This is a genomic window from Streptomyces xantholiticus (assembly GCF_014651015.1).
Lineage (GTDB): Bacteria > Actinomycetota > Actinomycetes > Streptomycetales > Streptomycetaceae > Streptomyces > Streptomyces xantholiticus.
This window is the reverse complement of record NZ_BMWB01000005.1, coordinates 284,028-326,494: the sequence shown is the minus strand read 5'-3', so window position 1 is coordinate 326,494 and position 42,467 is coordinate 284,028. Positions and strand designations below refer to the sequence as shown.

43 protein-coding genes, 1 pseudogene and 1 riboswitch (1 of these 45 only partly in view) are annotated in these 42,467 nt (G+C 70.6%); of the genes and pseudogenes, 29 read left to right on the top strand and 15 right to left on the bottom strand.

Features of this window, described 5'->3' with window-relative positions:
- Positions 1-154 precede the first annotated feature (154 nt).
- The 10 genes from clsA (at position 155) to IE198_RS12000 (ending at position 10,385) form a co-directional block, all read left to right on the top strand.
- Positions 155-763, top strand: a complete 609-nt coding sequence (clsA, locus tag IE198_RS12045; RefSeq protein ID WP_100106128.1) for a cardiolipin synthase ClsA — start codon at positions 155-157, stop codon at positions 761-763.
- A gap of 120 nt (positions 764-883) precedes the next feature.
- Entirely contained in the window at positions 884-3,379 is a 2,496-nt protein-coding gene (locus IE198_RS12040) for a mannose-1-phosphate guanyltransferase (protein ID WP_189885618.1), read from the top strand.
- 98 nt (positions 3,380-3,477) lie between these two features.
- Positions 3,478-4,404, top strand: coding sequence for a DUF881 domain-containing protein (locus IE198_RS12035; protein ID WP_189885616.1), 927 nt, complete (start codon positions 3,478-3,480; stop codon positions 4,402-4,404).
- A complete protein-coding gene (locus IE198_RS12030) occupies positions 4,401-4,733 on the top strand; it encodes a small basic family protein (protein ID WP_003970459.1) in 333 nt (110 codons plus the stop codon). The genes IE198_RS12035 and IE198_RS12030 overlap by 4 nt, the downstream gene beginning before the upstream one ends.
- 4 nt (positions 4,734-4,737) lie before the next feature.
- Positions 4,738-5,595 carry a DUF881 domain-containing protein gene (locus tag IE198_RS12025; protein ID WP_189885614.1) on the top strand — a complete coding sequence of 286 codons (858 nt, stop codon included), beginning with the start codon at positions 4,738-4,740 and terminating at the stop codon, positions 5,593-5,595.
- A gap of 148 nt (positions 5,596-5,743) precedes the next feature.
- Positions 5,744-6,619 (top strand): FHA domain-containing protein, encoded by an 876-nt coding sequence (locus IE198_RS12020; RefSeq protein WP_229833854.1) that lies wholly within the window; start codon positions 5,744-5,746, stop codon positions 6,617-6,619.
- Positions 6,620-6,661: 42 nt separating this feature from the next.
- Complete coding sequence (ftsR, locus tag IE198_RS12015; RefSeq protein WP_189885612.1) at positions 6,662-7,405, top strand: transcriptional regulator FtsR; 744 nt, start codon at positions 6,662-6,664, stop codon at positions 7,403-7,405.
- A 53-nt stretch (positions 7,406-7,458) separates the two neighbouring features.
- Entirely contained in the window at positions 7,459-7,932 is a 474-nt protein-coding gene (locus tag IE198_RS12010) for a bifunctional nuclease family protein (protein ID WP_005320145.1), read from the top strand.
- A 259-nt stretch (positions 7,933-8,191) separates the two neighbouring features.
- Positions 8,192-8,737 carry a MerR family transcriptional regulator gene (locus IE198_RS12005; RefSeq protein WP_229833845.1) on the top strand — a complete coding sequence of 182 codons (546 nt, stop codon included), beginning with the start codon at positions 8,192-8,194 and terminating at the stop codon, positions 8,735-8,737.
- Positions 8,738-8,786: 49 nt separating this feature from the next.
- Positions 8,787-10,385, top strand: coding sequence for a DNA polymerase IV (locus IE198_RS12000; RefSeq protein ID WP_189885608.1), 1,599 nt, complete (start codon positions 8,787-8,789; stop codon positions 10,383-10,385).
- 164 nt (positions 10,386-10,549) lie between these two features.
- Here the strand turns inward: IE198_RS12000 and IE198_RS11995 are convergent, their stop codons facing one another.
- Positions 10,550-10,945 (bottom strand): PRC-barrel domain-containing protein, encoded by a 396-nt coding sequence (locus IE198_RS11995; protein ID WP_100110986.1) that lies wholly within the window; start codon positions 10,943-10,945, stop codon positions 10,550-10,552.
- 102 nt (positions 10,946-11,047) lie between these two features.
- Positions 11,048-11,145, top strand: a riboswitch (glycine riboswitch).
- A 181-nt stretch (positions 11,146-11,326) separates the two neighbouring features.
- Between IE198_RS11995 and gcvP the strand changes: the two genes are divergently transcribed.
- Positions 11,327-14,212, top strand: a complete 2,886-nt coding sequence (gene gcvP, locus IE198_RS11990) for an aminomethyl-transferring glycine dehydrogenase (RefSeq protein WP_189885606.1) — start codon at positions 11,327-11,329, stop codon at positions 14,210-14,212.
- 91 nt (positions 14,213-14,303) lie between these two features.
- Here the strand turns inward: gcvP and IE198_RS11985 are convergent, their stop codons facing one another.
- Together IE198_RS11985 and IE198_RS11980 are read right to left on the bottom strand one after the other, a co-directional pair.
- Complete coding sequence (locus tag IE198_RS11985; RefSeq protein ID WP_308426801.1) at positions 14,304-14,510, bottom strand: DUF5999 family protein; 207 nt, start codon at positions 14,508-14,510, stop codon at positions 14,304-14,306.
- 314 nt (positions 14,511-14,824) lie between these two features.
- The gene (locus IE198_RS11980; protein ID WP_189885604.1) at positions 14,825-15,415 is read right to left on the bottom strand and encodes a hypothetical protein; all 591 of its coding nucleotides are present in this window, start codon (positions 15,413-15,415) and stop codon (positions 14,825-14,827) included.
- 474 nt (positions 15,416-15,889) lie between these two features.
- Here IE198_RS11980 and IE198_RS11975 point away from each other — a divergent pair, with 474 nt between their 5' ends.
- The gene (locus IE198_RS11975) at positions 15,890-17,398 is read left to right on the top strand and encodes a glutamate-cysteine ligase family protein (protein WP_189885602.1); all 1,509 of its coding nucleotides are present in this window, start codon (positions 15,890-15,892) and stop codon (positions 17,396-17,398) included.
- A 97-nt stretch (positions 17,399-17,495) separates the two neighbouring features.
- Positions 17,496-18,275: a CPBP family intramembrane glutamic endopeptidase gene (locus IE198_RS11970; protein ID WP_189885600.1), complete on the top strand. Its 780-nt coding sequence runs from the start codon at positions 17,496-17,498 to the stop codon at positions 18,273-18,275.
- 75 nt (positions 18,276-18,350) lie between these two features.
- On the opposite strand, the gene IE198_RS11965 is transcribed toward IE198_RS11970, so the two are convergent.
- Positions 18,351-19,172, bottom strand: coding sequence for a PhzF family phenazine biosynthesis protein (locus IE198_RS11965; RefSeq protein WP_189885598.1), 822 nt, complete (start codon positions 19,170-19,172; stop codon positions 18,351-18,353).
- A 138-nt stretch (positions 19,173-19,310) separates the two neighbouring features.
- Here IE198_RS11965 and IE198_RS11960 point away from each other — a divergent pair, with 138 nt between their 5' ends.
- Positions 19,311-19,919 (top strand): PadR family transcriptional regulator, encoded by a 609-nt coding sequence (locus IE198_RS11960; protein WP_189885596.1) that lies wholly within the window; start codon positions 19,311-19,313, stop codon positions 19,917-19,919.
- 62 nt (positions 19,920-19,981) lie between these two features.
- On the opposite strand, the gene IE198_RS11955 is transcribed toward IE198_RS11960, so the two are convergent.
- A complete protein-coding gene (locus IE198_RS11955; protein WP_189885594.1) occupies positions 19,982-20,410 on the bottom strand; it encodes a type II toxin-antitoxin system Rv0910 family toxin in 429 nt (142 codons plus the stop codon).
- A 143-nt stretch (positions 20,411-20,553) separates the two neighbouring features.
- Here IE198_RS11955 and IE198_RS11950 point away from each other — a divergent pair, with 143 nt between their 5' ends.
- The 3 genes from IE198_RS11950 (at position 20,554) to IE198_RS11940 (ending at position 23,391) form a co-directional block, all read left to right on the top strand.
- Positions 20,554-20,721, top strand: a complete 168-nt coding sequence (locus tag IE198_RS11950) for a hypothetical protein (RefSeq protein ID WP_189885592.1) — start codon at positions 20,554-20,556, stop codon at positions 20,719-20,721.
- 433 nt (positions 20,722-21,154) lie between these two features.
- Positions 21,155-22,195 (top strand): EamA family transporter, encoded by a 1,041-nt coding sequence (locus IE198_RS11945; protein ID WP_189885590.1) that lies wholly within the window; start codon positions 21,155-21,157, stop codon positions 22,193-22,195.
- A gap of 254 nt (positions 22,196-22,449) precedes the next feature.
- Positions 22,450-23,391, top strand: a complete 942-nt coding sequence (locus IE198_RS11940) for a DMT family transporter (protein WP_308426802.1) — start codon at positions 22,450-22,452, stop codon at positions 23,389-23,391.
- Positions 23,392-23,448: 57 nt separating this feature from the next.
- On the opposite strand, the gene IE198_RS11935 is transcribed toward IE198_RS11940, so the two are convergent.
- On the bottom strand, positions 23,449-24,120 hold the full coding sequence (locus IE198_RS11935; RefSeq protein ID WP_189885588.1) for a pyridoxamine 5'-phosphate oxidase family protein: 672 nt from the start codon (positions 24,118-24,120) through the stop codon (positions 23,449-23,451).
- A gap of 23 nt (positions 24,121-24,143) precedes the next feature.
- Between IE198_RS11935 and IE198_RS11930 the strand changes: the two genes are divergently transcribed.
- Positions 24,144-25,475 carry an aminotransferase class I/II-fold pyridoxal phosphate-dependent enzyme gene (locus IE198_RS11930; protein WP_189885585.1) on the top strand — a complete coding sequence of 444 codons (1,332 nt, stop codon included), beginning with the start codon at positions 24,144-24,146 and terminating at the stop codon, positions 25,473-25,475.
- 34 nt (positions 25,476-25,509) lie between these two features.
- On the opposite strand, the gene IE198_RS11925 is transcribed toward IE198_RS11930, so the two are convergent.
- Positions 25,510-26,505, bottom strand: a complete 996-nt coding sequence (locus IE198_RS11925) for a DMT family transporter (RefSeq protein ID WP_189885583.1) — start codon at positions 26,503-26,505, stop codon at positions 25,510-25,512.
- 74 nt (positions 26,506-26,579) lie between these two features.
- On the opposite strand from IE198_RS11925, the gene IE198_RS11920 reads away from it, so the two are divergent.
- Positions 26,580-27,485 (top strand): LysR family transcriptional regulator, encoded by a 906-nt coding sequence (locus tag IE198_RS11920; RefSeq protein ID WP_189885581.1) that lies wholly within the window; start codon positions 26,580-26,582, stop codon positions 27,483-27,485.
- Positions 27,486-27,500: 15 nt separating this feature from the next.
- Here the strand turns inward: IE198_RS11920 and IE198_RS11915 are convergent, their stop codons facing one another.
- The gene (locus tag IE198_RS11915; protein WP_189885580.1) at positions 27,501-27,968 is read right to left on the bottom strand and encodes a pyridoxamine 5'-phosphate oxidase family protein; all 468 of its coding nucleotides are present in this window, start codon (positions 27,966-27,968) and stop codon (positions 27,501-27,503) included.
- A 160-nt stretch (positions 27,969-28,128) separates the two neighbouring features.
- On the opposite strand from IE198_RS11915, the gene IE198_RS11910 reads away from it, so the two are divergent.
- On the top strand, positions 28,129-28,779 hold the full coding sequence (locus IE198_RS11910) for a cysteine hydrolase family protein (RefSeq protein ID WP_229833843.1): 651 nt from the start codon (positions 28,129-28,131) through the stop codon (positions 28,777-28,779).
- On the opposite strand, the gene IE198_RS11905 is transcribed toward IE198_RS11910, so the two are convergent.
- Positions 28,766-29,248 carry a Rieske (2Fe-2S) protein gene (locus IE198_RS11905; RefSeq protein WP_189885575.1) on the bottom strand — a complete coding sequence of 161 codons (483 nt, stop codon included), beginning with the start codon at positions 29,246-29,248 and terminating at the stop codon, positions 28,766-28,768. The genes IE198_RS11910 and IE198_RS11905 overlap by 14 nt on opposite strands.
- Before the next feature lie 246 nt (positions 29,249-29,494).
- Between IE198_RS11905 and IE198_RS11900 the strand changes: the two genes are divergently transcribed.
- The 7 genes from IE198_RS11900 (at position 29,495) to IE198_RS11870 (ending at position 35,519) form a co-directional block, all read left to right on the top strand.
- Positions 29,495-30,337 carry a HipA family kinase gene (locus IE198_RS11900; protein ID WP_189885573.1) on the top strand — a complete coding sequence of 281 codons (843 nt, stop codon included), beginning with the start codon at positions 29,495-29,497 and terminating at the stop codon, positions 30,335-30,337.
- On the top strand, positions 30,334-30,717 hold the full coding sequence (locus tag IE198_RS11895; RefSeq protein WP_189885572.1) for a DUF3037 domain-containing protein: 384 nt from the start codon (positions 30,334-30,336) through the stop codon (positions 30,715-30,717). The genes IE198_RS11900 and IE198_RS11895 overlap by 4 nt, the downstream gene beginning before the upstream one ends.
- Positions 30,718-30,890: 173 nt before the next feature.
- Positions 30,891-31,652, top strand: coding sequence for a 3-oxoacyl-ACP reductase FabG (gene fabG, locus IE198_RS11890; RefSeq protein ID WP_189885570.1), 762 nt, complete (start codon positions 30,891-30,893; stop codon positions 31,650-31,652).
- Between the two features lie 17 nt (positions 31,653-31,669).
- Entirely contained in the window at positions 31,670-32,449 is a 780-nt protein-coding gene (locus tag IE198_RS11885; RefSeq protein WP_189885568.1) for an SDR family oxidoreductase, read from the top strand.
- A 129-nt stretch (positions 32,450-32,578) separates the two neighbouring features.
- Positions 32,579-34,153, top strand: a complete 1,575-nt coding sequence (locus IE198_RS11880; RefSeq protein WP_189885566.1) for an ABC transporter substrate-binding protein — start codon at positions 32,579-32,581, stop codon at positions 34,151-34,153.
- Positions 34,154-34,252: 99 nt separating this feature from the next.
- On the top strand, positions 34,253-34,936 hold the full coding sequence (locus tag IE198_RS11875) for a uracil-DNA glycosylase (RefSeq protein ID WP_189885564.1): 684 nt from the start codon (positions 34,253-34,255) through the stop codon (positions 34,934-34,936).
- A 109-nt stretch (positions 34,937-35,045) separates the two neighbouring features.
- Positions 35,046-35,519: a hypothetical protein gene (locus IE198_RS11870; protein WP_189885562.1), complete on the top strand. Its 474-nt coding sequence runs from the start codon at positions 35,046-35,048 to the stop codon at positions 35,517-35,519.
- A 16-nt stretch (positions 35,520-35,535) separates the two neighbouring features.
- On the opposite strand, the gene IE198_RS11865 is transcribed toward IE198_RS11870, so the two are convergent.
- Together IE198_RS11865 and IE198_RS11860 are read right to left on the bottom strand one after the other, a co-directional pair.
- Positions 35,536-36,057, bottom strand: a complete 522-nt coding sequence (locus IE198_RS11865) for a DinB family protein (RefSeq protein ID WP_373299828.1) — start codon at positions 36,055-36,057, stop codon at positions 35,536-35,538.
- Positions 36,058-36,089: 32 nt separating this feature from the next.
- Positions 36,090-36,704 (bottom strand): TetR/AcrR family transcriptional regulator, encoded by a 615-nt coding sequence (locus tag IE198_RS11860; RefSeq protein WP_189885559.1) that lies wholly within the window; start codon positions 36,702-36,704, stop codon positions 36,090-36,092.
- An 82-nt stretch (positions 36,705-36,786) separates the two neighbouring features.
- Between IE198_RS11860 and IE198_RS11855 the strand changes: the two genes are divergently transcribed.
- Positions 36,787-38,034, top strand: coding sequence for an FAD-dependent monooxygenase (locus IE198_RS11855; protein WP_189885557.1), 1,248 nt, complete (start codon positions 36,787-36,789; stop codon positions 38,032-38,034).
- Positions 38,035-38,060: 26 nt separating this feature from the next.
- Entirely contained in the window at positions 38,061-38,966 is a 906-nt protein-coding gene (locus tag IE198_RS11850) for a Gfo/Idh/MocA family protein (RefSeq protein WP_189885555.1), read from the top strand.
- On the opposite strand, the gene lnt is transcribed toward IE198_RS11850, so the two are convergent.
- From lnt to IE198_RS11830, 4 genes and pseudogenes are all read right to left on the bottom strand, one after another.
- A complete protein-coding gene (gene lnt, locus IE198_RS11845; protein WP_189885553.1) occupies positions 38,890-40,509 on the bottom strand; it encodes an apolipoprotein N-acyltransferase in 1,620 nt (539 codons plus the stop codon). The two genes, IE198_RS11850 and lnt, sit on opposite strands and share 77 nt — an antisense overlap.
- Before the next feature lie 93 nt (positions 40,510-40,602).
- The gene (locus IE198_RS11840; RefSeq protein WP_189885551.1) at positions 40,603-41,067 is read right to left on the bottom strand and encodes a nuclear transport factor 2 family protein; all 465 of its coding nucleotides are present in this window, start codon (positions 41,065-41,067) and stop codon (positions 40,603-40,605) included.
- A 524-nt stretch (positions 41,068-41,591) separates the two neighbouring features.
- Positions 41,592-41,899, bottom strand: a pseudogene (locus tag IE198_RS11835) (DUF475 domain-containing protein); the annotation flags it as partial.
- 17 nt (positions 41,900-41,916) lie between these two features.
- On the bottom strand, positions 41,917-42,467 hold the end of the coding sequence (locus tag IE198_RS11830) for a methyltransferase (protein WP_189885549.1). The gene runs 613 nt beyond the window's last position; the window shows 551 of its 1,164 coding nt (coding positions 614-1,164); its start codon lies off the right edge, out of view; it ends in the stop codon at positions 41,917-41,919.

The window sequence follows — 42,467 nt, the reverse complement described above, 5'->3', positions numbered from 1 at the left end:
AGGACGCCGCCGAACAATCATTGTGGGAAAGCCCCGGAACACCGTTCCGGGGCTTTCCTGCGTTCAGCCCCCGGTACCCCCTTCGCAAGCCGACACAAGGTGCAGGTAGGGTACGGAGGCATCGTAGGCACGTTTCCCCACAGGAGGCCCCCGGGTGGAGGTCCAGGAGACCCGCGTTCAGACGGACCGGGTACTCACCATCCCCAACATCCTCAGCATGGCGCGTCTTGTCGGCGTGCCGCTCTTCCTGTGGCTGATTCTCCGCCCCGAGTTCGGCGGCCCCAAGAGCGACGGCTGGGCTTTGCTGGTTCTGATGCTGAGCGGCGTCAGTGACTATCTCGACGGCAAACTAGCCCGCCGATGGAACCAGATCAGCAGCCTGGGCCGCATCCTCGACCCGGCGGCGGACCGTCTCTACATCCTCTCCACCCTCGTCGGACTGACCTGGCGGGAGATTCTGCCGCTCTGGTTGACCGCCGCGCTATTGGCCCGCGAACTGATGTTGCTGGTCATGGTGGGAATCCTCCGCCGCCACGGCTATCCTCCGCCGCAGGTGAACTTCCTGGGCAAGGCCGCCACCTTCAACCTGATGTACGCCTTCCCCTTGCTGCTCCTGAGTGACGGAACGGGGTGGCTTGCGTCACTCGCGGCGATTTTCGGATGGGCGTTCGCGGGATGGGGTACAACTCTCTATTGGTGGGCAGGGATCCTGTATGTGGTCCAGGTCCGCCGTCTCGTCAAGGCGGACACAATGGCCGATTGACCTCGTCGGTGTGGTATCGCGCAGTGTCGCCGGCCGCGCGTGTCACCACATGTCACCAACGGTCACTTTGGACGGGTGAAGTCGGCTGACCGTCGTCTCTTCAAGGAGGACGCTTCCGACATGAAGGCCGTCGTGATGGCTGGCGGCGAAGGAACCCGCCTTCGCCCCATGACCTCGAGCATGCCCAAGCCGCTTCTGCCGGTGGTAAACCGGCCGATCATGGAGCATGTGCTGAGGCTGCTCAAGCGGCACGGGCTCACCGAGACCGTCGTAACCGTGCAATTTCTTGCCTCGCTCGTGAAGAACTACTTCGGCGACGGCGAAGAGCTCGGGATGGAGCTCACCTACGCCAACGAGGAGAAGCCGCTCGGAACCGCCGGCAGTGTGAAGAACGCTGAGGAGGCACTCAAGGACGACGCCTTCCTCGTGATTTCCGGTGATGCGCTCACCGATTTCGACCTGACCGACCTCATCTCCTTCCACAAGGAGAAAGGCGCGCTGGTCACCGTCTGCCTCACACGCGTACCGAATCCACTCGAATTCGGTATCACGATCGTCGACGAGGAAGGAAAGGTCGAGCGTTTCCTCGAGAAGCCGACCTGGGGCCAGGTCTTCTCCGACACCGTGAACACGGGCATCTACGTCATGGAGCCCGAGGTCTTCGACTACGTCGAGGCCGATGTGCCGGTGGACTGGTCAGGTGATGTGTTTCCGCAGCTCATGAAGGAAGGCAAGCCGATCTACGGCTATGTCGCCGAGGGCTACTGGGAGGACGTCGGTACGCACGAGAGTTATGTGAAGGCCCAGGCCGACGTCCTGGAACGGAAGGTGGACGTCGAACTCGACGGCTTCGAGATCTCGCCCGGAGTGTGGGTCGCGGAAGGTGCGGAGGTCCATCCGGACGCCGTGCTGCGGGGCCCGGTCTACATCGGTGACTACGCAAAGGTGGAAGCGGGCGCGGAGATCCGTGAACACACGGTCGTCGGATCCAATGTGGTCGTCAAGAGCGGCGCCTTCCTCCACAAGGCGGTGGTCCACGACAACGTCTACATCGGTCCTCAGAGCAACCTCCGCGGCTGCGTCATCGGCAAGAACACCGACATCATGCGGGCCGCGCGCATCGAGGACGGCGCCGTCATCGGTGACGAGTGCCTGGTCGGAGAAGAATCGATTGTCCAGGGCAATGTGCGGGTCTACCCGTTCAAGACCGTCGAGGCCGGCGCATTCGTCAACACGTCGGTGATCTGGGAGTCCCGGGGCCAGGCGCATCTCTTCGGCACCAGGGGCGTCTCCGGCATCCTGAACGTGGAGATCACCCCGGAGGTCGTGGTGCGCCTGGCCGGCGCGTACGCCACTACCCTGAAGAAGGGCGCCACGGTCACCACGGCACGCGACCACTCCCGTGGTGCGCGTGCACTGAAGCGGGCGGTGATCTCGGCACTGCAGGCCAGTGCCATCGACGTACGCGACCTGGAGAACGTGCCGTTGCCCGTGGCCCGTCAGCAGACGGCCCGGGGAAGCGCGGGCGGCATCATGATCCGTACGTCACCGGGTGTGCCCGACTCCGTGGACATCATGTTCTTCGACGAACGGGGGGCGGACCTCTCGCAGGGCGGCCAGCGGAAGCTGGACCGGGTGTACGCGCGTCAGGAGTACCGGCGGGCGTTCCCGGGCGAGATCGGCGACCTGCACTTCCCGTCCAGCGTCTTCGACTCCTATACGGGCTCCCTCCTGCGGAACGTGGACACCACCGGCATCGCCGAGTCGGGACTGAAGGTCGTGATCGACGCGTCCAACGGCAGCGCCGGCCTTGTGCTGCCGAGCCTTCTCGGCCGTCTCGGGGTCGACTCCCTGACGATCAACCCCGGCCTCGACGAGTCGCGGCCGACGGAATCCGCCGACACCAGGCGGTCCGGCCTGGTCCGGCTCGGGGAGATCGTCGCATCCGCGCGTGCGGCCTTCGGCGTGCGATTCGACCCGGTCGGCGAACGACTGTCCCTCGTCGACGAGCGCGGGCGGATCGTGGAGGACGACCGTGCGCTGCTGGTGCTGCTCGACCTGGTCGCCGCCGAACGACGCAGCGGCAGTGTGGCGCTGCCGGTGACGACGACGAGGATCGCCGAGCAGGTGGCCGCGTACCACGGCACCCAGGTGGAGTGGACGACCACGTCGCCCGACGACCTGACCAGGGTGGGCCGGGAAGAGACCACGATCTTCGGCGGTGACGGCCGGGGCGGCTTCATCGTGCCCGAGTTCAGCAGTGTCTTCGACGGTACGGCCGCGTTCGTACGGCTCGTCGGCCTGGTCGCCCGTACGCAGCTCACGCTGAGCCAGATCGACGCCCGGATCCCGCGGGCGCATGTGCTCAGGCGGGATCTCGCAACGCCGTGGGCCGTGAAGGGGCTCGTGATGCGACGCGTGGTCGAGGCCGCGGGGGACCGGCACGTGGACACCACGGACGGTGTGCGGGTGGTCGAGGCGGACGGCCGTTGGGTGATGGTGCTGCCGGACCCGTCGGAGGCCGTCACTCATCTGTGGGCGGAAGGGCCCGACGACGCTTCGGCGCAGGCGCTGCTCGACGAATGGTCGTCGGTCGTGGACAGCGCAGGTCACTGACCCCTGACCCGGTGTGCCGTGAGACGCCCGCGGGCGCCTCACGGCACACCGGTGGGGCCATTCGGCGGTAGCGGCTGCGACATGCGACGATGTGCGGCATGTCGCAGCAGCCCCCCGTTCGGAGCACAGGCTCTCCGCCCGCGCGCCCTGATGCGTCCATGTCGCTGCTGACCAATGTCATGGAGCACAGCCTCGACGACGGTTATGCCGAGGCATCGGCCCGTCGGGCCGAGGGCGGCGGGCTTCCCCGCACACTGCGCGCCAAGCTGGGGCTCGCCGCCGGGCTGGTGCTGGCAGCCGCCGTCGTCACGCTCGGAGCCGCAGAGGCGCAGATCTCGGCGCCCGTGCTCGCGAAGGAACGCGAAGAGCTCATCGACCGCGTCCAGGCGCAGACCCAGAGCGCCGATGCTCTGGAGCAGGACGTCGAGGCCCTTCGGAAGGACGTCGAGGAGCGGCAGCGCAAGGCCCTCAACACGGAGGGCGGCGATCAGAGCGCGACCGTCTCCCTGCTGGCCGGAGCCACCGACGTGCAGGGGCCCGGAGTGAAGCTCGTCGTGGACGATGCCAAGGACACCGACCAGGGCGGTGGCGGTCCCCGGGAGAGCAGCGGCTTCTCGGACACCGGCCGGGTACGGGACCGGGACATGCAGCGGGTCGTCAACGGGCTCTGGGAGTCCGGCGCGGAGGCGATCGCGATCAACGGGCAGCGGCTGACCGCCCTGTCGGCGATCCGTGCGGCGGGCGACGCCATACTGGTCGACAACAGGCCGCTGGTGCCGCCGTACACGGTGCTGGCGGTGGGGGACGGCAGCAAGCTGCGCAGCGCCTTCCAGGAGAGCGCCGACGGGCAGTATCTGCAGATCCTGAAGGAGGACTTCGGGATCCGTACCAGCATCTCCGACGAGGAGACGGTGCGTCTGCCCGCGGCCCCGAGCCTGATCGTACGAACAGCAGAGCCGAAGACCGCCGACGTCGGGCAGGGCCCCGGACCGGGGACGGCCGAAACAGAGAAGGGCACATCGTGATCGCCGTACTGGGCCTCGTCGTGGGAGTCGTGGTCGGCCTGTTGGTCCGTCCCGAGGTGCCGGCGGTGGTCGAGCCCTATCTTCCGATCGCGGTGGTCGCCGCGCTCGACGCCGTGTTCGGCGGTCTGCGGGCCATGCTCGACGGGATCTTCGTCGACAAGGTCTTCGTCGTGTCCTTCCTGTCGAACGTGGTGGTGGCCGCGCTGATCGTGTTCCTGGGCGACAAGCTGGGTGTAGGTGCCCAGCTGTCCACCGGAGTCGTCGTCGTCCTCGGCATCCGGATCTTCTCCAACGCCGCGGCCATCCGCAGGCATGTCTTCCGGGCGTGACTCCATGAACAGCGAAGAGAACCCGAAGGACGAGGCGCGGCGGCCGCGGCTGTCGCAGCCCCTGCCGCAGGCGCAGCCGCCCGCGCATGACGGCCCGCAGGAATCCGACTCGCAGGAACCCGGCGGCTCCGGGGCCGCGCCCCGGAGCGGCCGCCGGCGGCTGGCCGCGGCGCTCTGGCCGCCGCGGGTGACCCGTGCCCAACTGATCGTCGCGGTACTGCTGTTCGTCCTGGGACTGGGTCTGGCGATCCAGGTGCGTTCCAACAGTGACGAGAGCGCGCTGCGCGGCGCCCGCCAGGAGGACCTGGTCCGTATCCTCGACGAGCTCGACAACCGCACGCAGCGGCTCGAGGACGAGAAGCAGCGCCTCGAGGACCAGCGCACCGAGCTCGAGAACAGCTCCGACCAGGCCGAAGAGGCGCGGAAGCAGACGCTGCAGAAGGAGCAGCAGCTCGGGATTCTGGCCGGCACGGTCGCGGCGGAAGGACCGGGCATCACGCTGACGATCCAGGACCCGGCGAAGACCGTCGAGTCGGACATGCTCCTCGACACGATCCAGGAGCTGCGCGCAGCCGGTGCGGAGGCGATCCAGGTCAACGGCATCCGGGTCGTCGCGAGCACCTTCTTCTCGGGAAGCGCCGGTGACATCGAGGTGGACGGCAAGCGGATCACCGCGCCGTACACGTTCAAGGTCATCGGTGAGCCACAGGACTTGGAGCCGGCGCTGAACATCCCCGGCGGTGTGGTGCAGACCTTGGAGAAGGAGCAGGCCACGGCCGCCGTGGAGCGTTCCGAGGAGATCGTTGTCGATGCCTTGCGACCGGCGGAGCGGCCTGACTACGCTCGGTCGTCACCGCAGTGAAGCGGGCGCACATGGATACTGCCGGACCAGGGCAGGCGTTTGCAGGGGGTCGACGCGCCTCACTCGTGGTGCGTGGTGGAAACTGTCCGGTGGATACGGACGTTGTGAGGGTGTCCGGGTCGGCAGGTGTGTTGGTTGAGGGTTCGTCCTGCCCCACGGGCGGGTCTATTTCGGTCAAGGGGAAACGCCCGTGAAGTTGTTTGCGAAGTGGTTCGGCAAAAGTGCACGCGAGGACGGCAACGCCCGGCATCGCGCGCCGCGTCATGGCCAGAGCGAGGACCAGGGGGGCGAGCGCCCGCTGTTCCGGGACCAGGTCCCCGGTGGTGACAATTCGGGCGGACAGGGCGCGTCGTCTGTTGACCCTGCCGGTGCCGGAGGCATAGGTTTCGGGGAACCATCAGCCTCAAGTACGGGTGGAGGGTTTGCCCCCGACCCGTATGCGACCAATCCCCACGCGGGCCAGCCGCGGCAGGAGGATCCGTCCATGGCGGGTTTGCCGGTTTGTACGAGGTGCGGCCACCGGAACACCGAGGCCGGCCGGTTCTGCTCCAACTGCGGTGCGCCGCTGCGGGGCGGCGCTCCGGCCGAGCGCGCGGCGGAGACGACGTCGACCATCTCGATCTCCGGTATCGAGGCCTACGACTCAGAGGCGACGGGGCAGAGCGCCGTTCCCTCGCTCTCGCCGGAGGCCCAGGCCGCTGTCGAGGCCCTGCCGCTCGGCTCGGCACTGCTGGTGGTCCGCCGCGGGCCCAACTCGGGGAGCCGCTTCCTGCTGGACGGCGAGCTGACCACGGCCGGCCGCCACCCGCAGAGCGACATCTTCCTCGACGACGTCACGGTGTCCCGGCGGCACGTGGAGTTCCGCCGGGGTGCGGACGGTGGTTTCACCGTCTCCGACGTCGGCAGCCTCAACGGCACGTATGTGAACCGTGAACGGATCGACTCCGTGGTCCTGGCCAACGGCGACGAGGTCCAGATCGGCAAGTACCGGCTGGTCTTCTACGCGAGCCAGCGGGGCGTGTGACCCGCCCCCGGACTCCGTCCGGGGGGACCCCAGGGAAGGTACATGCTGCGAACACCGACGGGCGGTGCCGGTCGCGGTGCCGCCGCCGCGGGTGACCGCCCGATGAGCATCGGCGCGGTGCTCGGGCACCTGCGCGAAGAGTTTCCCGAAGTGACGATCTCCAAGATCCGCTTCCTGGAGGCCGAGGGGCTGGTCGAACCGAGCCGTACGCCCTCGGGGTACCGCAAGTTCAGTCCACAGGACGTCGAGCGGCTCGCGCTCGTGCTGCGGATGCAGCGTGACCACTACCTTCCCCTGAAGGTCATCCGGGACCAGCTGGACGCCCTGGAGCGGGGCGAGAGCGTCCAGCTGCCCGCGCAGGGCACGCAGCGGGACGTCTTCGACGCCGGCTGGGAGCCGGAGGCCGAGCGCCCGACCGCGGGCCGCATCGGCCGTGGCGCCCTGCTGGCCGCCGCCGAGGTCCCTGAGGAGCAGCTCGCCGAGTGGGAGTCGTACGGACTGCTGGTGCCGGACGAGAACGGCGCCTACGAGGCCGAGGCGGTCACCGTCGCCCGGCTCGTCGCCGACCTCGGGAGATTCGGTCTTGAGCCGCGGCATCTTCGCGCCATGAAGGCGTCGGCGGAGCGCGAGGCCGGGCTGGTGGAACAGATCGTCGCACCCCTGCGCCGGCACCGTAATCCCCAGACCAGAGCGCATGCCGAGGCGACCGTCAAAGAGCTGCTGGCACTGTCCGTGAGGCTGCATGCGGCGCTGGTGCAGACGGCTCTCGGCGTGCGGCTTTCCTGATCTTGGACCAACCCGACTACCCAAACCGGTCGCGCACGTCCTAGGGTTGCTGTGTGAACGAGCTCGACGTTGTGGGTGTCCGGGTCGAAATGCCCTCGAACCAACCGATCGTGCTCCTGCGTGAAGTGGGAGGCGATCGGTACCTCCCCATCTGGATCGGTCCGGGGGAGGCGACAGCCATCGCCTTCGCGCAGCAGGGCATGGCACCGGCCAGGCCGCTGACCCACGACCTGTTCAAGGACGTGCTGGAGGCGGTGGGCCAGGAGCTCACCCAGGTCCGCATCACCGACCTGCGTGAAGGCGTCTTCTACGCGGAGCTGGTCTTCGCCAGCGGGGTCGAGGTGAGTGCCAGGCCGTCCGACGCGATAGCACTGGCCCTGCGCACAGGTACACCGATCTATGGCAGTGACGGAGTGCTGGACGACGCCGGTATCGCCATCCCGGACGAGCAGGAGGACGAGGTGGAGAAGTTCCGCGAGTTCCTCGACCAGATCTCGCCGGAGGACTTCGGTTCGAGCAACCAGTGAGCGCCCCGGAGCAGTGGCGGTTGCGGTGACCGGGGCGCGGCGCGCTCGACCGTCCCCCGTCGGCGCATTCGAGTAGCCTTTCCCCGGATCGGGGCACGAGAAACCACTCTCAGGGTGATTATCACTCGGCGTGCCGAGTGTGGCGATCGTTGACGCACCCCTGGTGACTCCCTACCTTCGAGGTGGCAGGTCAAGGACGGAGGTCGGCGTGAGAAGCAGCGGCGACAGTACGGTTGGGGGCGGTCCCGGACCCGGTCCGGTGGAAAGCGGGCCGTATCCACTGCGGGACAGTGCGGCCGTGCCCTCCACCGACACCATCGGCTACCGGGGACCGACCGCGTGCGCGGCCGCCGGCATCACGTACCGGCAGCTCGACTACTGGGCGCGCACCGGTCTGGTGGAGCCGAGTGTCCGCTCGGCGTACGGCTCCGGCACCCAGCGGCTGTACAGCTTCCGCGACGTGGTCGTGCTCAAGATCGTCAAGCGTTTCCTGGACACCGGCGTGGCGCTGCAGAACATCCGCGCGGCCGTCCAGCACCTGCGGGCCCGCGGCTTCAGGGACCTCGAGCGGATGACGCTGATGAGCGACGGCGCGACGGTCTACGAATGCTCCTCGCCCGACGAGGTGGTCGGCCTGCTCCAGGGGGGCCAGGGAGTGTTCGGTATCGCCGTCGGCGTCGTGTGGCGGGATGTCGAGACGGCGCTCTCGCAGCTGCACGGCGAGCGGATCGACACGGGCGAGACCCTGGTCGGCCACAACCCCGCCGACGAACTGGCCAGACGCAGACGCGACCGGGCCGTCTGACGACGCTCGGCGCTCCCGGTTGTCAGTGGTGTGCGGGAGCATCGGAGATGTGAGAACCGCGCCGACGATCCTGCATCTCGACATGGATGCCTTCTTCGCCGCCGCCGAGCAGGCGGCGAAGCCGTCGCTGCGCGGGAAGCCGGTGGTCGTCGGCGGACTCGGTCCGCGAGGTGTGGTGGCCACCGCGTCCTACGAGGCCAGGCGTTTCGGCGTGCACTCGGCCATGCCGATGGCCCAGGCCCGGCGGCTCGCACCGAACGCGGCGTACCTCGTGCCGCGCTTCTCTCTCTACCGCTCGGTGAGCGAGCAGGTCATGGCGCTCCTCGGGCAGCTCTCGCCGCTGGTGGAGCCGCTCAGCCTCGACGAGGCCTTCATCGACCTGGAGGCGGGCGGAGCCGCCCATGACACGCCGACCGCCCGCGCGACCGGTGAGCGGCTGCGCGCCGACATACGAGCGGCCACGGGCCTGACCGGGTCGGTGGGGCTGGCGGGCTCCAAGATGCTCGCCAAGATCGCCTCCGAGCAGGCCAAGCCGGACGGTCTGGTCCTGATCGAGCCCGGCACGGAGCGTGAGCTGCTCGGCCCGATGCCGGTCCGCACCCTGCCCGGTGTGGGGCCCGCCACCGGAGAGCACCTGCGCCGGGCCGGCATGACCACGGTCGCCGACCTCGCCGAGGCCGGCGAGGACGAGCTCGTACGGCTGCTCGGCCGGGCGCACGGGGGGTCACTGTTCCGGATGGCGCTGGGACACGACGACCGCCCGGTGGTCGCCGAGCGGGACGCGAAGTCGGTGTCCGTGGAGGACACCTTCGACGTGGACCTGCACGACCGGGTGCGGGTGCGGATCGAGGTGGAGCGGCTCGCGGAGCGGTGTGTGCAGCGCCTGAGGGCGAGCGGGCACTCCGGCCGGACGATCGTGCTCAAAGTACGGCGCTACGACTTCTCGACGCTGACGCGCTCGGAAACGCTGCGCGGGCCGACGGACGATCCCGCGGTGGTGCGGGAGGCCGCCGGAAGACTGCTGGAGGCCGTGGACACCACCGGCGGTGTGCGGCTGCTCGGCGTCGGCGTCACCGGACTCACGGACTACACGCAGGAGGACCTCTTCGCCCAGGCCGCTGCGGGCGCAGCGGCCGAGGCGCCGGAGCCGGCCACGGCCGAAGTGGCGTCCGGTGCCGCCGCCCCCGAGCCGGGTGAGCCCGCACGTCCCGAGCCGGCGGAGCGGCGCTGGGCCGCAGGGCAGGACGTGCGTCACGCGCGGTACGGGCCCGGCTGGGTGCAGGGCAGCGGCGTCGGCCGGGTCACGGTGCGCTTCGAGGAGCCGTGGTCACCCCCGGGAAGGGTGCGGACGTTCAGCGTGGACGACGAGGATCTTCAGGCCGCGGACCCGCTACCGCTGCTCGCGCCGGCCTCTGCCGATCCGGCCGAGTCGCCCGAGGACGGCCGGCTTGAGGGGCCCGGCCATGGGGAGTCGTCGAAGTCCGCCGTAGAGCCGGTGGGCCCCGGGCCCACCGCTGCGCGGCCGGTGGCCGCCCCGGCGAGACCTTCGGGCCTGCCGGGGGCGGATGGGCCGCCCCCGGCAGGAGCCGGGCCTTCCGGCCCGGTGGGAGTGGCCGGGCCTGCCCGGGTGTTCGGGCAGTACAGCTAGCTCAGCGCGGCCGGTGCAGCAAGTGCTGCCGGGCCGTCGGACGAGCAGGCCCGTTCGCACCCGGGACGGGTGGGACGGAACGGGCGCTGCTTCGTTGCCGGGTGCGAACGTCCCTGCCACGGGCCTGGGGCCGTGGCAGGGACGGGGTGGACGCGGTGGCGGGGTCAGTCCTCCTGGCCCGCGACGCGGCCCAGGGACCGGTCTCCGGAGGCAGGGGCAGGGGTGGAGGGAGGGCCGGAGAGGTCGAGGCCGTAGTGGTGGTAGAGCTGGAGTTCCTGCTCGGGTGAGAGATGGCGGCCCACTCCGAAGTCGGGAGCGTCCTTGATCAGCGCACGTTCGTACGGGACGCGCAAGGTGTTGTCGACGAGCTCGCTCGGCTCGAGCGGTACGAACGCGTCCCGGCTGAACAGGCCGGTGCGCACGGCGGCCCATTCGGGCACTCCCGTGGCGTCGTCCAGATACACCTCGTCAACGGTCCCGATCTTGGTGCCATTGCGGTCGAACGCCTTGCGGCCGATCAGGCTGCGCGGATCGATGTCGGTCTGCACGGTCCCTCCAATTGGTCGCAACTGCTCCCCAAGGACTACAAAAGTCCACATCCTGGGTGTCGGCCACTCGAGCGATCGCGCGCGGGCCGCGCTGGTACGCTGGCAAACGGCTGCTGACCCTGTGCGGGAGAGTCCTCCGGAGAGAAGTCCGGAGGCGCCGAAGGAGCAAATCCTCCCCGGAATCTCTCAGGCACCTGTACCGCACGGACGAGGTCACTCTGGAAAGCAGGGCGGGCGTCGGACGGCATCCGCTCTCACCGACGGGGAAAGCCGGGACGTCGCTGTGCGACGACCCGGTGAAGCTCTCAGGTCGAGATGACAGAGGGGGAGGCCGTCCGGGCATCCGCGCCGTGATGCCCCTCGCAGGTCGTGACGACCAGGAGGCCTCCCACCATGACCGCCAACCGCATTCCGCTCTCCCAGCTGGAGCAGGGGATCCCGTTCGAGCAGCGGCACATCGGGCCCGACGCCGGTGCCCAGGCCAAGATGCTCGCCCAAGTGGGTTACGGATCGCTCGACGAGCTCACCGCCGCCGCAGTACCGGACGTGATCAAGAGCGCCGAGGCCCTCGACCTCCCCGACGCCCGCACCGAGGCCGACGTGCTCGCGGAGCTGCGCACGCTGGCGGACCGCAACCAGGTGCTCGCACCCATGATCGGCCTGGGCTACTACGGGACCTTCACCCCGCCGGTCATCCTGCGCAATGTCATGGAGAACCCGGCCTGGTACACCGCGTACACGCCGTACCAGCCCGAGATCTCCCAAGGCCGGCTCGAGGCGCTGCTGAACTTCCAGACCGTCGTGGCCGACCTGACCGGGCTGCCCACTTCCGGGGCTTCGCTCCTCGACGAGGGCACCGCGGCCGCGGAGGCCATGTCGCTGGCCCGTCGGGTCGGCAAGGTCAAGGACGGCGTCTTCCTGGTGGACGCCGACGCGCTGCCGCAGACCGTCGCCGTGATCGAGACCCGCGCCGAGCCCACCGGCGTCGAGGTCGTCACCGCCGACCTGAGCGACGGCATCCCCGCCGAGATCGCCGAGCGCGGCGTGTTCGGTGTGCTGCTGCAGTACCCGGGCGCCTCCGGTGCCGTACGGGACCTCAAGCCGGTCATCGAGCGGGCGCACGAGCTCGGGGCGATCGTCACCGTCGCCGCCGACCTGCTGGCCCTGACGCTGCTCACTTCACCCGGCGAGCTCGGCGCGGACATCGCGGTCGGCACCACCCAGCGCTTCGGCGTCCCGATGGGCTTCGGCGGACCGCACGCCGGCTACATGGCCGTGCGGGAGAAGTTTGCCCGCAGCCTGCCCGGTCGCCTGGTCGGCGTCTCCGTCGACGCGGACGGAAACAAGGCCTACCGGCTGGCGCTGCAGACCCGTGAACAGCACATCCGCCGGGAGAAGGCCACGAGCAACATCTGCACCGCGCAGGTGCTGCTCGCCGTGATGGCGGGCATGTACGCGGTCTACCACGGCCCCGACGGGCTGCGCGCCATCGCCCGGCGCACCCACCGCTACGCCGCGATCCTCGCCGAGGGCCTGCGGGCCGGCGGCGTCGAGGTCGTGCACGGCTCGTACTTCGACACCGTGACCGCCCGGGTGCCGGGCAAGGCCGCCGAGGTCGTCGCCGCCGCCCGGGAGGGCCGCGTCAACCTGCGCCTCGTCGACGCCGACCATGTCTCCGTCGCCTGTGACGAAACCACCGGCCGGGTCCAGTTGCAGGCCGTCTGGGCCGCCTTCCGTGTCGAGGGCGACATCGAGGCCCTGGACGCGGCCGGCGTCGAGGCGCTGCCCGAGACCCTGCTGCGCGACGACGATTACCTCACGCACCCCGTGTTCCACCAGCACCGGTCGGAGACCGCGATGCTGCGCTACCTGCGTCGGCTCGCCGACCGCGACTACGCGCTGGACCGCGGCATGATCCCGCTCGGCTCCTGCACCATGAAGCTGAACGCGACCACCGAGATGGAGCCGGTGACCTGGCCGGAGTTCGGCCAGATCCATCCCTTCGCCCCGGTCGAGCAGGCGCAGGGCTATCTGACGCTGATCCAGGAGCTCGAGGAGCGGCTCGCCGAGGTCACCGGCTACGACAGGGTCTCCATCCAGCCGAACGCCGGCTCGCAGGGGGAGCTGGCCGGTCTGCTCGCTGTCCGCGCCTACCACCGGGCCAACGGCCACGACCAGCGCACCGTCTGCCTCATCCCGTCGTCCGCGCACGGCACCAACGCCGCGAGCGCCGTGATGGCGGGCATGAAGGTCGTGGTCGTCAAGACCGCCGACGACGGCGAGATCGACGTCGAGGACCTGCGCGCCAAGATCGAGCAGTACCGCGACGAACTGTCCGTGCTGATGATCACCTACCCGTCGACGCACGGCGTCTTCGAGGAGCACGTCGCCGACATCTGCGCCCAGGTGCACGACGCCGGCGGCCAGGTGTACGTCGACGGTGCCAACCTCAATGCCCTGGTCGGCCTCGCCAAGCCGGGCCGGTTCGGCGGCGACGTCTCGCACTTGAACCTGCACAAGACGTTCTGCATCCCGCACGGCGGCGGTGGCCCCGGCGTCGGCCCGGTCGGAGTGCGCGCCCACCTCGCGCCCTACCTGCCGAACCACCCGCTGCAGCCGACGGCGGGCCCGGAGACGGGCGTCGGACCGATCTCCGCGGCGCCGTGGGGCTCGGCGGGCATCCTGCCGATCTCCTGGGCGTATGTGCGCCTGATGGGCGGCGAGGGCCTCAAGCGCGCCACCCAGGTCGCCGTGCTCGCCGCCAACTACATCGCCAAGCGCCTCGAGCCGCACTACCCGGTGCTCTACACCGGCCCGGCCGGTCTGGTCGCCCACGAGTGCATCGTCGATCTGCGGCCGCTGTCGAAGGCGACCGGTGTCAGCGTCGACGACATCGCCAAGCGCCTGATCGACTACGGCTTCCACGCGCCGACCATGTCCTTCCCGGTGGCCGGCACGCTGATGATCGAACCCACCGAGAGCGAGGACCTGGCCGAGCTCGACCGGTTCTGCGACACGATGATCGCGATCCGCGGCGAGATCGAGAAGGTCGCGTCCGGCGAGTGGTCCGCGGACGACAACCCGCTGCGCAACGCCCCGCACACGGCGGCCGCGCTCGGTGGCGAGTGGGACCACGGCTACAGCCGTGAGGAGGCGGTCTTCCCGGCCGGGGTGAACGCCGCCGACAAATACTGGCCGCCGGTGCGCCGTATCGACGGAGCGTTCGGCGACCGTAATCTCGTGTGCTCCTGCCCGCCGCTGGAGGACTACGACAACTGAGACGGGCTGCAGGACCGATGAGTCGGGGCCGGTGCGGAGAGGACTCTCCGGGCCGGCCCCTTCGTCTTGCGCGTTGTGGTGCGGACGGCTCCTAGGCGGCCGTCATCAGCGGGCCCGCGTCACGCGATCGGCGCGGGGCGATGATCTGTCCGTCGGGCAGCAGTTCGCCGGTGTCCTCGAAGAGAAGGACGCCGTTGCACAGCAGGCTCCAGCCCTGTTCCGGGTGGTGGGCCACGAGGCGCGCCGCCTCACGGTCGGCGGAGTCGGCGGTGGGACAGGCTGGCTGGTGCTGGCACATGGATGGGTTCTTTCGCTGCGATGTGGTGAGTGTCGTGCGGCTCGATGAGGTGTTCATGGCCGCCCCCCGTATCTGTAGTCCGGTTCCCCAGTGTTCCCCTACGGGCGTCGCTCCGCAGGGATTTCACGGCAGCTCTTCCTACTGATTGATGACGTATCACCCGCCCGGACGGTTCAGCCCAACAGGGCTGTCCTTTCGGGTGGTTCGAAGTGGCCCGGGCGGGCTAGTCACAACGGGTCATCAACGGCTCACCAGTACGCCCCGCGACCGACGGGTCGCGGGGCGTAGGGGTGTTCTCCTGTGGGCGGTGGCCGTCAGGCGGCCGGCGAGTCGAGCAGCGGAGCCGGTGCCAGCCGCAGGGTCATGACGGGCAGCAGCTCGGCGACCCGGTGCGGCAGATGGGCCGCGATACCCGGCGGTGCGGGAGCCAGCGGCACCAGGACGTCGGTCGGCTGGAGCGTGCCGGCGGCGGCGTCGGCGTCGGGATCCCCGTGCAGCCAGAGGGTGAGCATGTAGAGCTCGGGCACGGACAGCAGACGTGGCTGGAAGGACGTTCCCAACGACTCCGCCTGGCGCAGGGCGCGTTGGGTCGAGTCCAGGTAGGGGCCTTCGAAGAAATGGGAGAAGGCCCAGCCGTCCGGCGTGAGCATCGTGTCCGCGGCGGCCACGGCGCGGTCGCCGTTGCGGATCAGGAAGCGCCAGCCGGTGAGCCGGGTGAGCGGAGCTGTGCCGTTCGGCACGATCTGGTCCAGCACATGGACCGGCAGCGGCAGTTCGGCGCTCAGCGGTCCCTGGACGGACCGCAGAGCAGGGGTACGCGACTCGGCCACGGCCGTGGGGGAGCCGAGTGCTGCGAGAACGCTGCGCAAGGCAGGCGCGGGGGCAGGGAGGACATGCAGCGGCATGATGGGTCGCCTCTCACTCAGGAGACACGGTGAAGCGTGAAGGTGCGGACGGCACTGTCTGCGTGTGGGGCGGCGAGCGGCCGGAAGACACCGGATGCCATCTCTCTGCCCTCGCGGAGTTTATACGACACGTGTTCACGTAATGTTTCCGCTACCCGTCGCGGGTATTTCAGGCAAGGCGGAAATCGGCCCGTTCTGTGCGGTTCTTCAGCGGCTTTCCGATACCTCCGGGGCTGCGGCCTGCGGTTTCTTATCCGGTGCGGTAGGCCGAATCGGGGCGGTGTTTTTCGTGGCTCTCTGAAGCGGAAAATGCCTGCGGCGTCATGCCTGCGGAATGTGCCTGGAGGGTGCTGTCTCCAGCCTACCGGGCGCAGACCGCGCGCGCAGACGTTATGGATCAATGAGGCTGGGCATTATCGTCCGTGACGTGAGCGGTTCCCGCTGCGTGGTGCCCACTCGAGGAGGGACCCTTCGATGGGGGAGAAGGTCGAGGCAGGCGGGTTCGACCTGTCCGATCGGCAACGGTACCGACGGAAGCTGCAGCAGTGCCTGGCGGGCCTGGGGCGGCTGCTGGACGAGAAGAGGTTCGACCGGCCCAAGAATCTGATGGGGCTCGAGATAGAGCTGAATCTGGCCGGCCAGGACGGCATGCCGCGGATGATGAATGCCGAAGTTCTCTCCCGCATCGCGAGCCCCGATTTCCAGACCGAGCTCGGAATGTTCAATCTCGAAGTGAACATCGTTCCGCACCGTTTGGGCGGCCGGGTGCTCGATCAACTGGCGGAGGAGCTGCACACCGGCCTCGGATATGCCGACAGAAAGGCGCAGGAGGTCGGCGCGGGGATCGTGATGATCGGAATTCTGCCGACGCTCGCCCAGAAGGACCTGGTCTCCGCCAACATCTCCGAGGTCGACCGCTACATGCTGCTCAACGACCAGATCGTGGCGGCGCGGGGCGAGGACTTCACCCTCGACATCGAGGGAGTGGAGCGGCTGACGTGCACATCGGCGTCGATCACGCCGGAAGCGGCCTGCACCTCGGTGCAGTTGCACCTCCAGGTCACCCCCGGCCGGTTCGCCGACGTGTGGAACGCCGCACAGACGGTCGCCGCGGTGCAGGTAGCCCTCGGCGCCAACTCCCCGTTCCTCTTCGGCAAGGAGCTGTGGCGCGAGTCGCGCCCCCCGCTCTTCCAGCAGGCCACCGACACTCGCCCGCCGGAGCTGCAGGCGCAGGGAGTGCGGCCGCGGACCTGGTTCGGCGAGCGATGGGTCGACTCCGCGTACGAGCTGTTCGAGGAGAACATCCGCTACTTCCCCCCGCTGCTGCCCTTCGTCGACGACGAGGACCCGCTGCGGGTGCTCGAGGACGGCGGAGTGCCGCGGCTCAAGGAGCTGGTCCTGCACAACGGCACCATCTACCGCTGGAACCGCCCGGTGTACGACGTCGTCGACGGCGTCCCGCATCTGCGCGTGGAGAACCGCGTGCTGCCCGCGGGGCCGACGGTGACCGATGTGATCGCCAACGCGGCGTTCTACTACGGCCTGGTGCGGGCGCTCGCCGAGGACGCCCGTCCGGTGTGGAAGCGGCTGTCCTTCGCCGCCGCGGGCGAGAACTTCGGCACCGCGTGCCGTCACGGCATCGACGCCGAACTCCAGTGGCCGCGCCCCGGGCGCGGCGGCGTCACGCAGGTACCCGTCGTCAAGCTCGTCCGTGACGAGTTGCTCCCACTGGCCGCGGCGGGCCTCGACGCGTGGAACGTGGCGCCCGCCGACCGCGACCTGTATCTGGGAGTGATCGAGGGGCGCTGCCGCCGCCGGATGAACGGCGCTTCCTGGCAGGCTGACACGTACCACCGTGCTCTTGACGCGGGGCTCGGGCGGGAGGCGGCGCTGGCGGCCATGGCCCGCCGTTACTGCGAGCTGATGCGCGAGGGCCGTCCCGTGCACGCCTGGCCGGTCGGCTTCCCGGGGGCCGGGTCCTGACGGGACCTGGCTGCCTTCGCCGTAGGTTCGTCGGGCAAGCTGTGACGTCCATGCGGTGGAGCAACTGGAGGCTGGTGTGCAGGCTGAGCGGGGAGACATGGCCGGACCCGTCCCGGGGGAGGCGATGCCGCGCAGGATCCTGCGCTCGGAGACGGTGCTGGTGCTGGCGCTGTCGCTCGGAGCCAGCGCTTTCTCCGCGCTGATCAGCTTCATCGGCTCGCTGACGAAGCCCGGTGGGCTCAAGGACCAGGCCGCGACGCTCAACGGGTCCTTCGCGCCTGGGCGGCCGTGGCTCGATCTCGCCTGGCAGCTCTTCGGGATCGCGACGGCGCTGGTGCCGGTGGCGCTCGTCGCGCATCTGCTGATCCGTGAGCGGGCCGGTCTCTCAGCCATCGGTTTCGACCGCAGCGGGCCCTGGCCGGACCTCGGCAGGGGTGCGCTGGTCGCTGCCGGTATCGGCAGTGCGGGACTGGCGTTCTACCTCCTGGCGCGTGCCTCGGGCTTCAACCTCACCGTGGTGCCGGAGTCGCTGCCCGACGTGTGGTGGAAGTATCCGGTGCTCGTTCTCTCCGCCGTTCAGAACTCGGTGGTGGAGGAGGTGATCGTCGTCGGATATCTGCTGCGCAGGCTCGACCAGCTGGGCTGGTCCCCGACGGCGGCGCTGGTCGCGAGCTCGGTGCTGCGCGGCTGGTACCACCTCTACCAGGGCATCGGCGGGTTCATCGGCAACATGGTGATGGGTGTGGTCTTCGTACTGCTGTACCGGCGATGGGGCCGGGTGGGACCGCTGGTGGCGGCGCACGCACTGCTCGACATCGTCGCTTTCGTGGGTTACGGGCTGCTGGCCGGGAAGGTGGGCTGGCTGCCCACGGCCTGAGCGCCACCGGCCCAGCGGGGCCCGACGTTCGAGGGTGCACGGCGGACGCCGTGCACCCCCTCGAACGTGCCGGCGTCAGGGGGCGCTGAGCAGTTCGCCGTCGATCACCGTCACCGCGCACCCGGTCAGCAGAGTCCGGTCGCCGCGCAGCACGGTGCGGACCAGGCCGGAGCGCGCCGAGGCCTGCAGTCCGGTCAGCTCGTCGCGGCCGAGCCGGGCCGTCCAGAAGGGGGCGAGCGCAGTGTGGGCGCTGCCGGTGACCGGGTCCTCGTCGATGCCGACCCGGGGGAAGAAGCCGCGGGAGACGAAGTCGTAGCCGGCCTGCGGGTCCGCCGAGGCGGCGGTCGCGATGAGGCCGTGCTCGGAGTGCTCCACCAGAGCGGCGAAGTCGGGGGTCAGGCCGCGCACGGACTCTTCGTCGGCCAGCTCCACCAAGAGGTCGCCGATGTGGGGGCCGGTGTCGTGGGCTGACAGCACCTTCGCACCGAGCGCCTCCGCGATGCCGTGCGGGATCTCGGCCTGCGTCAGCGGAGCGGTCGGGAAGTCCAGGGTGATCGTGCCGTCCTCGTGCGCGGTGGCGGTGAGCGTCCCGCAGCGCGCGGCGAAGCGAACGGTGCCCGTGGCCGTCCCCGTGGTGTGCAGGACGTGGGCGGTGGCCAGCGTGGCGTGCCCGCACATGTCGACCTCGGTGGCCGGGGTGAACCAGCGCAGCGCCCAGTCCGCGTCACCACCGGCGGGCAGCGGGTGGGCGAAGGCGGTCTCGGAGAGATTCAGCTCCGTGGCCACCTGCTGGAGCCAGGAGTCGGCGGGAAAGCCGCCGGAGTCCAGCAGGAGGACCGCGGCGGGATTGCCGGCGAAGGGCCGGTCGGTGAAGGCGTCGACGATTCGGATCCGCATGCCGTGACCGTAGGGCGCCGGCGAAGGAGCAGGCCAAGGCCAATTCCGGTTCATTGGACCGGCCGGCGCTTGTCGTTCGGCCGTTACCGATATATCGTTGAAGTATCGCGACAGGTCAACGGTGGAAGGAGCGTAGAGATGCGTTCATATGGAAACGGGCCGGAACACGAGCACGGCCGTGGTCATGGACCCTGCGGGCCCGGCCATCACGGTCGCGGCGAGTACGAGGGCCGGCGTGCCGCCTTCGGCCCCTGGGGGCCGCCGTTCGGCGGACCCTTCGGGCGCGGGCGCGGCGGAGGCCGGGGGAGGGCGCGGCGCGGCGACGTCCGCGCATCGATCCTGGCCCTGCTCAGGGACCGCCCGATGCACGGTTACGAGATGATCCAGGAGATCGGCGAGCGCAGCGGCGGGGCGTGGAAGCCCAGCCCCGGCTCCGTCTACCCGACCCTCCAGATGCTGGAGGACGAGGGGCTGATCGTCTCCGAGAGCGAGGGCGGCAAGAAGCTGTTCACGCTGACCGACACCGGTCGTGCCGAGGCCGAGTCGGGGCCGGAGGCTCCTTGGGAGGAGGCCGGGCGCGGCGTCGACTGGGAGACGGTCAACGAGATCCGACAGGCCGGCTTCGGCCTGATGGAGGCGTTCGGTCAGGTCTGGAAGACAGGTGACGCCGAGCAGCGGCGGAAAGCCGTGGCCGTCATCAACGAGGCCCGGAAGAAGCTGTATCTGATCCTCGCCGACGAGCACTGAGCCGAACTGCACGAGGGGCCCCGTGGTCACGCGGGGCCCTTCCGGCGTGCGCGCCGCGCGGGTCAGGCGACGAGTCCGCCCAGCTTGCGCAGTGACTCGTTGAGCGCCGCGGTCGCCGAGTCCTTGAGCTTCCCGGCCATCAGCGACACGGCTGCGCCGGTGAACTCCCCATCGATGCGTACATCCGTTGCGCCGCCGGCCGGTGTGAGCGTGTAGCGGGTGCCCACCGTGACCGACATCGGACCCTTCCCCTTGATGGCGAGGACCCGCTCCGCCTCCAACTCCTCCACCGTCCAGGTCACTTCGGCCGGGAAGCCCATCAGCTTCAGGTTCTCCGCGAAGGTGGCGCCGGTCTCCAGTGGCTCGGGGCCGCCCTTCGGGAAGCTGGTGTGGGTGGCGTTCCAGCGGCTGTAAGAGGCGAAGTCGGTGAGCTGCGCCCAGACTTTCGCCGCCGGTGCCTCAATGCGTGCCTCCACGCTGACTTCGGCCATGCGATCACCCCTTGAGATCGGCTTCCGGTGCCGCGGACCGTAGCGGTGAGTGCTGGAACAATCAATACTGACGATCCGTCAGTGCTGGGCGTCCGCTCCGCCTCATCGGTAAGGAGGACGATCGCCCTGATGAGGTAGGAGACGTGCAAAGCCCTGCCTGCCGGCTGCCCCGGCAGCTGCCAGCCCCCGTCGGCCCGGACGTCGAAGCCGCACTCGGTGTCGAGCTGGCCGCGGTGGTCGATGGTGTGCGCAGAAGGGTGCTGCGCGACGGGAACCGGCAGATCGAACCGCCCAGCTGCTGGGCTCGCTGATGGAGCAGTCCCCGAGGCCGCTGCAGGCGCGGGGAGGTCGCACGCGGTCCCCGGCCACCTCGTGCAGCGCACGATAGCCGCCTCGCCTGGCAGGGCTGTGTCGAGGACTCGGGCGCGCTGCCCGTCCTCAGGGAGAGCGGCGGTCCCGAGCGGCGGCCCTCGGCCGTGACCGCCGTACCCGATGTGCCGGGCTGGTCGCCTGCCGCCGTGGCCGCCCGTGGTGGGCGCAGTCGGCCGGGGCGCGGCTGCGCGGCAGGATCCGGGCCGAGGTGATCGACGTGCCGGCCGCTGTCGCGACCGATCAGGGGTGCCGGCCTGCCGAGGCGCTGCGGAAGGCGGGCGTCGACGCGTCACTGCTCGGCGCGCGTCTCGGAGGCTGTCTCGACATGTGTCACCGTGGTGACGGTGCTGTCAGAGCTGACATGATGTGCCGATGCAGGCGTCTCAGGGAAGGAGCGCCGGCCTGGGACTCGCCCTGGTGTCGGCCTTCGCGTTCGGTGGATCGGGCGTTGCGGCCAAGCCGCTGATCGAGGCGGGGCTCGACCCGCTCCATGTCGTATGGCTGCGGGTCGCGGGCGCCGCCCTCGTGATGCTGCCGGTGGCCTGGCGCCACCATGGACTCCTGCGGCGCCGGCCGGCGCTGCTTGCCGGGTTCGGTCTGCTCGCCGTTGCCGGTGTGCAGGCCTGTTACTTCGCGGCGATCTCGCGCATTCCGGTCGGGGTCGCGCTGCTCATCGAGTACCTGGCCCCCGCGCTCGTGCTCGGCTGGGTCAGGTTCGTGCAGCGCCGCCCGGTGACCAGGGCTGCCGCCGCCGGGGTTGTCCTCGCCGTCGCGGGTCTCGCCTGTGTCGTCGAGGTGTGGGCGGGGCTGAGTTTCGACCTGCTGGGACTGCTGCTCGCCCTCGGAGCCGCTTGCTGTCAGGTGGGTTATTTCGTCCTGTCCGACCAGGGCGGTGACAGTGACGACGCCCCCGACCCCCTGGGCGTCACCGCTTACGGGCTTCTCATCGGTGCTGCGGTGCTCACGGTGGTGGCCCGCCCGTGGGGCATGGACCGGTCGCTGCTGGCCGGTGCCGCCGACATGGGAGGCACCAACGTGCCCGCCGGACTGCTGCTGGGGTGGATCGTGCTGATCGCCACCGTGCTCGCGTACGTCACCGGTGTCGTCTCCGTGCGCCGGCTGTCCCCGCAGGTGGCCGGGGTCGTCGCCTGTCTGGAGGCGGTCATCGCGACCGTACTGGCATGGATCCTCCTGGACGAGCACCTGTCGGCGCCCCAGATCGTCGGAGGCGCGGTCGTCCTCGTCGGGGCGTTCATCGCACAGTCGCAGGCGCCCAGGCCGCCGTCCGGGCCGGTGGCGGCAGGCGGACCGGAAGCCGTGCCCCTGGCGGCAGGCGGACCGGAGGCCGTGCCCCTTGCGGCCGGTGAGGGCGTCACCGCGGGGGAGTCGGCCGGCGGCAACCGCGCACCGTAGGATGGCGATCATGCATTCGACCGTACTTCCGCCGCCCGCCGCTTAGCGCGGGCGGACGTCCTTCCACGGAGACCGGGCTCGGGGTGTCCCTGAGCAGGTCGGTGCTGCCCGCGTGACCGATCCGAGCGATCATCCTTCCGTTCTTCCTACGGAGAAGTCACGTGTCGAATTCCTCTTCAACTCCTGCTGTCGGCGTGCCCGCGGACATGGCCGCCGGTGTGCCGCTCGGCATGCCCACCGGGCCGTCCGCCCGCATGTCCGTCGGGCGGGGGCTCACCTGCCTGATCTTCGCCGGGTTCGCTTGGGGGACTGCCGGCGCCGCCGCGTCCCTCGTGTTCGAGGCGAGCGACCTGGGGCCGCTCGCGCTGTCGTTCTGGCGGTGCGTGGGAGGCCTGCTCCTCCTGCTCCCCGTCCTTGCCCTGCGCGCCCGGCAGGGGAGCGGTTCGGCTGTCCCCGCCGAGCCACACCGTCGCCGACTCGTCCGCATCGTCGGCACCGGCGTCGGTCTGACCCTGTTCCAGAGCGCCTACTTCGCGGCCGTCGAGGCGACCGGCCTCGCCGTCGGCACCGTGGTGACGCTGGGCACCGGCCCCGTACTCATCGCCGTCGGCGCACGGCTGACCATGGGGGAGCGGCTGGGCCGCGGCGGGATCCTGGCCGTCGCCGGGGCACTGGCCGGGCTCGGTGTGCTGGTCCTCGGCGGCGAGGGCGGGGAGGTGCGGCCCCTGGGCGTCGTGCTCGCGGTGCTGTCGGCCGCCGGGTATGCGGCGATCACGCTGCTGACGAGGTGGCTCGGCCGGGAGGGGGGCGGCCGGGACTGGCTGTCCACGACGGCCTGGGCGTTCGCGATCGGGTCCGTGGGGCTGCTGCCGATGGCGATCGGGGAGGGCGTGCTGCCGCACACGGCTGACCCGGTGCGGGTCCTCGGGCTCCTCATCTACGTCGCGGCCGTGCCCACCGCGCTCGCCTACGCGCTCTACTTCGCGGGCGCGGCCGTGGTCCGGGCGGCGACCGTCTCGGTGATCATGCTGCTCGAGCCGGTGAGCGCCGCGGCCATGGCGGTCACGCTGCTGGACGACCGCCTGATGCCGGCCACGGTGGCCGGGACGCTGCTGCTGCTCACGGCCGTCGCGGGGCTCGCGGCGGCGGAGGCGCGAGGAGCCGCGGCCAGGAGGCGGCTGCCCGTACCCGCCTGACGTCCCGCCCCGCCCCGGACACCCCGTCCGGGGCGGGGCGGGCTGCACCGTGCAGGCTCAGAGGTAGCCGGGAACCGCGATGGCGGGGGAGAGGTCGGCGGCCGGTACCGGCGTGCCGGGCGTGAAGGCCACCGGGACGACGCCGGCCCAGTAGGGGAGCGACAGGTCGGCCGGGTCGTCGTTCGGGCCACCGGTGCGGGTCTTGGCGGAGACCTCCGCGAGATCGAGGCGGATCACGGCCGTTGCCGCCAGCTCCTTGGCGTTCGCTCGGCGGGAGTCCGCTGAGCGCCCGGGGATCGCGTGGTCGACCAGTGCGTCGAGCGCCGTTCGCTTCTCCTCGGGGTCCGTGACCTGCCGGGCGGTGCCGTGGACCACCACCGAGCGGTAGTTGATCGAGTGGTGGAAGGCGGAGCGCGCCAGCACCAGACCGTCGACATGCGTCACCGTCAGGCACACGGGCAGCCCGGGGTCCGCCTCGCCCGCCATCCGCAGGGGCCGCGATCCCGTCGACCCGTGGACGTACAGCCGCTCGCCCACGCGGGCGAAAAGCGTCGGCAGCACGACCGGCGCGCCGTCGCGGACGAACCCGAGGTGGCAGACGTAGGCGGTGTCGAGTATCGAATGCACCAGTTCGCGGTCGTAGGAAGCGCGCTCGCGGGAGCGGGTGGGAATCGTCCGCCCGGTCGGCTCGTACGGGGCTTCCATGGTCTCGGACATTGCCGCCTCCATTGCACTAGTGCATAATGTCTTTTGTGCTAGGAGAGTATCGGATCACCGGGCGGCGTGCATCGGAGATCGCCGCGAGTGTCGAACAGGCCGTCGGATCAGGAGAGCTCGAGCCGGGCCGGCTTCTGCCGCCCATGCGGGAGTTGGCGACAGAGCTGGGTGTCAACCCGAACACCGTCGCAGCTGCCTACCGCACTCTGCGCGAGCGCGGGGTGATCGAGACGGCGGGACGCAGGGGCAGCCGGGTGCGTTCCCGTCCGGCCAGTACGGCGCGCGGGTCCCTCCGGGTCGACGCGCCCCCAGGTGTACGGGACCTCGGCGAGGGCAACCCCGACGCCGCGCTCCTGCCGCCGCTGGACGAGGCCCTCGCCGTGGCGGCCGCGCGGCATGGGAAGGAGCCCGGACTGTACGGAAGGGCCCCGCTGGACGCCGAGTTCGAACGCCTCGCGCGCGCAGCCATGGACGCCGACGGGGTCCCCGCCGGGCCGCTCGCCGCGACGTCCGGGGCCCTGGACGCCATCGAACGGGTCCTCGCCGCGCATCTTCGGCCGGGTGACGCGGTCGCCGTCGAGGACCCGGGCTGGGGAAGCCTGCTCGACCTGGTCTCGGCGCTGGGGCTCAAACCACTGCCCATGGGACTCGACGACGACGGACCGCTGCCCGATGAGGTGGAGCGCGCGCTGACCGCCGGAGCCCGCGCGATCGTCGTCACCGACCGGGCGCAGAACCCGACCGGCGCGGTGGTGAGCCGCCGCAGGGCCGATCAGTTGCGCGCCGTGCTCGGACGGTTCCCGCGCACCCTGCTCATCGAGGACGACCACGGCCACGCGATCGTCGGCCAGTCGCTGCACCCCCTCGCCGGGGTCACCGACAGCTGGGCGTTCGTGCGCTCCGCGGCCAAGGCGTACGGGCCGGATCTGCGGGTCGCCGTCCTGACCGGCGACACCGTCACCGTCGACCGGGTGCAGGGTCGGCTCGGTCTGGGCCCCGGCTGGGTCAGCCGGCTGCTGCAGCACACCTGCGCTCACCTGTGGGCCTCGGGCGCTGTCGACCCCCTCGTCGTCGCCCGCTCCTACGGGGCGCGGCGCGACGCGCTCATGGACGCCCTGGCGCGGCGGGGCGTCGAGTCCCGTGGCCGCAGCGGAATGAACGTATGGGTGCCGGTCCGGGACGAAACGGGGGCGGTGGCGCGACTGCTGCACGCGGGATGGGCTGTGGCTCCGGGCGCCCGCTTCCGTGTGTCCTCGCCCCCTGGCGTCCGGCTGACCGTGTCGGGCCTGACGCAGGCCGACATCGAGCCGCTCGCCGAAGCGGTCGCCTCGGCGGTCGGCCCCATGCCGGCCCGCAGTTACGGCTGAGCAGGCCCGCGGTTACGGCTGAGCCGGCCCGCGGTCACGACCGGGCCGGCCGCTTCGGCCGGCTCTGTGTCAGCGCAGCGCCCACCAGGACGATCAGCGTGCCCACCGGCGTGTTCCAGCCGAGGTGCTCGTCGAGGAGCACCACGCCCGCCGCCGTGGCGATGACGGGGATGAAGTACGTGACCATCTGGGCGGTCGTCGGCCCGACCTCCGCGACCAGCCCGTACTGGATGAGCAGGGCCAGCCCTGTGCCGAGCACCCCGAGCGCGATCACGGCCAGCAGCGGCACCAGCGGGAAGGCGGTCGGCAGCGTCGTGAACAGCGGTGTCACCACGGCCAGTTGGATCGTCGCCAGACCCAGCTGGGCGCCGGTCAGTGAGAGGTTCGAGTGGCTGGAGCCGGCCAGGGTCCGGCGTACGTAGATCCAGCCGATCGGATAGCTGAGCGACGCGAGCAGCGCCATGGCCGTGCCGCGGAAGTCCAGTCCGGAGAAGCCCTGCCAGGCGCCGAGGACGGTGAGCACCCCGAGGAATCCGATGCCGAGCCCCGCGACCCGGCGCCGGGTGGGCCGGTCCTCCGAGAGTGCGACGAGGGAGAGCGCCATGCCCCACAGCGGCGAGGTGGCGTTGCAGATGCCCGCGAGCGTCGAAGGGATCGTGAGCTCGGCGTAGGCGAAGAGCGAGAATGGCAGCGCGTTGAGCAGCAGGCCCGCGACCGTCAGGTGGCCCCAGGTGCGCAGGCCCCGCGGCAGCCGCTCACGGCGGACCGTCATGGCGACGGCGAGTACCGAGGTGCCGAACAAGAGGCGGCCGAAGGTGACTTGGAACGGCGCGAATGCCCCCGTGCCGACCTTGATGAGCAGGAAGCTGAAACCCCAGACCGCCGAGAGCACCGCGAACCGGATGCGCCAGTCGACGGCGCGTCGATGCGGGGGAGCGGCGAGCACGGGCTCGGCGTGGGCGGAGGCCGGGGATGATGCGGAGGAGATGAGGGTGCGGGCGTCGTCGGCGCCAGTGGCTGCGGTGCTCATGCGCCCAACGATGGCCGGTCCCATCTCTTAGGACAAGCGAGATTTTCTCGACGCTATCGCTTAGCATTGCTTACATGTTGAATCTGGAGCGGTTGCGCACCCTCGACGCGCTGGCGCGGCACGGCTCCGTCAGCGCCGCCGCCGACGGACTGCACGTCACCACCTCGGCCGTCTCCCAGCAGATGGCGAAACTGGAGCGGGAGGTCGGCCAGCAACTGCTGGCGAAGAACGGGCGGGGCGTACGCCTCACCGACACCGGTCGGCTGCTCGCGGATCATGCCGCGCGCATCCTCTCCCAGGTCGAGCTCGCCCAGTCCGACATCGAGGCCCGCCGCGGTCAGGCGGTCGGCGAGGTCAGGATCGGCGCGTTCCCGACCGCGGCCCGCGGACTGTTCCCGGCTGCGGTGTCCTTCCTGCGCCGTGATCACGCCGAGCTGAGGGTGATCTCCAGGGAGTTGGAACCGGAGGCGGCCGTCAGGGAGGTCGTCCGCGGCGATCTCGACCTCGCCGTGGTGCTCGACTGGAGCAACAAGCGGCTTCCCGTCCCGGGTGGACTGGCACAGGTCCAACTGCTCGACGACGTCCCCGATGTCGCCATGCCGGCGGACCACCCCCTCGCGGGCCGCGCGGAGGTCGACCTCGAGGAGTTCGCCGACGACGAGTGGGTGTCCTGGCCGGAGGGCGAGTTCTGCCACGAGTGGCTGGTGTTCACCCTCCGCTCCAAGGGCTTCGAGCCCCGGATCGCGCACATGGCCGGCGAGCACCACACCCAGCTCGCCCTGATCGCCGCGGGCCTCGGCGTCTGCGTCGCGCCACGGCTCGGTCGGGGTCCGGTGCCCGAGGGCGTCGCGCTCGTCCCCGTACGGCAGAAGATGCGCCGCCATGTCTACGCGGTGTGGCGGACGGACGCCGACCGCCGGCCGTCCATCAGAGCGGCCGTGGAGGCGTTGCGCGGGGCCGCGGAGCAGCAGAAGGGCTGAACGCGGGGTACTGGGTCAGCCGGCCGGCAGCTTGCGGAAGTCCCAGGACGCGATCGCGTCGGGGGTCAGCCGCAGCCAGGCGTGCCGGCCGTCGTGGGGCATCGCGGCCAGTTGGAAGTTCTTGGCGGCGAAAAGCGCCTCGGGAACGGCCAGTTCGGGGCAGTCCCCGCCGGTGCGCGGTGCCTCGCCGACGAACACTGCCGTGCCGGACAGCTCGACGCCGCGCAGCTCCCCGTACTCCTCGCCGTCGTCGACCACGACGGCGATACGCGGGTCGCGGCGCAGCTCCGCCCAGCGCCGGCTGCGCGTGAGGGAATAGAGCCACAGGGAGGTGCCGTCCCAGGCGAACCACAGCGCGCTGACATGCGGGCGTCCGTCGGGCGAGACGGTGGCCACCCGGCAGGTGCGCTGCTCGGTCAGGAACGCGTCGCGCTCGCCGGTGCTCATCATGATGCGGCGGCCCCGGCGCTGGGTGGCGGTCATCTGCGATCCCTCCGGCCCATGTGGCTGACTTACCGTCAGAAAGCCTGCCGACCCAGCATGAAGGCACTTCCCTCGGTGCGCAATGGCGGCTACTGTCGCGCTCCCGGGCCGAGCGGACAGGACACGGGGTCGATTGGACAAGACTCGGAGGGGGAGCCCCGTGCCGTCCCACCAGCAGCTCCTGGAACAGCTCGAGGTGCCCACCACCGTGCTGCTGACCGTCGAATGCCAGCAGGGCGTCGTCGGCAAGCACAGCGCCCTGCCCGAACTCGCCGCGCAGGCGAGTTCCTCCGGCGCGCTCCGCAACGTCGCACGGCTCGTTGCCGCCGCCCACGACGCCGGGGTACAGGTGCTGCACGCGGTGGCCGAACGACGCCCCGACGGACGAGGGTCCAACCGCAACGCGCGGCTCTTCAGGGCCGCCGAACGCCTGCCCGTCCAGCAGCACACCGGCTCGCAGGCCGTACGTGTCGCCCCGCCGATCGACGTCACGCCCGATGATCTCGTCGTAAGCAGGCTGCACGGGCTCTCGCCCCTCGCCGGCACCGGCGTCGACGCGCTCCTGCGCAACCTCGGCTGCCGCACCCTCGTCGTCACCGGCGTCTCCGCCAACGTGGCGGTTCCCGGCGCCGTCTTCGACGCGGTGAACCTCGGCTACACGGCGGTCGTCGTGGCGGACGCCATCGCGGGGGTGCCCGCCGAGTACACCCCCGCGATGATCCGCAACACCCTGTCGCTCGTGGCGACGATCGCGACGACCGACGAGGTGGTGTCCTGCTGGAACGGACCGCGCCGCGTCACGCGAGCTTGATCGAGTCCCCTTCCACGGTGATCGAGGCGGGCGGCAGCGGCGCCGTGGCCGGACCCGCCTTGACGCTGCCGTCGGACGCGTCGAACTGGCTGTTGTGGCAAGGGCAGTTGATGGTTCCGTTCGAGATGTCCTTGACCGCGCAGCCCTGGTGTGTGCACTTGGACGAGAAGGCCTTGAACTCGCCCGCCACCGGCTGAGTGATCACCACGTCGCCGACGACCTTGCCGCCGCCGGCCGGGATGTCGGTGGTCTTGGCGATCACCGTGCCACCGGCACCGCCCGTGCCGCCGCCCGTGCCACCGCCCGAGGCGGCCGCACCGCCATCGCCGGCCGGCTGTCCGGAACCGGTGCTAACCGTGTCGTCCGAGCCGCCGCACGCGGTCAGCGCGACGGTGAGACCGGCCCCGCCCACAGCGGCGACGACTGTACGGCGCGCCACGGTCCGAGTGGTCCCCTGCGATCCGGTCATGCTGGCTCCCTCTCCACGGTCCGGCCCTCGTCACGGCCGGTTCGTGAAGTTGTACGGGGGCTCGGACCGCCCCGTTCAAGGGTTCATGAATTTCTCATCGCTTGGGGCGCGTCATGGTGATCCTGGGCATGGTGGGCGGGACGACGGCCCTGGCGCTGCTCGTCAGAACCGACAGAGCCTCCACGTACTCGCAGGCGCCTACCTGGTCCATGGATCTCCAGGAGGCCGGCCGGATAGCCTGGCGTGATGCTTACAGAGGTCACAGCGACCCGCTACGTCACGCCCCTTCGTGAGGGCGGTTCCCTCCCCGGGATCGTCGAGGCCGACGATCTCGGTACGTACGTCATGAAGTTCACCGGCGCCGGGCAGGGCCGGAAGACCCTCGTCGCCGAGGTCGTCTGCGGACAGCTGGGGCGGCGGCTCGGGCTGCGGGTGCCCGACCTCGTCACCATCCAGCTCGATCCGGTCATCGGTCTCTCCGAGCCGGACCAGGAGGTACAGGAACTGCTCAAGGCCAGCGGCGGGCTCAACCTGGGGATGGACTTCCTGCCCGGCTCGCTCGGTTTCGATCCGCTCGCCTACGAGGTGGACGCGGCGGAGGCCGGCAAGGTCGTCTGGTTCGACGCGTTGATCAACAACGTGGACCGCTCATGGCGCAACCCCAACATGCTGGTGTGGCACGGGGATCTGTGGCTCATCGACCACGGCGCCACCATGATCTGGCACCACAACTGGCCCGGCGCCGCCGCATCCGCGGCCAAGCCGTACGACGCCTCCGACCATGCGCTCGCCCGCTTCGGCCCCGACGTCGCCGCGGCCGCCGCCGAGCTCGCGCCACGGGTCACCGAGGACCTCCTTGCCGAGATCGCGGCGGAGGTGCCCGACGAGTGGCTGGTGGACGAGCCCGGGTTCGACTCCGCCGCTGCCCTGCGTCGCTCGTATGTAGAGGCCATGCTGCCGCGCGCCGCCACCATTCATGAGCGCATCACCCTCGGAGCCCCGACGAGGTCCGGGCCGTCCCGGGCGCCGGGCTGGCTCACCGACCGTCCGACCCCCTGGCCGCACAGCACGAAGGACACCGCCCAGTGAGTGACCGCGACGTTTTCGAGTACGCGCTGCTGCGCGTGGTGCCGCGGGTCGAGCGCGGGGAGTTCTTCAATGCGGGCGTGGTGGTCTACTGCCGTGCCAAGAGCTTCGTGGCCGCCCGCACCCACCTCGACGAGGCCAAGCTGCGTGCGCTCGACCCGCAGGCGGACGTGACGGGTGTACGGGCGGCGCTCCAGGCGGTGGAGGGCGTCTGCCGCGGCGGCGAGGACGCGGGTCAGGCCGCGCGCGACGACGCGGGCCGGCGCTTCCGGTGGCTGATCGCGCCCCGGTCCACGGTCGTCCAGCCGGGCCCGGTGCACACCGGACTCACCCTCGATCCGGAGGCGGAGGTGGAGCGTCTGCTGAACCTGCTGGTGAACTGAGGACACGGGGCCGATCGATGTGACATGCGCCGTTGATCCCCGGTGCCGTTGACACCGGGTGCCAGGGCTTCTAGCGTCCTGTCTGCCGAAGGTACTAAGCGGTCGCTCAGAGAAGGCGCCGCAGCAGTCGCCGGCACAGGGATTGACGGGCTTCAAGGGCGAGGAGAACCAGAATGTCCACCACCGAGCAGCGTGTGGCTGTTGTGACCGGAGGCGCGCGTGGCATCGGCGCCGCCACCGCCATCAGGCTCGCGGCCGAGGGCCGCGCCGTGGCCGTGCTCGACCTCGACGAGGCGGCCTGCAAGGACACCGTCGAGAAGATCACCGCGGCCGGCGGCAAGGCCGTCGCGGTGGGCTGCGACGTCTCGGACGCCGCCCAGGTGGAGGCCGCCGTGGCGCGCGTCGCCGCCGAGCTCGGCGCGCCGACGATCCTGGTCAACAACGCTGGTGTGCTGCGCGACAACCTGCTCTACAAGATGAGCGAGTCCGACTGGGACACCGTGATGAACGTGCACCTCAAGGGCGCGTTCCTGATGGCCAAGGCCTGCCAGAAGCACATGGTGGACGCCGGCTTCGGCCGGATCGTCTCCCTGTCCTCCTCGTCGGCGCTCGGCAACCGCGGCCAGGCCAACTACGCGGCGGTCAAGGCCGGTCTCCAGGGCTTCACCAAGACCCTCGCCAAGGAGCTCGGCAAGTTCGGCATCACCGCCAACGCCGTCGCGCCCGGCTTCATCGTCACCGAGATGACCGCGCAGACCGCTGCCCGCGTCGGCATGGGCTTCGAGGAGTTCCAGGCGGCCGCCGCTACCCAGATCCCCGTCCAGCGCGTCGGCCGGCCCGAGGACGTCGCCGGTGCGATCGCCTTCTTCGCGGGCGACGACGCCGGCTTCATCTCAGGTCAGGTCATGTACGTGGCCGGCGGCCCGCTCAACTGAATCGGGGTTCGAAGGTCATGGCAGCACAGGCAGCAGGGGCCGAGCAGGCCCCCGACAGCGGCAAGGTCGCGCTGGTCACGGGGGCGAGCCGCGGTATCGGGTACGGCATCGCGGAGGCGCTCGTCGCGCGCGGCGACCGGGTGTGCATCACCGGGCGCGGCGAGGAGGCGCTGAAGGAGGCCGTGGAGCGGCTGGGCGCCGACCGGGTCGTCGCGGTCGCGGGCAAGGCCCACGACGAGGCGCACCAGGCGGCCGCCGTCGAGCGCACCATGGAGGCGTTCGGCCGGGTCGACTTCCTGATCAACAACGCCGGCACCAATCCGGTCTACGGCCCCATGGTGGAGCTCGACCTGAACGTGGCGCGCAAGGTCTACGAGACCAACGTGATCTCCGCGCTCGGCTTCGCGCAGCAGACGTGGAAGGCGTGGCAGAAGGACAACGGCGGTGCGATCGTGAACATCGCCTCCGTCGCCGGCGTCTCCGCCTCCCCCTTCATCGGGGCGTACGGCATGAGCAAGGCGGCCATGGTCAATCTGACCCTCCAGCTGGCGCACGAGCTCGCGCCGTCCGTCCGGGTCAACGCCATCGCGCCCGCGGTGATCAAGACCAAGTTCGCGGAGGCGCTCTACGAGGGCAGGGAGGCCGAGGCGGCCGCGGCCTACCCCCTGGGGCGGCTCGGCGTGCCGTCGGACATCGGTGGCGCGGCCGCGTTCCTCACGTCCGAGCAGTCGGACTGGATCACGGGGCAGACGCTCGTCGTGGACGGCGGTATCTTCCTCAACGCGGGTGTCCACTGAGGCCTCCGACGGACCGTCCTGAGGCGGTTTGTTCCTGAATGATCCAAGTGCCCCGCCGGGCCCGCACAGTGGCCCGGCGGGGCGCTGCGGTATGGTTCGCCGACCCATGGCTGAACGAGGAGCGTGCACGTGTTCAACCGGACCTGTCTGCAGGCCGCTGCAGCCCTAGCGTCCATATCTCTGCTGGCGGGATGCGGCCTGTTCTCGGACGAGGACGCCGACCGCGAACAGAAGATCTCCGTGGGCACGACCAGCGAGCCCAGTACTCTCGACCCGGCCGCCGCATGGGACGGCTCGTGGGAGTTGTACCGGAACGTCTTCCAGACCCTGGTCAGCTTCCCGACGGGGAGCACCGTTCCGCAGCCGGACGCCGCCGAGTGCCGCTTCACCGACACCGGCAACAAGGTCTTCGAGTGCGAGCTCCACGAGGGCCTCACCTTCACCAACGGCGACAAGCTCGACGCCGCAGCGGTCAAGCACTCCATCGACCGCATCAGGACCATCGACGTGCAGGGTGGTCCGAAGGGTCTGCTGGGCTCCCTCGACGGGATCGAGGTGGAAGGCGACCGCATCGTCACCTTCAACCTCAAGACGTCCGACGCCACGTTCCCGTTCATCCTCGCCACTCCGGCCATGTCGATCGTGCCGCCCTCCGAGTACCCGGCCGACAAGCTCCGGGAAGACGGCAAGCTGACCGGCTCCGGCCCGTACGCCCTGGACTCGTACGCGAAGGGCGACCGCGCGGAGCTGACCCGGTTCGCCAAGTACAAGGGCTTCGCGAAGATCAAGAACGAGGCGGTCACGATCCGCTACTTCGAGGACTCCGCCGTCATGATGACGGCCCTCAAGAAGCGCGAGATCGACGCGATCAACCGTGGTCTCACCGCAGAACAGGTCGTCGAACTGCAGGAGAAGAAGCCGGAGAACGATCACCTCCAGCTCGTCGAGACGGTCGGCGCCGACATCCGCTACCTCGTCTTCAACCCCTCCGACCCCAATGTCCGCAAGCTGGCCGTCCGCCGCGCGATCGCTCAGATCATCGACCGCGACGCACTGGTCGAGAAGGTCTACAAGGGCACGGCCGAGCCGCTGTACTCGATGGTCCCGAAGGGCATCGCCGGGCACACCACCGAGTTCTTCGACCAGTACGGCGAGCCGAACGTGACCAAGGCCGCGGGGATCCTCGAGAACGCGGGCATCACCGGGCCCGTTCCGCTGAGCTTCTGGTACACCACCGACCGTTACGGCTCTGCCACGGCGCCGGAGTTCGCCGAGCTCAAGCGGCAGCTCGACGCCACCGGTCTGTTCAAGGTCACGATCCAGGGCAAGCCTTGGGACGAGTTCCAGGACGGCTACCAGAACGGCGAGTACCCAGTCTTCGGCCGTGGCTGGTTCCCCGACTTCCCGGACCCGGACAACTTCATCGCGCCGTTCGTCGGTCCGAACAACGTCCTCGGCACGCCGTACGAGGCGCCCGAGATCACCGAGCAGCTCGTCCAGTCCCGTCGTGAGAGCGACCGGGGGGCGGTCACCAAGCAGTTCGAGAAGGCCCAGAAGATCCTTGTCGACGACGTCCGGCTGCTGCCGCTGTGGCAGGGCAAGCTGTACGTGGCGGCCAGCGAGGAGATCGGCGGCGGCGAGCGCGCCCTCGACCCGCAGACCGTCATGCAGGTGTGGGAGCTGTACCGCAAGGCCAGCTGGTAGCGGGCGACACCGGCGGCCGGACTGTCAGTGCCCCCGGGTAGGTTCTGAGATCTCGGTTCCCTCGATCTCGGAACCGACCTACAGACGGAGGTTGTTGACGTGACCGACACCGACATGCTGCCCGAGTCCTGGCGCGGCGTCCTCGGCGAAGAGCTGCAGAAGCCGTACTTCAAGGAGCTCACCGAGTTCGTCGAGAAGGAGCGGGCGAACGGGCCGGTCTACCCGCCGAGCGCCGAGGTCTTCGCCGCCCTGGAGGCCACGCCGTACGAGCGGGTGAAGGTGCTCATCCTCGGTCAGGACCCTTACCACGGGGAGGGCCAGGGCCACGGCCTGTGCTTCTCCGTGCGGCCGGGCGTCAAGACGCCTCCGTCCCTGCGGAACATCTACAAGGAGATGCAGGCCGAGCTCGGCCACCCGATCCCGGACAACGGCTATCTGATGCCGTGGGCGCGCCAGGGCGTCCTGCTGCTCAACGCGGTGCTGACCGTGCGGGCGGGCGAAGCCAACTCCCACAAGGGCAAGGGCTGGGAGAAGGTCACGGACGCGGTGATCCGCGCCGTGGCCTCGCGGCCCGACCCTGCCGTCTTCGTCCTGTGGGGCAACTACGCGCAGAAGAAGCTGCCGCTCATCGACGAGGAGCGGCACGTCGTGGTGAAGGGCGCGCACCCCTCGCCGCTGTCCGCGAAGAAGTTCTTCGGCTCGCGTCCCTTCACCCGGATCAACGAGGCGGTCGCGGCCCAGGGCCACGAGCCCATCGACTGGCGCATCCCCGACATCGGCTGAGCGGTTCGGGCGAGCGGCCGGGCGTCGCGCCGTCGCAGGTCTTGCGCGGCGGACCGCTAGCGTCGGTCTCCACGCACCAGCGGTGCGCCGTGCGGACGAGGAGGCCACAGTGACGGAGCAGCAGGAGGCGTCGCAGGACATCGTCATGACCCGGATCGGTCAGGCGATGATGCTGCTGCACGGCGGGGACCGCGAGGAGGCACGCAACCGCTTCGCACTGCTCTGGGCGGAGATCGGCGAGGACGGGGACGCCCTCCACCGCTGTACCCTCGCCCACTGCATGGCGGACGTCCAGGACGATCCGGCGGACGAACTGGCCTGGGACCTGCGGGCCCTGTCGGCGGCCGACGGACTGAGCCAGGAGCGGCTCGCCCGGCACGACCGGGCCCTCGCGGTCCGCGCCCTCTACCCCTCGCTCCATCTGAACCTCGCCGCGGACTACGTCAAGCTGCGCCGCCCCGAGGACGCGCGCGTCCACCTGGACCGGGCACGCGCGTCCACGGACGCCCTGGGCGACGACGGCTACGGCCATGGGGTGCGTGCCGCGATCGACAGGCTGGAGCGCACCCTGCGGGCGCTGTGAGCGGCCACGGGCGCGGTCACTCGCCGGTGACGCCGTCGATGTGCTCGCGCAGCAGGTCCGCGTGGCCGTTGTGGCGCGCGTACTCCTCGATCATGTGCGTGAGGATCCAGCGCAGGCTGAAGCCCTCGGCATGGCGGCTGCGGGACACGCTCACGTCGTCGAGTCCGTGCCCGGCCGAGATTTTGCGGGCCTCGGCGACCTCGGCGAGCCAGGTCTCGTGCGCCTGCGCCCAGGTGTCCCCGTCCGTGACATGGAAGTCCCCGTCCCGGTCCCGCTCCGTGGAGTAGAGGTCCGGCAGCTCCTGCCCCTCCATGACCTCGCGGAACCAGTAGCGCTCGACCTCGGCGAGATGGCGTATCAGGCCCATGAGCGTGAGCTCCGAAGGTGCCAGCACCGCCCGCCGCAACTGTTCGTCGTCGAGACCCGCGCACTTCATGAGCAGCGTCTCGCGGTGGTAGTCCAAGAAGCCTTCCAGCATGTCCCGTTCGGCGGCGGTGGTGGACGGCTCGGGGCGTTCGTCGGTTGTCATGGCGATCATCCTGCGGCACGGACGAGGGCTGCTGCCACGGGTTAATCGAAGTCCGGGGCGTGCGGACCGAGCATCCCGCGCAGCAGCTCACCGAATCCGGTGCGAAGCTCCTCCCGGCTCGGGACGGCCGCATGGTACGAGCCGGCCGCGCACGAGAACATCAGCCCTTCGCACCAGGCGATCAGGGACAGCGCGTGCCGTTCCGGCTCCGGCGATCCCACGTCGGCCATCAGCGCGACCAGCGGCCCGCGGAACCGGCTCCCTGCCCGGTCGTAGAACTCGCGCAGCTCCGGTCGCCGGGTCGCCTCCAGGGCCAGTTCGTAGCGTGCGACGAGCAGTTGGGGATGGTCGGTCAGATAGCAGTGCAGCGCGAGGGCCAGGGCGTCGAGGAGCTCGCTCCGGCCACCGAGCGTGGCCGGCGTCTCCGTCACCGTGAGGACGGCCGCCTCGCGCTCCGCCAGTCTTCGTACCGCCGCCTCGAGCAGGGCCTGGCGGGTGCGGGCGTGGTTGGAGGTCGAACCCTGCGGCAGCCCGGCCGCCTCGTCGACGGCGCGGTGGGTGAGCCCGCGCATACCGCGTTCGGCGAGGAGCGCGAGTGCGGTGTCGGCGATCAGTTCTGCCCGTGAGGCGCCGGAGGGGGCGGTGCGTGCGGCCATTCGGCCAACCTTACCGCCGTGACTACACCTGTAGTAACCTGAGGGCGTCACTACGGGTGTAGTCATCAAGCGAGGAGCAGCCATGTCCGCGTCCCGTGCAGCCGCTCATGCCGTCGTCGTGGGCAGCGGAATCGGCGGACTCACCGCGGCCGTCGCCCTGCGGCAGAACGGCTGGCAGGTCACCGTCCTGGAGCAGGCGCAGTCGCTGGAGCCCGTCGGCGCGGGCATCGGGCTCGCCCCCAACTCCCAGCGCGCGCTCGACGTCATCGGCCTCGGCGACGAGATCCGCGGCCTCGCGGCATGGCAGGGCCCCGGCGGCATGCGCAACCCGTCCGGCCGCTGGCTCTCGCGCACCGACAGCACCGCCGCGGCCGAACGGTTCGGCGGGCCCCTCGTGCTCGTCCACCGCGCCACCCTGATCGACCGCATCGCCCGCCGCCTGCCCGAAGGCGCCGTCTGCACCGGCTGCCCCGGTGAACTGACCGACCCCGGGACCGCCGGCGGTCGCCGGGCCCGGGTCAGGACGCCAGACGGCGACATCGAGGCGGACCTCGTCATCGGGGCCGACGGCATCCACTCGGCCGTCCGCCGCGCCCTCTTCCCACACCACCCCGGCCCGGCCTACTCGGGCTTCACCACCTGGCGCACGGTCGTCCCCGCGCCCGAGCGGTCGTTCGAACCGCACGAGACCTGGGGCGCCGGATCGCTCTGGGGCACCCAGCCCCTCAAGGACGGCCGGAGCTACGCCTACGCCGCAGCTGTGGCACCCGCCGGCGCCCACGCCGCCGACGGTGAGAAGGCCGAACTGCTGCGCCGGTTCGGCGACTGGCACGACCCCGTACCCGGCATCATCGCCGCCGCCGAACCCGAGCGGGTGCTGCGCAACGACGTCCACCACATGATCACGCCGCTCCCGGCCTTCCACCGCGGCCGCACCGTGCTGCTCGGCGACGCGGCGCACGCCATGTCGCCGACCCTCGGCCAGGGCGGAAACCAGGCCATCGAGGACGCGATCGTCCTGGCCCACCACGCCGCCGGCACCGACCTCGGCGCCGGGCTCGCCGCCTACAGCGCCGAGCGGCTCCCGCGCACCGCGATGATCGTCAGGAAGTCCGCACGGGTCGCCCGGCTGATGTCCCTGACCGCCGCACCGGCCGTCGCCGCCCGCGACACCCTCATGTGGGCCCTCTCCCGCCTCGGCCCCGGCCTGGTGCTGCGGACCTTCGACGACATCGCCGACTGGCGTCCACCGCAGCGGACGTATGCTGCCGGAGCACAGGACGCGCACGCCGGACCGGGCGTGCACAAAGGACGACCGGCACGGCACTGACCCTGCCGGGCATGTGAGGGGGCCTTGTGAAGGTCGGCTGCATCGGTCTCGGCGACATCGCGCGGAAGGCGTACCTGCCGGTGCTCACCACCCTGCCCGGGGTCGACCTGCACCTCCAGACCCGGACGCCGGCCACCCTGGCCCGTACGGCGGAGACCCACCACATCCCCGCCGCGCGGTGCCACACAGACCTGGACTCGCTCCTCGACCAGGGTCTGGACGCCGCCTTCGTCCACGCATCCACCTCCGCCCACCCCGAGATCGTCACCCGGCTGCTCGAAGCCGGTGTCGCCACCTATGTCGACAAGCCGCTCGCCTACGAACTCGCCGACTCCCAGCGGCTGGTGGCGCTTGCGGAGGAGCGCGGCACCAGCCTCGCCGTCGGCTTCAACCGCAGGCTCGCCCCCGGCTACGCGCAGTGCCTCGAGCACCCGCGCGAGCTGATCCTCATGCAGAAGAACCGCGTCGGTCTCCCCGAGGATCCCCGCACCCTCGTTCTCGACGACTTCATCCACGTCGTCGACACCCTGCGCTTCCTCGTCCCCGGACCCGTCGACCACACCGACGTGCGGGCGCGGATCATCGACGGGCTGATGCACCACGTCGTGCTCCAGCTGTCCGGTGACGGTTTCACCGCCATCGGCACCATGAACCGGATGAGCGGCTCGGCCGAGGAGATCCTCGAGGTCTCCGGGCAGGACTCCAAGCGCGAGGTCCGCAACCTCGCGGAGATCGTCGACCACAAGGGCCAGCCGAGCGTCCGACGGCGAGGGGACTGGGTGCCGGTGGCCCGTCAGCGCGGCATCGAACAGGCGGTGCACGTCTTCCTGGACGCCGTGCGTGCCGGAAAGGTGCTCAGCGCACAGGACGCGCTGAGGACTCATGAGCTGTGCGAGCAGGTGGTTCGGCTGGCCCTGGAGCAGGCCGCCTGAGGGCCCGTACGCCGCCGGTCGCGCCCAGCGCCGCAAGCAGCGCCAGCGACCCGTACACGGGCCAGTCGCCGTACCGGACGTACAGCGTCGTGCCGGTCGCCAGCGGTACGTCGTAGACCGCCGCGTCGTCGGCGTCCGTCGAGAGCGGGGCGCCGACCGGTCCGCCGCCCGCCGCATACACGGCGCTCACCCCGGTGAGCGTGGCGTGCACCATCGGCCGGCCGCTCTCCGCCGCCCGCAGCGCCGCCAGCGACGCGTGCTGCTCGGGGGCCCAACTGTCCTGGAACGACGAGGTCGCCGACTGCGCCACCAGCAGCTGCGCGCCGTCCCGGGTCAGCCGCCTGCCCATGTCGGGGAACGCCGACTCGAAGCAGACCAGCGGTCCGAGCCGCATTCCGCCGTCGGGCAGCGACATCACCACCGGAGCCGTTCCGCGCAGCCGGTCCTCGCCCGCGGCCTTGCCGACCGAGGTGACCCAGCCCAGTACGGACCTGGCCGGGACGTACTCCCCGAACGGGACCAGCCGCATCTTGTCGTACCGGTCCCCGGTCGGTCCTTCCGGTCCGACGAGTACCGAACTCTTGTAGATCCCCGCCGGGCCGGAAGCGCCCTCGCTCCGGGCGTCCACATTGACCAGGACCGGGGCGCCGATTTCCCGGGACAGCGCGGCGAGCCGTTCGGCCAGGTCCGGCCGCCGGCCCAGGTCCGCGCCGACACTGCTCTCGCCCCAGACCACCAGGTCCGGTTCACTGCCCGCCAGTTCGCGGGTCAGCTCCTCGCCGCGGTCGAAGCGCCGCTCGGCGCTGAGCATGCCGCCGACGACCCCCGGCTGGACCACCGCGATCCGCACCCGGCCCGACTCGCGCGGCATCGGGGCCCACACCCACGCGGACGCGAGGGCCGTCGCACAGAGCACCGCGCACGCCACCGCGGGCGTGCGGGCCGACTCGACCGTCAGAAGCAGCACCGCCACCGTGTTGACGGCCAGCACCAGCAGGCTCACCAGCCAGACCCCGCCGACCGAGGCGAGCCTCAGCGCCGGTGACACCTGCCACTGGCTCGCTCCCAGCAGCCCCCAGGGGCCGCCCAGCCCCTCCCAGGAACGGACCAGCTCGATCATCAGCCAGCCCGCCGGAACGACACCGACGGCCGCCGCAGCCCGGGCCGTCTGTGGCCTGCCGCCCAGCATGCGGCGCACCAGCGCTCCCCACGGCGCCCACAGCAGCCCGAACAGCGCCGCCAGCACCAGCAGGAAGACATGGAGGCTCGGCAGCAGCCAGTGGTGCACCGCGATCATGAAGCCGGCTCCGCCGAGCCAGCCCTCGACCGCCGCACGACGGGCCGTCGGCGCGGTGCGCAGCAGAAGCATCCACGGCACCAGGGCCACATAGGCGAACCACCACAGCGACGGCTCGGGAAAGGCGAGCGCGGGCAGCGCGCCGGCGACGAGCGCGGCGGCACCGCGCGCTCTGCGCGACCCGAGGACGTGTTCGTGCCCGTCGTGCCGCGTCGTGTGCGCCCGACCGCCGACCGGAATCCGCATCCAGCGCCTCCTCGTCCGGCCTCGAGGGCCAGGAGCCGTTCATCACCAGTGTGCGCGAAGATCGGCGCCGGCGAACAGAGCGCCTCCCGAGCCTCAGCCGCCTTCCGCGGCCCCACCCGTGCCCGTACGCCGCCATTTCTCCTCGATCACCACGGACCGCAACCGCCAGCCCTCCGCCGTACGCGTCAGAGCGAAGCGGTAGCGGCCGCCCGACTCGAAGTCCTCGCCCGACCCGGTCCGCATCGGGTTGACGTAGTCCGCCCGCACCTCCGCACTGTCGCCCGGGGACCCGTCCAGGTCCTCGACGCTCACCCGCCTGTTGACGATGAGGTGCTGGCGTACGGGGAAGCGGCGCATCGTCCCCGCGAGCCACTGAGCGACCTCGGCGGCTGGGCCCTCGATGCCGCCGGACGCGCGGTAGTCGGCCCGGCCCCCTGCGGTGAACAGTGCTCGGTAGGCGTCCCAGTCGCCGTCGTCGACGGCCGCCGCGTAACCGGTGACCACGTCGTCGAGGGCGAGTCTGTCCATCACGGTCGCGAGATCCACGCGCTGCGTCATCGGCTCAGTGTCGGTGAGGCGGCGTTCCAGGCAAAGAGCTGTGCATGCCCGTCACTCGCCGGTGCCCGCAACCGGCCGTACTCCGCCCATGCGCTCCTCGTCGCTGATCGGGGAACACTCGGGCCCGGACGCCCGCTGACGCCCCGTGGACCGGCTCGGCCTCGCCGCGCCCACCGCCGAACCAAGCCGGCGTTGACGGCCGGGACGGCCCCCTCCGGTGGCGCGGATGCTGAGCAAGTCGATGGTCCATCGGGATCAGTCCGGTTCTCCGCGCTTCATCGCGTCATCGAGGAGGACGCGATGAAGCCGGCCGGACCACGGTCGCGGTTCGCTGAGCCGAGCGCCGGTCGACGGTTGCGCGGCAGGAACGAACACCGGTGGGCGCCGCCGCCGGATACAGCTTCCCGGGGCCACCAACACGGTCGGTCGGAACTCGGTCGTGTGGCTCCACCACGACCGAGCTGATGGGGCGCTCAGCGGATCTGCGGGGTGTCGAGGCAGGGCGGCTCACGGCAGGGGACGGCTCACACGGCAGTCGCCACCCAGAACTCCTCGCCGGAGTTCTCGTCCGAGGCCGCCACGGCCCGGTTGCGTCGCACCGAGGACCAGAACGAGCAGGCGATCAGGGCGACACCCAGGAGGCCGGTGACGACCTCGTTGATGTGCCACTTGATCCTCACGAGCAGCAGCACGGCCAGGGCGCCCATGGCGTAGTGCGCACCGTGCTCGAGGTAGAGGTAGTCGTCGAGGGTGCCCCGGCGGACCAGGTAGACCGTCAGCGATCGGACGCGCCGATGCCGAGGCCCAGCGCCATCCAGAAGATGTCGTCGGTGGGCGACGGCCCCTCTCTCAGCGCCTTACGGCCCTGAGCACCACGAACTTCGGGTCGCTCGCGACCACTTCGCAGTTGCCGAAGAACCGCTTCAGCCGTACGTGGTAGCCGAGGTGACGGTTGCCGACGACCCACAGCTCGCCACCGGAACGCAGCGCGCGGCGTGCGTCGGCGAACATCCGCCGCGCCGCCGTGTCGGTCGTCGCCCGGTGCGAGTGGAACGGCGGATTGTTCAGGACCAGGTCCACCGAGCCGTCCGCGAGCCCGGACAGACCGTCGCCGACCAGGAACTCCGCCGTCCCCGACGGCACGTTGTCACCGAACGTGGCCTCCGCGGAGGCCACCGCCGAGTACGACTCGTCCGTGAACGTCACGACCGCCTCCGGATTGGCCAGCGCCGCCGCCGTACCGACCACGCCGTTTCCGCAGCCCAGGTCCACGACCCTCTCGTGGCCCCGGCGCCGCGGCAGATGGCGCAGGAAGAAGCGGGTGCCGATGTCGAGGCGCTCCGCGCAGAAGATCCCGGCGTGATTGGTCACGGTCCGGCCCGCGAGGACGCCGGTGTCCG

Excerpts from the sequence above, each read along its gene's own strand:
- IE198_RS11915 (WP_189885580.1), bottom strand. The coding sequence starts at position 27,968 with ATGACCGCCACCCAGCGCCGGGGCCGCCGCATCATGATGAGCACCGGC.
- IE198_RS11955 (WP_189885594.1), bottom strand. The coding sequence starts at position 20,410 with ATGGCCGAAGTCAGCGTGGAGGCACGCATTGAGGCACCGGCGGCGAAA.
- IE198_RS11940 (WP_308426802.1), top strand. The coding sequence starts at position 22,450 with ATGTCCGTCGGGCGGGGGCTCACCTGCCTGATCTTCGCCGGGTTCGCT.
- IE198_RS12040 (WP_189885618.1), top strand. The coding sequence starts at position 884 with ATGAAGGCCGTCGTGATGGCTGGCGGCGAAGGAACCCGCCTTCGCCCC.
- IE198_RS11985 (WP_308426801.1), bottom strand. The coding sequence starts at position 14,510 with ATGTGCCAGCACCAGCCAGCCTGTCCCACCGCCGACTCCGCCGACCGT.
- IE198_RS11975 (WP_189885602.1), top strand. The coding sequence starts at position 15,890 with ATGGGGGAGAAGGTCGAGGCAGGCGGGTTCGACCTGTCCGATCGGCAA.
- IE198_RS11970 (WP_189885600.1), top strand. The coding sequence starts at position 17,496 with ATGGCCGGACCCGTCCCGGGGGAGGCGATGCCGCGCAGGATCCTGCGC.
- IE198_RS11905 (WP_189885575.1), bottom strand. The coding sequence starts at position 29,248 with ATGACCGGATCGCAGGGGACCACTCGGACCGTGGCGCGCCGTACAGTC.
- IE198_RS11960 (WP_189885596.1), top strand. The coding sequence starts at position 19,311 with ATGCGTTCATATGGAAACGGGCCGGAACACGAGCACGGCCGTGGTCAT.
- IE198_RS11980 (WP_189885604.1), bottom strand. The coding sequence starts at position 15,415 with ATGCCGCTGCATGTCCTCCCTGCCCCCGCGCCTGCCTTGCGCAGCGTT.
- IE198_RS11840 (WP_189885551.1), bottom strand. The coding sequence starts at position 41,067 with ATGACGCAGCGCGTGGATCTCGCGACCGTGATGGACAGACTCGCCCTC.
- IE198_RS11935 (WP_189885588.1), bottom strand. The coding sequence starts at position 24,120 with ATGGAGGCGGCAATGTCCGAGACCATGGAAGCCCCGTACGAGCCGACC.
- fabG (WP_189885570.1), top strand. The coding sequence starts at position 30,891 with ATGTCCACCACCGAGCAGCGTGTGGCTGTTGTGACCGGAGGCGCGCGT.
- IE198_RS11865 (WP_373299828.1), bottom strand. The coding sequence starts at position 36,057 with ATGATCGCCATGACAACCGACGAACGCCCCGAGCCGTCCACCACCGCC.
- IE198_RS11855 (WP_189885557.1), top strand. The coding sequence starts at position 36,787 with ATGTCCGCGTCCCGTGCAGCCGCTCATGCCGTCGTCGTGGGCAGCGGA.
- gcvP (WP_189885606.1), top strand. The coding sequence starts at position 11,327 with ATGACCGCCAACCGCATTCCGCTCTCCCAGCTGGAGCAGGGGATCCCG.
- IE198_RS11885 (WP_189885568.1), top strand. The coding sequence starts at position 31,670 with ATGGCAGCACAGGCAGCAGGGGCCGAGCAGGCCCCCGACAGCGGCAAG.
- IE198_RS11860 (WP_189885559.1), bottom strand. The coding sequence starts at position 36,704 with ATGGCCGCACGCACCGCCCCCTCCGGCGCCTCACGGGCAGAACTGATC.
- ftsR (WP_189885612.1), top strand. The coding sequence starts at position 6,662 with ATGCTGCGAACACCGACGGGCGGTGCCGGTCGCGGTGCCGCCGCCGCG.
- IE198_RS12025 (WP_189885614.1), top strand. The coding sequence starts at position 4,738 with ATGAACAGCGAAGAGAACCCGAAGGACGAGGCGCGGCGGCCGCGGCTG.
- IE198_RS11945 (WP_189885590.1), top strand. The coding sequence starts at position 21,155 with ATGCAGGCGTCTCAGGGAAGGAGCGCCGGCCTGGGACTCGCCCTGGTG.
- IE198_RS11925 (WP_189885583.1), bottom strand. The coding sequence starts at position 26,505 with ATGAGCACCGCAGCCACTGGCGCCGACGACGCCCGCACCCTCATCTCC.
- IE198_RS11920 (WP_189885581.1), top strand. The coding sequence starts at position 26,580 with ATGTTGAATCTGGAGCGGTTGCGCACCCTCGACGCGCTGGCGCGGCAC.
- IE198_RS11900 (WP_189885573.1), top strand. The coding sequence starts at position 29,495 with ATGCTTACAGAGGTCACAGCGACCCGCTACGTCACGCCCCTTCGTGAG.
- lnt (WP_189885553.1), bottom strand. The coding sequence starts at position 40,509 with ATGCGGATTCCGGTCGGCGGTCGGGCGCACACGACGCGGCACGACGGG.
- IE198_RS11965 (WP_189885598.1), bottom strand. The coding sequence starts at position 19,172 with ATGCGGATCCGAATCGTCGACGCCTTCACCGACCGGCCCTTCGCCGGC.
- IE198_RS12035 (WP_189885616.1), top strand. The coding sequence starts at position 3,478 with ATGTCGCAGCAGCCCCCCGTTCGGAGCACAGGCTCTCCGCCCGCGCGC.